Genomic DNA, 54,579 nt, shown 5'->3' with positions numbered 1-54,579 from the left:
CCTCGCTCGTCGGGAACCCGCACGCCTGGGGCGTCGGGGTGCTGGTGGCCGTCCTGCTGTGCAAGACGGCGGCGTACGCACTGTGCCTGGGCGCCCTGCGCGGCGGCCCGATCTTCCCGGCCCTGTTCCTGGGGGCCGCGGCCGGGGTGCTGGCCTCACCGCTGCCGGGCCTGGGCGTGGTGCCGGCCGTGGCGGCGGGACTGGCCGCGGCGGGTGCCAGCGTGCTGCGGCTGCCGGTCAGCAGCGCGGTGATGGCCCTGCTGCTGATCGGCAGCCCGTCGATGACACCGGTGGTGATCCTGGCGACCGTCGCCGGCCTGGTCACCGCCGAACTACTGCCCGTGGGACGCGTACGCCGGGGGCGGGCGGAGCCCGCCGGTCAGCGGGCCTGAGCCCGGCCGAAGAACTCCGCGAGCGCGGGGGCGAGGGCGGCCGGGTCCACGTCGTGGGTCTGGCCTGCCAGCGTGCGGTGGGTGACGGTGGGCAGCAGGTCGGCGAGGGCCCGGGCGCCGGCCTGGAGCCAGGTGTCGCTCGCCCCGCCGCCGATGGCGACGACGGGGATGCCGACAGACGCCCAGCGGTCCGCCGGCAGCGGGCGGCCCTCCATGGTGTCGCCGACCACGCGGGCGTCGTAGGCGAGGGTGTGGGCCACGGCCGTGAAGTGCTCCCACAGCGGTGCCCGGCGCATGGCCTCGACGTACTCGGCCGGAACGTTGACGGCGGTGGTGAGCATGTAGGTGACGGCCTCCTCGCGGCGGCCCCCGGCCAGCAGGGCGTCCAGCCGCTCGATGTAGTCGACGGGGAGCGGCGGGCGGCTGTCCTCGACGACGAACGGGGGCTCGTACAGGGCCAGTTCCATGATGGGCAGGCCGCGGGCCGCGGCCTCCAGGGCGAGGACGGCGCCGGAGGACATGCCCATCACCCGGACGGGGCCTTCCAGTTCGGCCATGACGGCGGCGAGGTCCTCGACCTCGCGCGCCACGTCGTACGGGGCGGTGTCGCCGCTGTCGCCGCGCCCCCGGCGGTCGTACCGCACGACGGTGTAGTGCTCGCCGAGGAGGTCGGCGAGCCTGACCCAGCTCGGGTGCTCGCGCACCTGGAAGGCGCCGCCGACGATCACCAGGGCGGGGCCCCGGCCGGTGCGGTCGTAGGCGATGACGGTCCCGTCGCGGGACACGGCCTTCTGCATGGAACGAACCCCCTGTTGTCCACGAACAAGGATGCGGACGACGTCCGCACCACCCCCGCAACGTACCCGACCGCCCCGCCCCCTCCCGGAGCGGCGGCCGTGGCCGCGTCAGGCGTCCAGGGGGTTGGCCGCGATGCGCTTCGCCGCGCCGCCCGCGACGTATGCGGCCGCCGCGCAGGCGGGCTTGCGGGACGCCTGGTCCTCGACGAGGGAGAGGAAGGCGGGGCCGAAGCCGAGGCGGGGGTAGGCGGTCAGGAGGGTGGTGCGGAAGGCCGGGTCGAAGTCGGGGACGCGCAGGCCCGAGACGTCCGCGCTCGTGCCCACCTGGAGGAGGTGGCTCTCGACGTCCTCCTCGGCGGTGACGTCGTCGCGCATGTGCAGGACGATCACCTCTTCCGCCCGGGCCCGGCGCGCCGGGTCCCAGCCCAGGCCCGCCGTGAAGATCCGCGCCACATGGCCGCCGGCCTCCTCGAAGGGCAGGGTGTGGCTGTCGAACGGCGCGGTGAGGCCCAGGTCGTGGAGCAGGGCGCTGACGTAGAAGAGCTCGGCGTCGTAGGAGAGGCCGTGCGCCCGCGCGTACTCGGCGCCGAAGGCGTACGAGCGGACGGAGTGGTTGAGCAGGGCGGGGTCCGCGTACTCCGAGGCGATCTCGAAGGCGCGGCGGGCGGTACCGGAGTCAAGGTTGTGCAGGGTCCACGTCATGTCCCGCACCTTAGAGGGGCGGGGTGAAGTCCACGTCCGACGGCCCCTGTTGTCCCGGCCACCACAGCCGGGTCGGTGCGGGCGGGGTCTCGGCGATGACGGTGCCGTGCGCGACCACGTACCGGGGGCGGACCTGGCGGCGCACCGCCTCCTCCGGGGTCGGCGCCGGGAGGAGGACGAAGGACGCCGGGGCTCCCTCCGTCACCCCGTACTCGTCCGCGCCCAGACCGAGCACGCGGGCGGCGCGCTCCGTCACCATCGAGAAGGCGAGCGGGATCTCCTCGGCCCCAGTGAGCTGGGCCGCGTACAGGCCGACGAGGGCGGTCTGGAGGGGGTTGGCGGTGCCGAGCGCATTCCAGGGGTCCATCACGTCGTCGTGGCCGAAGGCCACGTTGACCCCGGCGGCCAGCATCTCCTTGACCTGGGTGAGGCCGCGCCGCTTGGGATAGGCGTCGAAGCGGCCCTGGAGGTTGAGGTTGGCGAAGGGGTTGGAGACCAGGTTGATGCCCGAACGCGACAGGAGCCGCTGGAGTTTGAGGCTGTAGGCGCCGTTGTAGGAGCCCATGGCCGTCGTGTGGGAAGCGGTCGCCCGCTCGCGCAGCCCCGTGCGCAGCGCGAGGGTGGCGAGCACCTCCACGAAGCGGGACTGCTCGTCGTCGATCTCGTCGCAGTGGGCGTCGACCCGCAGCCCGTGCTCCTCGGCCAGCGCAAAGGCGGTCCGCAGGGAGGCGATCCCGTCCTCGCGGGTGTCCTCGAAGTGCGGGATGGCGCCGACGACGTCCGCGCCGCGCGCCACGGCCTCGCGCAGCAGCGCCTCCCCGTCGGGGAAGGAGACGATCCCCTCCTGCGGGAAGGCCGTGATCTGGAGCGTCATCACGTCCCGGACCCGGTCGCGGACCTCCAGCAGGGCGTCGAGGGCCGTGAGCGTGGGGTCGGTGACGTCGCAGTGCGTGCGGACGTGGAGGACGCCCTGGGCCGCCTGCCAGCGCAGCACCTCGATGGCCCGCGTGATCACGTCCTCGCGGGTCAGGGTCCGCTTGCGCTCGCTCCAGCAGGCGATGCCCTCCCACAGGGTGCCGGAGGCGTTCGGCCGGGGCTGCCCCGCGGTCAGGGCGGTGTCCAGGTGGATGTGGGGCTCGACGAAGGGGGCGCTGAGCAGCCCGCCGTGGGCCTCGATGAGCACACCCGTCGCGGGCGGCTCCTTCTGGTCGTCGTACGGGAGGACGCGCGCGATGCGCCCGTCCTCGGAGACCTCCACGTCGTGGAGACCGTGCTCGTGCAGCAGCCGGGCGCCCCGGACGATCATCCGCATGCCGTCAGGCTAGGCGCACGCCGTCCATGTTTCACGTGAAACACCGACCGCGGCCGGCTGCCGTGTCTCAGCCGCGCTTGGCCTGTGCCTTCTGGTGCATGCCGCGGGTCTTCGCCGAGAGCGACTGGGCGTCCCTGCCCGCGGCCTTCGCGCGTGCCTCGGCCGCCGTGTTCTTCGCCATCGCCTGCTCGGAGTCCTGATGGTTGTGGTGGCCGGTACGGGCCTTCTTGGCCATGGTCAACACCTTCTCGGGAGCGTTCGGCGTACGTCCTCCACCATGCTCCCGTTCGCAGCCGTCGGCATCCCGGCGGCCCGTCGGGCAAGAATGGAGGGCATGACGAGCAGCGACAGCGACCTGACCCCCGGCGGGACCCCCGCTTCCGAGATGCCCGACTGGGAGAAGCGGTTCCGGGCCCCGCGCGTGGGCCTCCCCGAATGGGCCGAGGACGCCCCGGACCGCTCGCTCTTCGTCTCGAACGCCACCGGGACCTACGAGCTCTACGCCTGGGACCGCGCCACCGGCACGCAGCGCCAGGCCACCGACCGCCCCAACGGCACCACCGACGGCACCCTCTCCCCCGACGGCGAGTGGATCTGGTGGTTCTCCGACACCGACGGCGACGAGTTCGGCACCTGGGTCCGCCAGCCCTTCGCGGGCGGCCCCGACGAGCCCGCCACTCCGGGACTGGACCCCTCCTACCCCGCCGGGCTGGCCATCGGCCGCGACGGGACGACGGTCGTCGGCCGGTCCACCGACGAGGACGGCTCGACGATCCACGTCCTGCGGCCCGGCGGCTCCCCGGAGGTGATCTACCGGCACCGCGAGTCGGCCGGCGTCGGCGACCTCTCCCGCGACGGGACCCTGATCGCGGTCGAGCACACCGAGCACGGCGACGCGATGCACTCGGCACTGCGCGTGGTCACCCTCGACGGGACCACCGTCGCCGAGCTGGACGACTCGCGCGGCGGCACCGAGGAGCTGGGCCTGGAGGTGCTCGGGTTCGCCCCCGTCGAGGGGGACACCCGGCTGCTGGTCGGCCACCAGCGGCGCGGCCGCTGGGAGCCGATGGTGTGGGACGTGGCCGCTGGCACCCAGGAGGACCTCGCGATCGACCTCCCGGGCGACGTGAGCGCCGAGTGGTACCCGGACGGGACGGCGCTGCTCATCGAGCACAGCTTCGAGGCGCGCGACGAGCTGTGGCGCTACGACCTGGCCGCGCGGGAACTCGTACGGGTGGACACTCCGCCGGGGTCGGTCTCGGGTGCCACGGCGCGCCCGGACGGGACGGTGGAGTACCAGTGGTCTTCGGCCGCCGAGCCGGCCTCCGTGCGGTCCACGGCGGGCGGGGTGGTGCTGGACCCGCCCGGGTTCAGGCCGCCCGGCTCGGTGCCGGTGGAGGACGTGTGGGTGGAGGGCCCGGGCGGGCGGATCCACGCGCTCGCGCAGCGGCCGGAGGGCCACGGCGAGGGCCCGTTCCCGACGGTCTTCGAGATCCACGGCGGGCCCACCTGGCACGACTCCGACGCCTTCGCGGCGACCCCTGCGGCCTGGCTGGACCACGGCTTCGCCGTGGTCCGGGTCAACTACCGGGGTTCGACTGGCTACGGCCGCGAGTGGACCGACGCCCTCAAGCACCGGGTCGGCCTGATCGAGCTGGAGGACATCACGGCGGTCCGCGAGTGGGCCGTCTCCTCCGGTCTGGCGGACCCGGCGCGGCTGGTGCTGTCCGGCGGTTCCTGGGGCGGCTACCTGACCCTGCTGGGCATCGGGACGCGGCCCGACGACTGGGCGGTGGGGCTGGCCGCCGTACCGGTGGCGGACTACGTGACGGCGTACCACGACGAGATGGAGGCGCTGAAGTCCCTGGACCGCACCCTCTTCGGCGGTACTCCGGAGGAGGTCCCGGAGCGCTTCGAGGCGTCCTCGCCGCTGACCTACGTGGACGCTGTGAAGGCACCCGTGCACATCGCGGCGGGGGTGAACGACCCGCGCTGCCCGATCCGGCAGATCGACAACTACGTGGACCGGCTCGCGGCGCGCGGCGCGGTCCACGAGGTGTACCGCTATGACGCGGGGCACGGCTCGCTGGTGGTGGAGGAGCGGATCAAGCAGGTCCGGATGGAGCTGGAGTTCGCCCTCAAGCACCTGCCGCAGGGGCTGCCGCGCTGACCCGGCACCGGGCTCCCGGTGCGCCCCCCGTACCGTTGGTGGGGTGCACCGGTTTCTCCTGACCCCGCGCTGGTGGGGGATCAACGTCTTCGTCGCGCTCTCCATCCCCTTCTGCCTGTTCATGGGGACCTGGCAGCTCGGCCGGTTCGAGGACCGCGTCGGCAGCCACCGCGAGGCGAGCGCCGAGCGGCCCGCCGAGCAGGCGGCCGCGCCGCTGGACTCCCTGCTGCCGGTCGACACCACGACCTCCGGACGGCTGGCCTCCGCGGCCGGTGAGTACGGTCGGCAGCTGCTGGTGCCCGAGCGGGACCTCGACGGCAAGAGCGGTTTCTACGTGCTGACCCTGCTGCGGACCGACTCCGGCAAGACGGTCCCGGTGGTCCGGGGCTGGCTGCCGGGCACGGCGGACGCGGCGAAGGCCCCGGCCCCGCCGACCGGGCGGGTCGAGGTGACGGGGGCCCTGCAGGCCTCGGAGAACGCCGGCACCAAGGGCGTGCACGCGGAGGGCGGGCTGCCGGCCGGGCAGCTCGGGGTGATCGGGTCGGCCACGCTGGTCAACCTGGTGCAGGACCCGCTCTACGACGCCTGGCTGACGGTGCAGACCCCGGCCGACGGGATGGTCCCCGTCCCGGCGCAGGCGCCGAGCAACACCGGGCTCGACCTGAAGGCCTTCCAGAACCTCGGCTACACCGGCGAGTGGTTCGTCTTCGTCGCCTTCGTGCTCTTCATGTGGTTCCGGCTCTACCGGCGCGAGGTGGAGACCCTGCGCGACGCCGAGGCCGGGCTGCTGCCCGCGGCGGAAGCGACGGACGCGCCCGGCTCCGAGGACGCGCCCGGCTCCGCGAAGCCGGAGGCCCCCGCCGCGGCCTCCGCTACGGCGCCGGCTGCGGAATGAGGCCCGTCCGGTAGACCGTGCCGCCGCAGGCCTGCGGGATGGTGGCCTGGGTGACGGGGGCGCCCGTGGCGGTGGCCGGGGCGTGGGAGACGGCCACTCCGGCCGGGTCAGGGTCGGCCTGTCCGCCGGGCAGTTTCGCTCCGCCCGTCGAGCCGCCGGCCCCCGCCGGGGCGTCGGCGGCCCCGCCGGCCGGGGTGTTCGCCGGGCTTCCGCCGGGCTGGTCCGCCGGGCGCCGCACCGCACCGTCCTGCTGCTGGGGCGTGGCCGTGGGGCCGGGCGCCGCGGGGCAGGACTGCGCGGAGGGCACCCAGGCGAAGAAGACCTCGTACGCCTGCTTGGGCTGGAGCAGCAGTCCCGGGGCCTCCGCCGACGGGTCGGGCAGCCCGCTCGCCGGGTCCCCGGCGGTATGGCCCGTCACGGTCACCCCGCGGGGCTGTGCGGGCGGCGGGCCGTGGGCCACCGAGGCGGCCGTCACGGTGTCGGGGCCGGTGACGGTGCAGCCCCGGGCGGAGACGTTGGTGACCTTGAAGCCGCCGTACACCTTGCCGTCGGCCTCGGGGGCGCGGGCGCTGCCGGCCACCCCGAGCTGGTCGGCGGTGCACTCGGGGACCAGCGCGGCGGACCCGGCCGGGGGCTGCGGGCCGTTGCCGACGGCGGCGGTGGGCGCTCCGCTGCCGGAGGGGCCGGCCGACACATCGCCGGACGGGGATCCGCCGGGCTGCGGGGAGGGCCGTTCGCCCGGGCCGCCCGCCGTCTGCCCCCTGCCCTGGGGCCGCGCCGGCTGCGGCCGGGTCCCGCCGTCCGCGTCGCCGTGGTGCGCGTCGCCCGGGCGCGGGCCCTGTGCCTCGCCGTGGCCGGCCATCGTCGAGTGTCCGGCGGCCGTGCCGCCCTCGTCCTCGCCGCCCAGGTGCAGCGCCGCCGGGATCGCGGTTCCGGCCAGGATCACCGCGACGGCCGCCCCGACGAGGGCCTGCCGTTTGCGGGCCCGGCGGGCGGGCACCGCGTGGCGCAGCCGTTCCAGGGCCCCTTCGGAGGGTTCCAGGCCCTGTACGGCCCCGGCGAACAGACTGCGCAGCACCTGCTCGTCACCGGGGGCCGGGGCGGCGGGGCCCTGCGGGTTCTGGTGGTCGTCCCTCATGACTGCGCAGCCTCCATCGCCACCCTCAGCGCGGCAATGCCCCGCGATCCGTACGCCTTGACCGAGCCGAGCGATATCCCGAGCGTCTCGGCGACCTGGGCCTCCGTCATGTCCGCGAAATAGCGCAGCACGAGCACCTCGCGCTGGCGGCGCTGGAGTCCGCGCATGGCCTTGATCAGGTCGTCCCGTTCGAGCTGGTCGTACGCCCCCTCCTCCGCGCTGGCCATGTCCGGCATCGGCTTCGACAGCAGCTTGAGGCCGAGGATGCGGCGGCGCAGCGCCGAGCGCGAGAGGTTCACGACGGTCTGGCGGAGATAGGCCAGGGTCTTGTCGCGGTCGCGCACCCGGTTGCGGGCGGAGTGGACGCGGATGAAGGCCTCCTGGACCACGTCCTCGCAGGAGGCGGTGTCGTCGAGGAGGAGGGCCGCCAGGCCGAGGAGCGAGCGGTAGTGGGCCCGGTAGGTCTCGGTGAGGTGGTCGACGGTGGTCCCGGCCACGACCGGCGGCGTCTCGGCTTCACCGGCGGGGTCCGCGGCGGGTGCCGGGCCGGCGGTGGATCCGGGAGCCGCGGACGGCTCCGCGCCTTCGCGGGGCGAGGGCACGCGGCCGCCCGGGGTCGCTCCGACGGGCGGCACGGTGGCGGGTGGGCCGGCCTGCGGAACGGGCACGATCACAGGAAAGCCGCCGTACGCGCCGGTACGCCGGCGCGGGGGAACGATCCCAGGGCGCGCCGGTACGACGGCGAAGTCCAAGAGTGCCTCTGCCACGCCCGTTGGACACGCGTACCCCCGTGAGGGTTGTACGCGCGAGGCAGAGTATTCAGCAATTTCCCCATTGCCTTCATGCGTACCCGCTCTTCCCGATTGCCCCGTTTATCCAGGCGGCAGTCGGGCCATCACCTTGATCAAGGGATCGAACCCGATCCTACAAAGCGAATTACGCGGATTCACCCGCGATCAGCTCCGAGATCTGGGCGGCGTTGAGCGCGGCCCCCTTGCGGAGATTGTCCGCGCACACGAAGAACTCCAGGGCCCGGGCGTCGTCGAGCGAGCCCCGCAGCCGGCCCACCCAGGCCGGGTCCGTGCCGGCCGCGTCCGCCGGCGTGGGCCACTCCCCCGCCGCCGGGTCGTCCACGAGGACCACCCCGGGGGCCGCCTCCAGGATCTCCCGGGCGTGCGCCGCCGAGACCTCCCGCTCGAAGCGGGCCCGTACGGTCAGGGAGTGTCCGGTCACCACGGGGACCTGGACGCAGGTCACCGAGACGGGCAGGGTCTCCAGGCCCAGGATCCGCCGGGTCTCCGCCCGTACGGCCAGCTCGTGCGAGGACCAGCCGTCCGCGCGCAGCTCCCCGGACCAGGGCACCACGTTCAGCGCGAGCGGGGCCGCGAACGGCCCAGTGTCCTCGCCGACGGCCCGGCGCACGTCCCCGGGCTGCTCCCCCAGCGCGCTCCCGGCGACCAGCGACAGCTGCCGGCGCAGCGCCTCGGCGCCGGCCCGGCCGGCCCGGCTCGCGGCCTGGTACGAGGAGACGGCCAGCTCGGCCAGCCCGTACTCGGCGTGCAGCGCGCCCAGCGCGGCGATCATGGCGGCGGTCACGCAGTCGGGCCCCGCGACGATCCCGCGCGGGCGGTTGCGTACGGCGTGGGCGTTGACCTCGGGCACCACCAGCGGCACCTCGGGGTCCTCCCGGAAGGCGGCGGACTGGTCGACCACGGCGGCCCCGCGCGCGGTGGCGACGGGAACCCAGCGCGCCGACACCTCGGCCGGGGTCAGGAAGAGCACGACGTCGCCCTCACCGAGGCCCTCGAAGGCGTCCTCGGTGAGGGCGAGCACCTCGGTCTCCTCGCCGCGCACGGCCAGCACGCGGCCGGCCGAGCGCGGGGAGGCGATCAGGCGTATGGCGCCCCAGACGTCCGCCCGCTGGGACAGGATCTGGAGCAGGATCGATCCGACCGCCCCGGTCGCCCCGACCACGGCGAGCGCCGGGGCCGGGGCCGACCGGTGCGGACTCATCGTCCGGTGCCTCCGTAGACGACGGCCTCGTCGCTGTCGGAGTCGAGGCCGAAGGCCGTGTGGACCGCGATGACGGCCGCGTTCACGTCGTCCTGGCGGGTCACGACCGAGATCCGGATCTCCGAGGTGGAGATCAGCTCGATGTTGACGCCCGCGTCGGACAGCGCCTGGAAGAAGGAGGCGGTGACGCCCGGGTTCGTCTTCATGCCCGCGCCGACCAGGGAGATCTTGCCGATCTGGTCGTCGTAGCGCAGGGAGTCGAAGCCGATCTGCCCCTTCGCCTTCTCCAGGGCGTCGATGGCCTTGTGGCCCTCGGCCTTCGGGAGGGTGAAGGAGATGTCCGTCAGGCCCGTGGAGGCCGCCGACACGTTCTGGACGATCATGTCGATGTTGATCTCGGCGTCCGCGATGGCGCGGAAGATCGCCGCGGCCTCGCCCGGCTTGTCCGGGACGCCGACGACCGTGATCTTGGCTTCGGAGACGTCGTGAGCGACTCCGGAGATGATGGCGTGCTCCACCTGCGCGTCCCCTTGCGGATTCTCGTTGCTGACCCAGGTGCCCGGCAGTCCGGAGAAGGACGAGCGGACGTGGATCGGGATGTTGTAGCGGCGGGCGTACTCGACGCAGCGGTGCAGCAGCACCTTGGAGCCGGAGGCCGCGAGCTCCAGCATGTCCTCGGAGGAGATCCAGTCGATCTTCCGGGCCCTCTTCACGACGCGGGGGTCCGCGGTGAAGACGCCGTCGACGTCGGTGTAGATCTCGCAGACCTCGGCGTCCAGCGCGGCGGCCAGCGCCACGGCGGTGGTGTCCGAGCCGCCCCGGCCGAGGGTGGTGATGTCCTTGGAGTCCGCGGACACGCCCTGGAAGCCGGCGACGATGGCGATGTTGCCCTCGTCCAGCGCGGTCCGGATACGGCCCGGCGTCACATCGATGATGCGCGCTTTGTTGTGGACCGAGTCGGTGATCACGCCTGCCTGGCTACCGGTGAACGACTGGGCCTCGTGGCCCAGGTTTTTGATCGCCATGGCCAGCAGGGCCATGGAGATCCGCTCTCCGGCGGTCAGCAGCATGTCGAATTCGCGCCCCGCAGGCATCGGAGATACCTGCTCGGCGAGATCGATCAGCTCGTCCGTCGTGTCGCCCATCGCGGAAACCACGACGACCACCTGGTGGCCGTTCTTCTTGGCATCCACGATCCGCTTGGCGACGCGCTTGATGCCCTCGGCATCGGCTACGGAGGAGCCTCCGTACTTCTGCACGACAAGGCCCACGTGCGCTCCTCGCTCGGTCCGTCTCATTGCGGGTGCAGTCTAACGAGCGGTCGGGATACGACCGCCTCGTACCACATCATGAGATGGGATTATTTACGGCCGAGCCTACCGAGCTCCTGCTCCATGACCTGTCCGGCCTGCTCCACGAGGTCCTCCTCGGCCAGGTCCTCGTCGGTGTCCAGGCCGTCGAGGGCCGCGAGCGGCTGGTCGAGACGGACGTGCGAGATCAGCGACTGGAGGGCGCGCAGCGTGGCCGAGGCCGTCGGCCCCCAGTTGGTGAAGTACGAGAACTGCCACCACCACAGCGCCTCGGTGACCCGGCCCGCCTGGTGGTGGATGAGCCCGTGCCGCAGGTCGGCGACCACGTCCGCCAGGTCGTCGGAGATCCGGTGCGCGACCGGGGCCTTGCGCGGCTCGTACGGGTCGAAGACCTCGGAGTAGACGTCGACCGGCTCCAGCATCACGGCGAACCGCTCGCGCAGGTCGTCCACGTCCGGCTCCGGGCCCAGGTCGGGCTCGTAGCGCTCCTCGGGCAGGACGTCCTGGTACGCGCCCAGCCGGCCGCCCGCCAGCAGCAGCTGGGACACCTCCAGGAGGAGGAAGGGGACGGCGCTGTCCGGGTCCTCGCCCTTGGCCACCTCGGTGACCGCGACGATGAAGGACTCGATCTGGTCCGCGATCGAGGCGGCGAAGTCGTCCGGATCCTGTCCCAGGGCGTGCAGCGTTGCGTCAGACATCAAGAAGTCGCCTTCCTTCAAAGGCCCGCCCGAGCGTGACCTCGTCCGCGTACTCCAGGTCTCCCCCGACGGGGAGCCCGCTGGCCAGGCGGGTCACCTTCAGGCCCATGGGCTTGATCATGCGGGCGAGGTAGGTGGCGGTCGCCTCGCCCTCCAGGTTCGGGTCGGTCGCGAGGATCAGCTCCGTGACCGTCCCGTCCGCGAGGCGCGCCAGCAGCTCGCGGATGCGCAGGTCGTCGGGGCCGACGCCCTCGATCGGGCTGATCGCGCCGCCGAGGACGTGGTACCTGCCCCGGAACTCGCGGGTCCGCTCGATCGCGACGACGTCCTTCGGCTCCTCGACCACGCAGATCACCGTGGTGTCGCGGCGCGGATCACGGCAGATGCCGCACCGCTCCTCCTGCGCCACGTTCCCGCAGACCGCGCAGAACCGGACCTTCTCCTTGACCTCCAGCAGCGCGTGCGCGAGGCGCCGGACGTCGGTGGGTTCGGCCTGCAGGATGTGGAAGGCGATCCGCTGCGCGCTCTTGGGCCCGACGCCGGGCAGCCTGCCCAGCTCGTCGATCAGGTCCTGGACCACGCCTTCGTACAACGGACTGCCTTCTTTCGGTTCTGGTGCTGTGTTCCACAGGGGCTGTGTTCTACAGGGAACGGGGGCGGAGCGGGAAGGGGCGGGACTAGAAGGGGAGGCCGGGGATGCCGCTGCCGCCGCCGCCCAGACCCTGCGCCAGCGGGCCCAGCTTCTGCTGCTGGAGCGCCTGGGCGTTCTCGTTGGCGGCCTGGACCGCCGCGACGACCAGGTCGGCGAGGGTCTCGGTGTCCTCCGGGTCCACGGCCTTCGGGTCGATGACCAGGGCCCGCAGGTCACCGGAACCGGTGACGGTCGCCTTCACCAGGCCGCCGCCGGCCTGGCCCTCGACCTCGGTGCGGGCCAGTTCCTCCTGGGCCGTCGCGAGGTCGCGCTGCATCTTCTGGGCCTGCTGGAGGAGCTGCTGCATGTTGGGCTGGCCACCACCGGGAATCACGGGTACTCACTCCATCTGCGCATCGGCCTGGCTGCGGCCGTCGGGAACGCTCGGTCAATCCGAGCCTACGTGCTCCCCGGGCGCCGCGCCCTACGCCGGGAGGACCAACTCTTTCGGGTGAGAGACGGGGCGTGCGCGTCCCTGTTGGGGACCTCCTTGCGGGCGGAAAACCGGGGATTCGTTGTCCATCGCGTGTCATTCGAAGGTAGGAAGAGCATGCGCACCATTGCGCACACGCGCATCACGACACGTCAGTGCAGGCAGAGGGAGTGCCCGGGTGAGTCAGCCGGAGATGCAGCCCGAGGGGCCACCCCGGGATCCCGCAGAGGACGGCGACCTGACCGGCCGGCCGTTCCCCCTCGGCGACTGGGGCGAGCCCGCCGAGCGGCTCGACGAGCTCTACCGGCGGGTGGAGGCCGACGCGCTGCGCACCGCCGAGTGGTACCTGTCGGACCGGGCCTGGAAGCGGCGGGGCGCGCGGACCCTGCGGGCGGGCGCGGCGGTGGCCGCCGTCACGGGCGCCGCGATGCCGCTGCTGGAGCTGACCGGCTCGGCCCCGGGCGCGGCCCCGTACGGCTACCTCTCGCTGCTGCTGGCCGCCTCCTGCCTGGCCTGCGACCGGTTCTTCGGGCTGACCTCGGGGTGGATGCGGGACGTGGCGACGGCGCAGGCGGTGCAGCGCAGGCTCCAGACGCTCCAGTTCGACTGGGCCTCGGAGAACGTGCGGGAGGTGCTGGGGCCCACGGAGGGCACGGCGAGCGAGGCCGCCGAGCGCTGCCTGACGGTGCTGCGGCGGTTCTCCGAGGACGTCACGGAACTGGTGCGCTCCGAGACGGCCGACTGGATGGTGGAGTTCCGGGCGGGGCCGACGCCGCTGGCCATGCAGTCCTTGGCCGCCGCTCCGGCCCGCCCCGACCCGGGCGTGCCCCCGGCCCGTTTCCCCCTCCCGCCGGGCACCCGCCCGAACATGCCGCGCCAGCGGCCCCCGGAGCAGCCGCGCTGAGGGGGCCGGGTCCGCTCAGCTGAAGATGATCATCGAGCCCTGGCCCAGGCTCCGGGTGGCCGCCGCGTGCAGCCCCAGCCACACGTGCCGCTCCCGGGCGAAGGGGCTCGCGTCGTACGGGATCGGCCCCGCGGGCTCCTCCAGTGCCGTCGGCCCGCCCGGCGGCGCCGGTGCGGCGGGCGGGTTCATGGGGTCTATCCCGATCGCGGGCCCGACGAAGGCCAGCTCGCGCAGCAGCCCCTGCGCCGACCCGAGCGGCCCGCCCCCGGCCAGCAGCTCCTCGTTGGCCAGCGGCGCGGGGAAGTCCACCGGGACGTAGGCCCCGGCGTGGTCGTAGTGCCACACCAGGTGCGACTGCTGGGCCGTGGCCTCGAACATCTCCAGCAGCTGCTCGTAGTCCCCGCCCAGCTCGTCCACCGGCGTCACCGGCAGACCGCAGATCTGGAGCAGGTACGCCCGCCGCAGGAAGTGCAGGGCGTCGTAGTCGAAACCGGCCACCGGGGCCACGTCCCCGCTCAGGCCCGGCATGTAGGCGAACACGGGCACGGACGGCAGACCCGCCTCGCCCAGCGCCTTGTCGTACGCGGCGATCTCCTCCGCGAAGGGGTTGTCGGGGCTGTGGCACAGCACGTCGACAAGGGGGACCAGCCACAGGTCACAGGCCACGCGGGCTCCGATCAGTCGTTGCCGCCGATCCGGCCAGCGTAATGCGCCGGACACGCTCCGCGAAGGGGTGCGCAGAACCCGGCGCGAGGACCCTGCGGGAGGAGCCGGTGGGAGGAGCCGGTGGAGGACCCGTGGGCGGGCCAGGGGGAGGACCCGTGGGCGGGGTCCCTCAGAGGGTCGCGGCCCAGTCCAGGCCGTGCTGGTTGTACCCGCGGACGATGCGGCGGACGGCCTCGGCGTCGGCCAGCGTCACGGCGTCGACCAGCTCGCCGTGCTTGTCCCACAGCGCGGTGGCGGGCTCCGGGACCCGCTGGAGGTGGGGGACGGAGAAGACCCAGCACTGCACGCGGATCCGGTGCAGGAACTCGGTGATGTAGGTGTTGCCGACCAGCCCGCTGAGCTCCCGCCAGAACCTGAGGTCGTAGCCGATCAGCACTTCGAGCGAACCGCTGTGCGCGGCCCGCCGCGCCTCCTCGGCGCGGCGGCGCACGGACACCAGCAGCTCGGCCGAGCCGGGCGCGGTCCCGCATTCGACGAGCCGGCGGAAGATCCCGTCGAGTATCAGCATCCGGGCCTCGATCATGCCCCGGAAGTCGTCGACCGTGTAGACGCGGACCCGGAAGCCCCGGTGCTGCACCGATTCCAGCAGGCCCTGCGCGGAGAGGTCGACCAGCGCCTCGCGCACGGGGGTCGCGGAGACCTCGTACTGCTCGGCGATCTGCTTGACGGTGAACTCGGTGCCCGGGGGCAGCCTGCCCGCGAGCACCTCGTCACGCAGCGCGTCCGCGATCTGCTGTCGCAGGGTATTGCGGGTGACACCTCCGCCGCTGCCTGACATAGGGGTCCGTCTCCTCGGTAGAACTTCGGACACCTTAGGCCAGGCAGCGCGGCCGAAACCGATCGGTTCGCCTCCGCTATACGGAGATACCAGCCGATATGCGGACGATCAGCTCCCCGTGGTGTGCCGGTCGGCGACCGTCAGGGCCTCGTCGAGGAGGGCCAGACCCTCCTTGGCCTCGGCTTCCGTGACGGTGCACGGGGGGACGACGTGCGTCCGGTTCATGTTCACGAACGGCCACAGGCCTGAGGCCTTGCAGGCGGCCGCGAACTCGGCCATGGGCGCGTTGTCGGCGCCGGCGGCGTTGTACGGGACGAGCGGCTCGCGCGTCCCCTTGTCGCGGACGAGCTCCAGCGCCCAGAAGGTGCCGAGCCCGCGGACCTCGCCGACCGACGGGTGGCGCTCGGCGATCTCGGCGAGCCCGGGGCCGATCACGTCGGCGCCGATGCGGGCGGCGTTCCCGACGACGTCCTCCTCCTCCATCGCGTTGATCGTCGCGACGGCGGCGGCGCAGGCCAGGGGGTGGCCGGAGTACGTCAGTCCGCCCGGGTAGGGGCGGGTGGCGAAGGTCTCGGCGATGGCGCCGGAGATGGCGACGCCGCCGAGCGGCACGTAACCGCTGTTCACGCCCTTGGCGAAGGTGATCAGGTCCGGGGTGACGTCCCAGTGCTCGGCGGCGAACCACTTGCCGGTGCGGCCGAAGCCGGACATGACCTCGTCGAGGATGAAGACGATGCCGTAGCGGTCGCAGAGCTCGCGGACCCCGGCCAGGTAGCCGGGCGGCGGGGTCATGATGCCGGCGGTGCCGGGCACCGACTCCAGGATGACGGCGGCGACGGACTGCGGTCCCTCGAAGGCGATCGTGTCGGCGAGGTGGGCGAGGGCGCGCTCGCACTCCTCCTGCTCGGTGGTCGCGTGGAAGGGCGAGCGGTAGAGGAACGGGCCCCAGAAGTGGACGACGCCGGCGGAGGCGGTGTCGGAGGGCCAGCGGCGCGGGTCGCCGGTCAGGTTGATCGCGGCGGCGGTGGCTCCGTGGTACGAGCGGTAGGCGGAGAGCACCTTCTGGCGGCCGGTGTGCAGCCGGGCCATCCGGACGGCGTTCTCGACGGCCTCGGCGCCGCCGTTGGTGAAGAAGATCTTGTCGAGGTCGCCGGGGGTCCGCTCGGCGATGAGGCGTGCGGCCTCGGAGCGGACGTCGACGGCGAAACCGGGCGCCAGGGTGCAGAGCCGGGCGGCCTGCTCCTGGATCGCCGCGACCACCTTGGGGTGCTGGTGGCCGATGTTGGTGTTGACCAGCTGGGAGGAGAAGTCGAGGAAGCGGTTCCCGTCGTAGTCCCAGAAGTACGAGCCCTCGGCCCCGGCGACGGCCAGCGGGTCGATCAGGGCCTGGGCGGACCACGAGTGGAAGACGTGCGCGCGGTCGGCGGCCTTGACGGACGCGCCGGTGACATGAGGGGTCATGGCGCCACGCTAGAAGTGCGCAGGTGGGAAGGGATATCGGCGGACTGTATGGGGGTGGGGGGCGGTCCTCGGCAGTCTGTCTGCCCGGAGGATGGTTGACAGCATGCTGTCATAGTGGGAGCGTGGTTCCGTACCCGGCTGTCCCCGTCGTCCGCTCAGGAGGCGTCCCATGAACGGCAGTCCCGGCACCACGGCCCCCAAGCCCGTCCACCTCGCGGTCTACGACACGTACGCCGACTGGGAGACCGGCCACACCACGGCGCACCTCACCCAGCGCGGCTACCGGATCCGCACGGTCGGCCCTGCCGCCGGCGTCCCGGTCACCACCATGGGCGGCCTCCGCGTCCAGCCCGACCTCTCCCTCGCCGACCTGCGCCCCGAGGACTCCTCGCTGCTGATCCTGACGGGCGCCGGCCTGTGGGACACCGGCGCGGACCTGGCCCCCTTCGCGGCCAAGGCCCGCGCGTTCCTGGCGGCCGGCGTGCCGGTGGCGGCCATCTGCGGGGCCACGGCGGGCCTCGCCCGCGAGGGCCTGCTGGACGACCGCCCGCACACCAGCGCGGCCGCCGCCTACCTCGCCGCGCAGCCGGGGTACGGGGGCGCGGCCGGGTACGTGGAGGCCGACGCGGTCACCGCGGGCGACCTGATCACGGCGGGTCCGACGGAGCCGGTGGCGTTCGCGCGGGAGGTCTTCGCCCGGCTCGGGGTGTACGAGCCGGACGTACTGGACGCCTGGTACCGGCTGTTCCACGACTCCGACGCCACCGCGTTCCCGGTCCTGATGGCCGCGGCGGAAGCCGGCGATGCCTGAACCGCTGCCGCGGGACCCCGCGCGGCCCCTGTCCCGGCGGGAGCACCAGGACCTGCTCAGCCGGACCGCGCTGGGCGTGTTCCAGCTGAACGGGCAGTTCCTGGGCGTCTCGGAGGAACTGGCCCGGCCGGCCGGGCTGACGGCCGCGTGGTGGCAGGTGCTGGGCGCGGTCCTGACGGAGCCGCTGCCCGTCGCGGGGATCGCCCGGCGGATGGGGATCACCCGGCAGAGCGTGCAGCGCGTGGCGGACCTGCTGGCCGCGAAGGGGCTGGCCGAGTACGTACCGAACCCCGCGCACCGGCGGGCGAAACTGCTCCGCCCGACCGAGGAGGGCCGAGCCGCGATCGCCCGCATCGACCCGGGGCACGCGGAGCTGGCGGCCCGGCTGGCGGACCTCCTGGGCGAAGCGGCCTTCGCGGAGACGGCGGCGGTGCTGGAGCGGCTGTCGGCCGCACTGGCGACGCTGGCGGCGCCGGTGACGCCGGCGTCGGCGGCGGACGACGGGCCGGACGGGGCCGGGGTCGGGTCCGGCGGCGCCTGAGGTGTGCCGGCGTCCGGGCGCCCGGGCGAATGTGTCGAAGTCAATAAGCCTGCAGGCAGACCTTGTTGCCTCCGAGCGGCCCACCGCACACTGCGGCACATGGAGCCGTTGAAGGTAGTGGCACGACTGTGGGAGCGGATCGAGGCACGCGACTGGCACGGCGTGGCGCGGCTCGTCGCGGAGGACGCGGTCATCGAATGGCCCGTCAGCGGCGAGCGCATCGTGGGCAGGGCGAACTTCATCGCCGTGCTCAGCGACGAGGGCCCGGACGCGGAGGAGAGGTCCGTCGGCGGGGTGGAGGTGCTGCGCATCCTCGCCGACGGGGACCTCGTCGTCACCGAGGTGGAGATACCAGAGGACCACGTGCTGTACCGGGCCGTCTCCCTCTGGACGGTGCGGGACGGGGAGGTCGTCGCCGCCCGGGAGTACTGGACCAGCCCTGGACAGGACCCCGCGCCCCGCTGGAGGGCGGGGTACGTCGAGCCGTTGGCGGTGGACCGGGTGGCAGACTGAGCCGCGTGCTCACGCAACTCGCAGCGGCGACCGGGGTCCTGGCCCTGCTGACCCTCGTGCCCGGGCCGGACATGGCCGTCGTGACCCGGCAGGCCGTCTCGCGGGGGCGGGCGGACGGGCTGCGCACCGTCGGCGGGATCGCCGCCGGGCTGCTGCTCTGGGGCGCCCTCACCGTGGCCGGTCTCGCGGCGCTCCTCGCCGCGTCGGCGGAGGTGTACCTGGCGGTCAAGCTGGCGGGAGCCGCCTACCTGTGCTTCCTCGGCGTGCAGTCGCTGCGGCGGCCGGGGGTGCGGGGCCCGGCGGACGGGGGCGAGGCCGGGGCCGATGGCGGGGACAGGGCCGGCGGCCTTGGCAGGGCCGGTGGTGGCGATGGCGGTAGCGGTAGCGCCGTGGACGGCGGTCGGCGTGAGCGGGGCGGCGCCTGGCGGACCGGGCTGGTCAACAACGCCCTCAACCCGAAGATCGCCGTGTTCTACACGGGCCTGCTCCCCACGCTCGCACCGCCCGGCCTGCGCCCGGCGGCGGGGATGGCGCTGCTGGTGCTGGTCCACGTGCTGCTGACGCTGGCCTGGCTGGGCACGTACGTCTACGTGTTGTCGCGCGCCCGGCGCTTCTTCGCCCGGCCGCGCGTCCGCCGGGCGATGGACCGGGTGACGGGGGTGGTCCTGATCGGGTTCGGGGTGCGGGTGGCGACGTCGGCGTCGTAGCCGGGGGCGCCGTAGCCGGGGGCGTCGGGACGGTCGGCCGGCGAGGCGTCGGGGCACTTCAGCCGGCGAGGCGGTCCAGTTCCTCGGTGACGGCGGCGCGCAGCGCGTCGTGGCGGGGGGCCAGGGCGTGCCCGTCGCCGCGCCAGTACCCCTCGTCGGAGTAGCGCCAGACCGGCATCCGCACGAGGTCGGCGGGCTCCCAGTCGTAGCGGGGCCAGATGTGGGCGTGGAGGTACGGGTCGGTGTTGCCCAGGATCTCGATGTTCACGCGGCGGAAGGCCGGGTCGAGGCGGGCGCAGGCACGCTCGACGGCCTCGGCGAGCCGCTCCAGGTCGGTGAGGTAGGCGCTCCGGCGGGCCGGCGGAAGGTCCGAGAGACGGGTCACGGCGGGGTCGTCGGTCAGCAGGACCGAGTAGCCCGGGAGGAACTGGCGGTCTCCGATCACGGCGAATCCGGCGTCGAGGCGGCGCAGGACGGTGGGGTTCTGCCCCCGGTGGGCGCTGCCGATGCGGTCGTGCCGCCAGTCGTGGTCGCTCATTCCCGGACCCTAACCGAGCGGTCCTGGCTCTCAGGTAGGACGTGTCATACCTGAGAGCCAGCCGCGAAGCCCGCTCCCCGGTGTGATGCCGACCAGGGGTGCGGATTCCTAACTTCGTTACCAGAGCGGGCGAGTGCCCGATCGGGAGCGAGGCACGGGGGGCACCGCCATGAACAGCACCGGTATGGACGGCAACGGTACGGACGGCACCGGTACGGACGGCAACGTCACGGACGGTGTCGGCGTGAACGGCGCCGCCGGGGACGGCGGGCCTGGCGGGGGGAGCGGCCGGAGCGTGCGGCGGGGACGGGTCCTGCGCACGGTGCTGGCCGGGTTCGTCGCGGCGGCCGTCATCGTGCCCGTGTCCGCCGCCGCGTCCCCCCGGGTGCCGGCCCCCGCGCCGGCGGTGCTCGCCGATTCCGCCGGACCGCGTGAGCGTTACGCCGCGAACCTCGCCAACCTGGCCGAGGCGGCCCGCACGGCCGAGGACGCGGGCCGGAGCGGGCGGGCCGCGAAGCTGCGGGAGATGGCCTCGGCGGGAGCGGGGGACGCCCGGTTCCTCACCTTCGACGGGCGGGGCACGGGGCGGGCGGTGGAGGTGTTCGGCGAACTGGGCACCGCCGACCGGATCGCGGTGCTGGTGCCCGGCTCCGACACGAACCTCGACACCTACCGGCGCTTCCGCGACGGGGCGTTGAGCCTCCAGCGGCGGCTGGTGGCGGAGCATCCGCGTTCCGCGGTGGTCGCCTGGCTCGGGTACGACACCCCGGGCACCGTCAGCACCACCGTGCTGACCGCCGACCGGGCCGACCGGGCCGCCGCCGAACTGGGCCCCTTCCTCTCCCGGTTGCGGGGCCTCACTCCGGACGGGGCCCGGATATCGCTGCTCTGCCACTCCTACGGCTCGGTGGCCTGCGCCCGTACGGCCACCGGCCCCGAGGTGACGGACGTCGCGCTCTTCGGCAGCCCGGGGACGGGGGCCGACACCGCCGCCGCACTGCCGACGCACGCCCGGATATGGGCCGGCCGGGGCAGCGGGGACTGGATCGGGGACGTGCCCCATGTCCGGCTCGGCGGGGTCGGGTTCGGCACCGACCCGGTGGACCCCGCCTTCGGCGCCCGGATCTTCCCCGCGGGCACCGCCGGGCACAGCGACTACCTCAAGCCCGGCACCGCCTCCCTCGACAGCCTGGCCCGCATCGTTCTCGGCACGGAGGTGCCCCGTGCCTGAGCTGCGCAAGCGCTGGGCCGCGCTCGCCGACCGCGTCGACCGGGCGACCCCGCGGGAGCGGGACCGGTCCGTGGACGCCCTGCGGGCCTTCGCGATCCTCGGGGTGGTGCTCGGGCACTGGCTGGTCACCGCCCTGACCGCCGGCGACGGCACCCTGCACGGCACGAGTCCGCTGGTGCGCATGCCCTGGCTGGCCCCGCTGTCCTGGGTGTTCCAGACCCTGGCCGTGTTCTTCCTGGTCGGCGGGCATGTCGCGGCCCAGGGGTACGCCTCGGCGCGGGCCCGCGGGCTCTCGTACCGGGCCTGGGTCGGGCAGCGGCTGGGCCGGCTGTTCCGGCCGGTGGCGGCGGTCGTCGCCCTGTGGACGGTGGTGGCCGCCGGGCTGCTGCTGGGCGGGGCCGAGTGGGAGACCGTACGGACGCTGCTCAAGCTGGTGTGGTCGCCGCTCTGGTTCCTGCTGGTGTTCGCGGCGCTGACCGCCGCGACTCCGCTGGTGGCCCGGCTCAGCCCGGTGTGGCCGCTGGCCGTGGTGGCGGCGGTCGACGTGTGGCGGTTCGGCCTCGGCGGGCCGCAGTGGGCCGGCTGGGTCAACGTCGCCGCGGGCTGGCTCGTCCCCTACACGCTGGGGGCCGCCTGGGCCCGGGGGGCGTTCGCCGGGCGTCGTCCGGCCCTGCTCCTCCTGGGCGGTGGGGCGGCCGCCGTCGTCGCGCTGGTCGTCTGGGGCGGGTACCCGGCGTCCATGGTGGGGGTGCCCGGCGCGGCCGTGTCGAACCTGAACCCGCCGACGCTGGCCGCCGTCGCCTTCGGTCTGGCCCAGTGCGGGCTGGCCCTGCTGGTGCGCGGGCCGCTGGCGCGGGTGATGCGCCGGCCGCGGACCTGGGCGAAGGTGGCGCTGCTGAACCTGTCGGCGATGACGGTGTTCCTGTGGCACCAGACCTCGATGATGGCCGTCACCGCCCTCGGGCTGCTGGTCTCCTCCGATCTGCCCGGGCTGCACACGGTGCCCGCCTCGGCGGGGTGGATAGCCGCCCGGCTGCTGTGGCTGCCGGTGTTCGCGGCCGTCCTGACCGTCTGCTGGGCCGCGTTCCGCGTCCACGAGCAGCCCCGCCCCCGGACCGCCGCCAGGACCGCCGGCCGGACCGCCGCCGCCGGATCCGGGCGGGCCTCCGGCGAACGGGGTCCGGCCCCGGCCCGGATGATCTCCCGTGCCTAGGCTGGGCGGTGTGCATCCGCTGAGCGAGTCCCAGGCCCCGGTCCCGGCCCCCGAGCGGGAGGACCCCGCCCTGCCCGGGGTGGTCCGTCGGCTGTTCACCCTCGGGCCGGACCCGCTGCCCCCGATGAAGCGGCCCCGCTGGCTGGCCCGGCTGCCGCACGCCCTGGTCGGGTACCTGGCGGTCTTCTTCGGGTTCATGATGTCCGCCCAGCTCCAGGACCACTACGACCTGCACGATCCGAGCATGGTCGTCCTGTCGCTCTTCACCGGCTTCTGCATCGTGGCCGCGATGTTCCGGCCGGTCGCCGCCTGGTGGCTCGGGCTGGTGACGGCCGGGTTCATCGCCTGGTCGATCCGCGGCGAGGTGGGACCGGGCCAGACCTGGCCCTGGACGCCGATCGGCCCGTTCGCCTTCGCGCCGCTGGTGCTGCTCGTGGCCCTGCGCGTGCCTCCGAAGGTCACGGCGGCGGTCATCGGCGTCTCCGTCGCGTGCACGGGCGTGGCCGAGATGCTCTTCATGCCGGAGCACGGCCGGAGCAGTGCGATCAGCGCGCTCCTCGTGTTCGGTTTCGCCGGGCTCCTCGGGTACGCCCTGCGGGCGACGCGGCTGGCCCGCAGCCAGCTCGTCGCGCAGGAGAGCCTGACGGAGGAGGAGCGGGCCCGGCGGACCCTGCTGGAGGAGCGCAGCCGCATCGCCCGCGAGCTGCACGACGTGGTCGCCCACCACATGTCGGTGATCTCCATCCAGGCGCAGGTCGCTCCGTACCTCGTGGAGAACCCGTCGGAGGAGCTGAAGGAGAACCTGGCGGGCATCCGGGAGAACGCCCTGGAGGCCCTGACGGAGCTGCGCCGGGTGCTGGGCGTGCTGCGGTCCGAGCAGCCCGGCGAGGGCTCCGGCCCGCACCACCCCCAGCCCACCCTCGCCGAACTGGACGGGCTGGTGGACAACGTGCGCGGCGCCGGGCTGGCCGTCACCACCGAGGTCGCGGGCATACGGCGGCCGCTGACCCCGGGCGTCGAGCTGACCGCGTACCGGATCGTGCAGGAGGCGCTGAGCAACTGCCTGCGCCACGCCCCCGGTTCCCGGGTGGAGGTGGGGATCGCGTACGGGCCGCGCGAACTGCACCTGTGTGTGGCGAACTCGGCCCCGACCAGGCCGGCCCCGCCCTCGCCGGGCGCCGGACACGGGCTGCTCGGGATGCGCGAGCGGGCGGGCATGCTGGGGGGCGAACTGGCCGCCGGCCCCCGCCCCGACGGCGGGTACGAGGTGAGCGCCGTCCTCCCCATGGACCCGCCCGGCCGGTCCTCCCACGAGACGAAGAAGGACGTATGAGCACTCCGATCAGGGTGATGATCGCCGACGACCAGATGATGGTCCGGCAGGGCTTCACCGTCCTCCTCAACGCCCAGCCCGACATCGAGGTGGTGGGCCAGGCCGTCGACGGCGCCGACGCCGTGGCGAAGGCCGCCGAACTCGGTCCGGACGTGGTCCTCATGGACATCCGCATGCCGGGGATGGGCGGGATCGAGGCCACCTCGGTCATCACGGCCGTCCCGGACTGCGCCGTGAAGGTCCTGGTGCTGACCACCTTCGACCTGGACGAGTACGTGTACGAGGCGCTGCGCGCCGGTGCGTCCGGGTTCCTCCTCAAGGACGCCTCGGCCGATCAGCTGGCCGAGGCGGTGCGGGTGGTGGCCGCCGGCGAGGCCCTGCTGTCGCCGAACATCACCAAGCGGCTGATCACCGAGTTCTCGCGGCTGGGCGCCCCGCGCGCCCCGTCCAGGGCGCGGATCCAGGACCTGACGGAGCGGGAGACGGAGGTGCTGTCGCTGATCGCCCAGGGTCTGTCCAACGCGGAGATCGCGGAGCACCTGGTGCTGGCCGAGCAGACGGTGAAGACGCATGTGGGCCGGATCCTGGTGAAGCTGGGCCTGCGCGACCGCACGCAGGCGGCGGTGTTCGCGTACGAGACGGGTCTCATCCGTCCGACGGGCTACTGACGGGCCCGCGTAGTACCTGAGGGGGACCCCCGGAAATCCCCTTCAGCGGCGACGCGGACGAGGCCCGGCCCGGCCTACGGTTTGACCATGACCGAGACGACCACCGGGGCGACCCCCCGGCCTCCCGAACTGCGTCTGGCCTCGGGCTTGATCCAGAGCCTGCGCGACGACCTGCTCACCGACCCCTTCGCCTACCGGCCGCTCGCCCCGATGCGGACGGACGGGCGGCTGCCCCGGCTGCTGCCCCGGCGGATACGTCCGAAGGCGGCCTACCTGCCGCACGCGGCCGTGGCGGCGGCGGCGTTCTTCGTGTTCCTGCTGGGGAACATGAACAACTTCAACGGGATGCCGCCGGTCCAGGCCCTGGTGATCGGCGTGCTGGCGGCGGCGCCGGTGCTGATGGTCCTGGTGCGGCCCGTGGGGGCGTTCTGGGCGTCCCTGGCCGTCACGGCCGTGCTGTCGGTGCTCCAGGACAGGATCATGGTCTGGCCGTGGTCGCCGGCCACCTTCGTCGCGCATCTCGCCGTCATGACCTTCGTGGCGATGCGGAGCCGGCCCCGGGTGGCCGGGTGGATGTGGGTCGCCACGCTGGTGTTCGGGACGGCCCTGCCGATCCTCGTCGGCTCCGCGCACTCGGTCCAGCCGGCGCCGATGGCGGTCACCTCGGCGATGGCCCTGCTGGCCGTCACCGTCCGCAACACGCGGCGGGAGGCCCGGCAGGAGGTCACGGCGCAGCAGGAGGTGACGGCGGTCGAGCGGGACCGGCGGACGCTGCTGGAGGAGCGGACGACCATCGCGCGCGAGCTGCACGACGTGGTCGCCCACCACATGTCGGTGGTGGCGATCCAGGCGGAGGCGGCCCCGTACCGGGTGAAGAACCCGCCGCCGGAGCTGGAGGCGGCCTTCGGCACGATCCGGGAGAACGCGGTGGCGGCGCTGACGGAGCTGCGGCGGGTGCTGGGCGTGGTCCGGTCCGCGGACTACGAGGCCCCCGAGGCCCCGCAGCCGACGCTGGCCTCCCTGGACGGGCTGCTGGCCAATGTGCGGGAGACCGGGCTGAGCGTGGAGAAGACGGTCACGGGCGCGGTGCGCGAACTGCCGCAGGGCGTGGAACTGTCGGCGTACCGGATCGTGCAGGAGGCGCTGAGCAACAGCCTGCGGCACGCCCCGGGGGCGGTGGCCGAGGTGGAGATCTCGTACGTGCTGGGCGGTCTGGGGATACGCGTGGTCAACGGGCCCGCGGTCGGGGACGTCCGCCCCTCGCCGGGGGCCGGGCACGGGATCACGGGGATGCGGGAGCGGGTGGCGATGCTGGAGGGGGAGATGACGGCCGGGAAGAGTTCCACGGGCGGGTACGAGGTGGCCGTGTTCATACCGGTGCACGGCCGGCCGCGGGCCGAGGAGGATCCGGCATGACGATCAGGGTGCTGATCGTCGACGACCAGATGATGGTCCGCGAGGGATTCTCCGTCCTGCTGAACGCGATGGAGGGCATCGAGGTCGTCGGCGAGGCGGTCGACGGCCGGCAGGCCATCGCGCAGGTGGCGGCGCTGCGGCCGGACGTGGTGCTGATGGACATCCGGATGCCGGAGATGAACGGGCTGGAGGCGACGCGGCACATCGTGGCGGCCGACTCGGAGGCGAAGGTGCTGGTCCTGACGACCTTCGACCTCGACGAGTACGTGTACCAGGCGCTGCGGGCGGGGGCGTCGGGATTCCTGCTGAAGGACGCGTCCGCGCGGCAGCTGGCGGAGGGGGTGCGGGTGGTGGCGGCCGGGGAGGCGCTGCTGGCCCCTTCGGTGACGAAGCGGCTGATCGTGGAGTTCTCGAAGCTGTCGGACGTACCGCGGACCGCGGACCCCGCGGGGGTGGGGGAGTTGACGGAGCGGGAGACGGAGGTGCTGGTGCTGATCGCCCAGGGGCTGTCCAATGCGGAGATAGCCGACCGGCTGCTGGTCGCGGAGTCCACGATCAAGACGCATGTGAGCCGCATCCTGGTGAAGCTGGGGCTGCGGGACCGTACGCAGGCCGCGGTGTACGCCTACGAGACACGGCTGGTGACACCGGCTTAGGCTGCCGGGATGGGTTTTGATCCTTGGGACGCCGCCTTCGTCGCCGATCCGTACCCGGCCTACCGGGAGTTGCGGGAGCGGGGGCGGGCCGAGTGGTCGCGGGCGACGGGGCAGTGGCTGGTGTCGCACCACGCCGACGTCAGCGCGCTGCTGCGGGACCGGCGGCTGGGGCGGACGTACCTGCACCGTTTCAGCCACGAGGAGTTCGGGCGCGAGGCGCCGCCGCCGGAGCACGAGCCCTTCCACGTGCTCAACGGCAACGGGCTGCTGGATCTGGAGGATCCCGCGCACGGGCGGGTGCGGCGGCTGGTGTCGAAGGCCTTCACCCCGCGCACGGTGGAGCGGCTCGCGCCCGCCGTGGAGCGGCTGGCGCGGGAGCTGGTGGCGGGGCTGCTGGCCGAGGGCGGCGGGGATCTGCTCACGGCCGTCGCGGAGCCGCTGCCCGTCGCGGTGATCGCGGAGCTGCTGGGGATCCCGGAGGCGGACCGGGGGCTGCTCAGGCCCTGGTCGTCGGACATCTGCGGGATGTTCGAGCTGCGGCCGGACGCGGAGACCGCGCGCCGGGCGGTGACGGCCAGCGTGGAGTTCAGCGCCTATCTGCGGGAGCTGATCGCCGAGCGGCGCCGGCGGCCCGGCACGGATTTGATCTCCGCGCTGATCGCCGCCCACGATGAGGGGGGCCGGCTCAGTGAGCAGGAGATGATCTCCACCTGCGTCCTCCTGCTGAACGCCGGACACGAGGCGACGGTGAACACCACCGTCAACGGCTGGTGGGCCCTCTTCCGCAATCCCGGGCAGCTCGCCGGGCTGCGCGCGCTCCCCGGATCCCCCGGTCCGGAAAAGTTGTCCACAGCTGTGGATGAACTCATGCGCTACGACACACCCCTCCAGATGTTCGAGCGGTGGGTGCTCGACGACATCGCGATCGGGGACACCGTCATCCCGCGCGGCGCCGAGATCGCCCTGCTCTTCGGGTCCGCGAACCGGGATCCCGCGCGGTTCGCCGACCCGGACGTCCTGGACCTCGGCCGGGCCGACAACCCGCACCTGGCCTTCGGCGCCGGCATCCACTACTGCCTGGGCGCCCCGCTGGCCCGCCTGGAGCTGGCCTCCTCCTTCGGGGCCCTGCTGGACGAGAAGGTCCCGCCGATGCGGCTCGTACGGGAGCCGCGGTGGCAGGACGGCTACGTCATCCGGGGGCTGCGGGAGCTGCTGGTCGAGTTCTGACGGGCCTACGCCGTCAGGTCGCGGCGGCGCAGGGCCGCCAGCCCGGCCGCCGTCAGGGCCGCCGCCAGGGCGGTGAGGGCCAGGAGCGCCGCCGGGTCCCAGCCGCCGGGGCCGGGGAGCCTCGGCAGGTGGGCGAAGGGCGAGAGGTCCAGCACCGGCCGGGGCAGGTCCAGGGCGGGCCCCAGCCAGCCCAGGGCCAGCGCGGCCCCGGCCACCGCCCACGCGGCGGGCGCGTACCGCGGGACCGCCCCGTACAGCAGGGCGGCCAGCCCGCCGAAGACCCACACCGCCGGGAGCTGCGTCAGGCAGGCGCCCACCGTGGCGGCCGTGTCGCCGCCGTGCCCGAGGCCCAGGCCGAGCCCGGCCGCCAGCAGGATCAGGGCCGGGCCCGCGAAGGCGACGGCCAGGTGGCCGCCGGCCCAGCGCAGCCGGCCGACGGGATGCGCGAGCAGCGGTTCGGCGCGCTGCCCGACCTCCTCGCCGTGCAGCCGCAGGACGCAGGAGACGGCGAACAGCGCGGCGGCCATGCCCAGCAGCCCCGCCATCGCGGCGAGGAAGGCGTCGGTGAGCCCGCTCCGCCCGCCCATCCGCTCGATGATCTCCCGGGTGCGCTCATTGCCCCCGACCACCTCGGCGACCCCGTCCGCCATGCCCCCGAACACCAGCCCGGCCGTCAGGAAGCCCGCGCTCCAGCCGAGTACGGCGCCCCGCTGGAGCCGCCGGGCCAGCGCCCCCGCCGAACCGAGGCGCCCCTCGGCCGGCCCCGGCCGGGCGGGCAGCAGGCCCGTGCCCAGGTCGCGGCGGCCCGCGAGCGCGTAGGCGGCGGCCGTCAGCGCCACCGCCCCGGCCGCGAACAGCCCGAGCACCCACCAGCGTTCGCCCGCGAAGGCCCGTACGTTCTCCAGCCATCCCAGCGGCGAGCTCCAGGTCAGGGCCGACCCGCCGCCCGGGGAGGCGGAGTCGCCCGCCGCCCTCAGCAGGAACGCGGCCCCCAGCGCGGCGGCCGCCGTCCCCTTCGCGGCCCGGGCGCTGCCGGTCAGCTGGGCGGCGACGGCCGCCACGGCCGCGAACAGCAGCCCGGTCCCGGCGATGCCCAGCCCGAGCGCGAGGGCCCCGGCCGCACCCCGCCCCGCGAGCCCGCCCGCGATCAGCAGGGCCACGGCCGCGTCGGCGGCGAGCGCGGCCAGCAGCGCGGCCGTCAGCGGGGCCCGGCGGCCCACCACCCCGGAGCAGAGCAGCTCGTGACGGCCCGTCTCCTCCTCCTCGCGGGTGTGCCGTACGACGATCACCAGGCTCATCACGGCGGCCAGCACCGCCCCGAAGACCCCGGCCCGCCAGGCGGTGAGGGCCCCGAGGGACTCGCCGAACACCGGCCCGTACAGGGCCCGCATGGACCCGTTGGCGTTCATCGATGCGGCGACGGAGGCCCGTTCGGCCCCGGTCGCGTACACGGCGCCGAGCGAGCGGGGCATGCTCACCACCAGCAGCCCGGCCGCCAGCACCCAGACCGGCGCCGTCACCCGGTCGCGGCGCAGCGCCAGCCGCAGCAGCGTCCCCGTACCGGTCAGCGGGCCGTTCACCGTCCGCTCACCCCGCCCGGCCGGCCCTCCGGGGCGTAGTGGCGCAGGAAGAGCTCCTCCAGCGTGGGCGGGGTCGCGGTCAGCGAGCGCACGCCCGAGGCGGTGAGGGCGCGCAGGACGGCGTCCAGCCCGTCGGTGTCGGCCTGGAGGCTGATCCGCCGCCCGCGCACCTCGACGTCGTGGACGCCGGGCAGGTGGGCGATGCCGTTCGGCGGCCCGGCGAGCTCGGCGGTGATCGAGGTACGGGTGAGGTGGCGCAGGGCGGCGAGGGTGCCGCTCTCCACGGTGCGGCCGGCGCGGACGATGCTGACCCGGTCGCAGAGGGCCTCGACCTCGCTGAGCAGGTGCGAGCTGAGCAGGACGGTGCGGCCGGCGTCGCGGGCCTCGGTGACGCAGCCCCGGAAGACCTCCTCCATCAGCGGGTCGAGCCCGGAGGTGGGCTCGTCGAGGACGAGGAGTTCCGCGTCGGAGGCGAAGGCGGCGACCAGGGCGACCTTCTGGCGGTTGCCCTTGGAGTAGGTGCGGCCCCTGCCGGTGGGGTCGAGTTCGAAGCGCGCGACCAGTTCGGCGCGCCGGGCCCGGTCGAGGCCGCCGCGCAGACGCCCGTAGAGGTCGATGACCTCGCCGCCAGTGAGGTCCCGCCAGAGGGTGACGTCGCCGGGGACGTAGGCGACGCGGCGGTGGAGGGCGACGGAGTCGGCCCACGGGTCGCCGCCGAGCAGGTTGGCGGTCCCGGCGTCGGCGCGCAGCAGGCCGAGCAGGATCCGCAGGGTGGTGGACTTCCCGGCGCCGTTGGGGCCGAGGAATCCGTGGACCTCGCCGGTCGCGACGTCCAGGTCGAGCCCGTCCAGCGCACGGGTGCGGCCGAACGCCTTGTGGAGCCCGGCGACGCTGATGGCCTTCGTCATGGCTCCGAACGTACGCTCATTTCACAAAGTTGTGAAGATAGCGAATCACGTAAAATTCTGGGCGTGACGGACGTGACGATGGACGACGACGGAACCCGCGACGGGGAAGGAACCCGCGACGGGGAAGCGGTCTCCCGCTTCGTGGAGCGGTTCGCCGCGCAGCTCACCGAGGCGGGCATGCAGCGCATGGCCGCCCGGGTCTTCGCCTGCCTGCTCGCCAGCGACGGCGGCGCGATGACCTCGGCGGAGCTCGGCGCGGCCCTGCGGATCAGCCCGGCGGCGGTATCGGGCGCCGTCGCCTACCTGGCCCAGGTCGACATGGTCAGCCGGGAGCGCGAACCGGGCTCCCGCCGGGACCGCTACGTGCTCCACAACGAGCTCTGGTACCAGACCTTCACCCGCCGGGACCAGGCCCTCACCCGCTTCGAGCAGACCCTCCGCGAGGGCGCGGCCGGCCTCGGCAGGGACACGCCGGCGGGGGCGCGGGTGGCGGAGACGGCGGCGTTCTTCGAGTTCCTCCAGCGCGAGATGCACGGCCTGATGGACCGCTGGCGCGACCACCGCGCCACCCTCGGCCTGCCCGGCGAGGACGCCTACGAGGACGTCTAGGCCGCCTCCGCCGGATCCCGCCCGGCCCGCGCCGCGCCCCCGGGGGCTCCCGCCCCCGGGGCGCCCGGCGTCAGCCCCGTGGCAGCGTCAGGGACCACGCCCCCGGGCGGCGGGTCCAGGTGCGGCGGCGGACCGGGGGGCCCGGCGGGGCGTGGTCCGCGCGGTAGCGGAACGCCGAGCCGGGGCCGGTGACGGACACCGTCACCGCCTCCCCCGCCCCCGCCAGCGGCGCCCCGCCCGGGAACCGGACGACCACCCGCGCCGGGCCGCCGTCCTCCCACGTCCGCACCGCCACGTCCTCCACCGGGCGGCCCTCGTCCACCAGCACCACCCCGTCCACCTCCACCCGCAGCGACTGCACCGGCCGCACCGCGCCCCGCGCCCCCGCCGGGGCCGGCAGCAGGGTCCGCAGCAGCGACCGGTACCCCCCGGCGCGCCGGACGGCCGGGGCCGGCGGCGCGGCGATCCGCAGCCCGCCCAGCACCACCTGGCCGCACTCGTCCACCAGCAGGTCCCGAGGCCGGGTCACCCCGTCCAGCGCTGCCCGCGCCGCGAACACCGCCGACAGCGGCACCCCCAGCGACCGCGCCAGCGACAACGACCCCGCGGGCCCCACCGGCACCAGGGACAGCGCGCCGTCCCCCGGCCCCGGCTCCCCGTGCAGCAGCCCCACGGCCCGCACCAGCGCGCCGTCGTCGCCCACCACCACCGGCCGCCGATGACCCCGGCGGGCGAGGGCCCGCGCAAATTCCTCCTGCGAATCCGGGAGGCAGATTTTCGCCGCCGCCCCCGCTGACAACACATCCTTCGCGATTCGCACGGACTCGCCGTCAAGACGGCGGGCGACCGGGTCGACGAGCACCAGCAGACCGCCTACCGGCGCGCCCGCATGGCTCATGGTGGGCTCTGGAGCCGACACCTCGGTCCTTCCTCGGGTAGCATCTTTGTGCAAGAGGCCCTTGCGCTATTGCGCCAGGGCCTTCGTCTATTCCGGGGCACCGGTCCGACGGCTCAGCCTGCGGTGTACATCGTCGTACGCCCCCTGACCTTGGACATGCCCCATCCGGAAGAGGTGTACGCCTGTGCCCGCTCTTGTGCTGCTCGGAGCTCAGTGGGGTGACGAGGGCAAGGGAAAGGCCACCGACCTGCTCGGTGGTTCCGTTGACTATGTGGTGCGCTACCAGGGCGGCAACAATGCCGGCCACACGGTCGTCGTAGGCGACCAGAAGTACGCGCTGCACCTCCTCCCCTCCGGCATCCTCTCCCCCGGATGCACGCCGGTCATCGGCAACGGTGTCGTCGTCGACCCGGCCGTCCTGCTCTCCGAGCTGCGCGGCCTGAACGAGCGCGGCATCGACACCTCCAAGCTGCTCATCAGCGGCAACGCGCACCTCATCACGCCGTACAACGTCACCCTCGACAAGGTCGGCGAGCGCTTCCTCGGCAAGCGCAAGATCGGTACGACCGGCCGCGGCATCGGCCCGACCTACGCGGACAAGATCAACCGCGTCGGCATCCGGGTCCAGGACCTGTACGACGAGTCGATCCTCACCCAGAAGGTCGAGGCGGCGCTGGAGGGCAAGAACCAGCTGCTCGCCAAGCTGTACAACCGCCGCGCGATCGAGGCCTCCGCGATCGTCGAGGAGATGCTCCAGTACGCGGACCAGATCAAGGGCTACGTCGCCGACACCACCCTGATCCTCAACAACGCGCTGGACGAGGACAAGGTCGTGCTCTTCGAGGGCGGCCAGGGCACCCTGCTCGACGTCGACCACGGCACGTACCCCTTCGTCACCTCCTCGAACCCGACCGCCGGCGGCGCCTGCACCGGCACCGGCGTGGGCCCGACGAAGATCAGCCGCGTCATCGGCATCCTCAAGGCCTACACCACGCGCGTCGGCGCCGGTCCGTTCCCGACCGAGCTGTTCGACGAGGACGGCGAGGCGCTGCGCCGCATCGGCGGCGAGCGCGGTGTGACCACCGGCCGTGACCGCCGCTGCGGCTGGTTCGACGCCCCGATCGCCCGCTACGCGACCCGCGTGAACGGCCTGACGGACTTCTTCCTCACCAAGCTCGACGTGCTGACCGGCTGGGAGGAGATCCCGGTCTGCGTCGCGTACGAGATCGACGGCAAGCGCGTCGAGGAGCTGCCCTACTCGCAGACCGACTTCCACCACGCGAAGCCGATCTACGAAACCCTCCCGGGCTGGTCCGAGGACATCACCAAGGCCAAGACCTTCGCAGAGCTGCCGAAGAACGCGCAGAACTACGTGAAGGCCCTGGAGGAGATGTCGGGCGCCCCGATCTCCGCCATCGGCGTCGGCCCCGGCCGCACCGAGACGATCGAGATCAACTCGTTCCTCTAAGCCGGACGAAGACGGAGGGGCCGGGCACGCGACGCGTGCCCGGCCCCTCCGTCGTTCCCGTCGTCCCCGCGTTCCCGCGTTCCCGTCGTCCCCGCGTCGTCTCAGAACACCTCGGCGACGAGCCGCTTCTGGGCCTCCCCGAACAGCGCCCCCACCTGCATCATGTCCAGCCGGGCCTCACCGCAGGTCAGCGAGGCGGTGAAGGTCGTGGTGCCGTCGGGCGAGCTGAACATCAGCGCCCCCCAGCCCCACATGCCGCCGTTGTGGGTGTAGACGGTGCGGCCGTCCTCCGTCTCCTGCACGAACAGTCCGAGGCCGTAGCCCAGCTTGGGGTGCGGGGTGCGCATCTCGTCCAGCAGCGCGGCGGGCAGGATCCGGCCGCCCATCAGGGCGGAGAGGAAGACGTGCAGGTCGCGGGTGGTCGAGATCATGTCGCCGGCGGCGGAGATCCAGGAGGGGTTCGAGCGGGTGATGTCGAGCGTCTTCCACTCCTCCGCGTCCTGGTAGGCGTACGTGGCACGGGCGTGCGGCTCGGGGATCTCCGGCGAGTCCTCCGGCACCACGGTGCCCGTCAGGCCCAGAGGGGTGAGGATCCTGCGCCCCATCTCCTCGGCGAACGGGCGGCCGGTGACCTTCTCGACCAGCAGGCGGGCCAGTACGTAGTTGGTGTTGGAGTAGCTCCAGTCCGCGCCCGGCTCGAACCGCGCGGGCTTGGACAGGGCCAGCCGGACCAGTTCCTCGGGGCGGTAGGTGCGGAACAGGTTGTCCACCCACTCCTGGCCCTCCCAGGCGATCCCGGGGGCGGTCGTCCCGTCCTCGTAGTACTCGCCGGTGAAGTTGAACAGCCCGCTGGTGTGCTGGAGCACCATCCGCAGGGTGATCCGCCGGTCCAGCCCGTACTCGGGGAGGTGGTCGGCGACGGGGCCGTCGAGTTCGAGCAGGCCGTCGGCGACCAGGAGGAGGACGAGGGTCGCGGTGAAGGTCTTGGTGTTGCTGCCGATCCGGAAGTGACCGTCGACCGGCGGCTCGGCGCTGCCGCCCGGCGCGGCGAGCCCGGCGCTGCCGACCCACTCGCCGCGCGGGTCGTTCACCCGCAGCTGCACCCCGGCCCAGCCGGAGTCGACGAGGTCCCGGATGGCCTGCTGGAGCTCGGGGCGGTGGTTGTCGGACATGGTGGTGTGCTCCCTTGAATGGGGTGGACCCGTCGTACGGGCGGTGCGGGCGGGGCGGGCAGTGCGGGCGATACGGGTGGGGCGGGCGGTGCGGGGCCGTCAGTTGCTGCGGGCGGTGATGTCGCCGTAGGAGGTGGTCGCCCGGATGGTCAGGGCGGCCGCGGAGCCGTCGGTGTTGTTCAGCGCGTTGTGGATCCGGCCGTAACCGGTGCCCGCGTCGAGGGTGGCGGAGACCCCCGGGGCGGTGGAGACGGAGATGGCGCCGTACTGCGTGGTCAGGGTGAGCGCGCCCCGGACGGCCTCGGCGATGGTGATGTCGCCCTTCTGCGTGTCGATCTGCGCAGGGCCGTCCAGGCGGCCGAGGCTGATGTCGCCGGCCTGGAGGGTCAGCCGGGCGGAGGCGGCCTCCTCCAGCTCGACCCGGGCCTGCGCGCCCTCGAAGACCACGTCGCCCAGCCGCCCGGCGCCCTGGAACTCGGCGGCGGCCACGATCGCCGTGACGTGCGAGCCGGCGGGCAGCGCGACGGTGACGTCGACGGAGCCGGAGCTGCCGAGGACCTGGCTCCTGGCGGGCGCGGCGGCGATCCGCAGGACCCCGTCGCGGAACTCGACCGTGGTCTCCTCCGCGGCCTTCACGTCGCGGCTCCGGGAGGCGTCCACGGGGCGGACCTCGACGGTGGCGTCGGAGCGGTCGGCGGCGATCAGCCGGATGCGTCCGGCCGGGATGTCGAGAACGGTCGAGACGGCGGCGGTGGCGGCGAACTTCTGCATCGTGGTCTCCTGGGCTCCGAGTCGTTTCTGACAGGAGAAACGCTAAGTTGCGTTCGCGAGACTGGCAACAGACTCGTTGCGCAGGAACTGTATCTTCGCAGCTCAGAGCCTTTAAATCGTTGCATCGGCTTCAAATCTAACGCAACGAAACCTCGGCGTTCATTGCAATGAACTGGAACTGAACGCTATGCTGGCCCCGCTACGGACCACCAAGGAGGCCGCAATGCCCGGAGGCAGACTCACCCAGCCCGAACGCCAGCAGATCGCCCTCGGGCTGGCCGACGGACTCGCCTACGCCGAGATCGCCCGACGGCTCGACCGTCCGACCTCGACCGTGACCCGCGAGGTCATGCGCAACGGCGGCCCCACCGCCTACCGCGCCGACCTGGCCCACCGCGCCACCGAGCACCGCGCCCACCGCCGCAAGCAGGCGGCGCCGCGCGGGGCGGAGGCCCCGCCGCTGGCCTTCGGGCGCGACGCGGACGCGGTGGCCGCGTACGAGGAGACCTTCACGACGGTCCTGATCGCGACGGGCACGCCCAAGATGATGGCCCGCGTGATGACCTGCCTCTACACCAGCGACTCCGGCAGCCTCAGCGCGGCGGAACTCGTCCAGCGGCTCCAGGTCAGCCCGGCGTCCATCTCCAAGGCGATCGCCTTCCTGGAGACCCAGGGGCTCGTCCGCCGGGAACGCGACGAGCGCCGCCGCGAGCGGTACGTCGCCGACAACGACGTCTGGTACCAGTCGATGGTCGCCAGCGCCCAGGGCACCGCCCACCTCGCCGAGACCGCGCGTCAGGGCGTGGGCGTCTTCGGCGCCGCCACCCCGGCCGGCGCCCGCCTGGAGAACATCGCGCGGTTCGTCGACTTCGTCTCCGAGAGCATCATGCGGGCGGCGGAACAGGCCCGCGAGATCCTCCACACCCAGCCGGAGAAGAAGGACGAGGACGGGGACGAGGACGGGGACGAGGACGGGATCGGCTGAGGATTCCCCGGCGTCCTGTCACATCGGCGCGCTCCCACGGGTCAGTGCGGTGAAGGCCGTCGCGCAGGGCGGCGGCCGACACACGGGAGGAACCCGCCATGACGGACACCCCGACCACCACCCCGGTCTCCCGCATGCCCGACCCGGGCGCGTACGTACCGGAGCTGGCCGACATCAGCGCCGCCCTCTTCCGCGCCACCGGCAACCGGTCGGTGCCGCGCGCCACCATGAGCCTCGTCCACCTGCGGGCGGGGCAGATCGTCGGCAACACCTACCTGACGGTCCTGAACACCGGCTTCCTCCGGAAGGCCGGGGTCACCGAGGAGCGGATCACCTCGGTCGCCTCCTGGCAGGACTCCCCGTACTTCGACCCCGCCGAACGGGCCGCCCTGGCCCTGGTGGAGGCCGTCCTCCAGCCGGCCGCCCCGGGCGCGGAACGGGTCACGGACGAGCTGTACGCACAGGCCGCCCGGCACTACGACGAGAAGGCGCTGGCCACCCTGACCATCGCGATCGGCCAGATCGGCTTCTTCATCGCCCTGGCCGTCATCGGCAAGCCGCAGCCGGTGGAGTCGCTGGCCGCCCGGCAGTGGGACTGAGGCCGGTCCGCTACCAGGCCAGCTGGGAGATCTCCTCCGCCACCACCGCGCAGGCGTCCGCCGCCGGGTCGATCAGCGGGAAGTGGCCCACCCCCTCGACCATGGTCAGGCCGACGATCTCCCCCGCCTTGGCCGCGGCGGCCGCGTAGGACTCCGCCACGGCCGGCGGGACCACGATGTCCTCGCGGCCCTGGACGACCGTCGTGGCGATCCCCGTCGGGAGGAGCGAGGCGGGGTCCGCCGACGGGCGGCGGGCGTCCCAGTGGGCCGGGCCGCCCAGCAGCTGGGCGGAGGCGCCGCCGCACACGCCGAGCTCCTCCGCGACCTCGAAGTCCGCGATCGGGGCCAGCGCCACGACCCCGCGCAGCCTCGGCGGCGCGGGCAGCCGCCACGGGGAGCCGGGCGGCAGGACGTGGCGCGCCGCCGCCCACAGGGCCAGGTGGCCGCCCGCCGAGTGGCCCGTGACCACCGTCCGGCGCGGGTCGGCGGCGGGCAGGGCGGAGGCGACGAGGCCGGGCAGGGCGTCCATGGCGGCGGCCACGTCGTCGAAGGTGTCCGGCCAGCGGCCGGCCACCGGCCCCTCGGCCCCCTGGTGCGGCAGGGAACTCCCGCGCCGGTACTCCACGTTGGCGACGGCGAAACCGAGCCGGGCCAGGAAGTCCGCGAAGGGGGTGACGTGCTGACGGTCGTACGGGGCGCGCCAGGCGCCCCCGTGCAGGACGACGACCAGCGGCACCGGGCCGGAGGAGTCCCCGCGCGGGGCGTAGAAGTCGACGACCTGGTCCGGGTGTTCCCCGTACGCGGCGCTCGCGTCCGGTGCGACCGGGGGGTGTGCGAAGGCCGAGGCGGCCTCGGCGGCGTCCCGTTCGACTGCGGGGTCCGTCATCGGCTCGACCTCTCGGTAACGCGTGTGACAGCGGGGACAGATGTTCCGGTGAATCCGGCAGAGCGGGACCGTATCAGGCTGCCGCGTGCCCCTAGCCGCCGGGACGAGTCCGCACGGAGGCGGGCGGAGCCGTAGCCCCGCCCGCCTCGTGGTGTGACGTTTCGCTACCGCGTCACCCGAAAATGTGACCCAGCGTGCGCGCCGCGCGCTCGGCGTCGGCGAAACCGACGTAGAGCGGGGTGAACCCGAAGCGCAGGACGTCGGGGGCGCGGAAGTCGCCCACGATGCCCCGGGAGATGAGCTCCGTCATCACCGCGCGGGCGTCGGCCGTGCGCAGGGAGACCTGGCTGCCGCGCTCGGCGTGGCCCTCCGGGGTGACCACCTCGACCAGGCCCGGCGGGACGTACGCCGCCACGCAGTCGAGGAAGAAGTCGGTCAGGGCGAGGGACTTGGCGCGGACGGCCTCGACGTCCACGCCCTCCCAGACGTCGAGGGCCGACTCCAGCGCCAGCATGGACAGGATGTCCGGGGTCCCGACGCGCGCCCGGGCCGCGCCCTGGGCGGGCGTGTACTCCGGGGTCATCGCGAAGGGTTCGGCGTGGCTGTTCCAGCCGGGGAGCGGGGAGTCGAAGGCACCCTGGTGGCGCTCGGCCACGTACAGGTACGCGGGGGAGCCGGGGCCCCCGTTGAGGTACTTGTACGTGCAGCCGACCGCGAGGTCCACGGCGTGCGCGTCGAGGCCGACGGGGAGGGCTCCGGCGCTGTGGCAGAGGTCCCAGACGATCAGCGCGCCCGCGGCGTGGGCGGCGGCGGTGAGGGCGGGCAGGTCGTGGAGCCGGCCGGTGCGGTAGTCCACGTGGTTGAGGAGCACGACGGCCGTGCTCCCGTCCATCGCGGCCGCCGCCCCGGACGGGTCGACGGGGACGAGCTCCAGGCCGGTCATCCGGGCGGCGGAGGCGGCGATGTAGCCGTCCGTCGGGAAGGTGGTGGCGTCGACGAGCAGCCTGGTGCGGCCGGGCGCGGCCAGCCGGGCGGCGCCGACGAGGGCCTTGAACAGGTTGACGCTGGTGGAGTCGCCGACGGTCACCTGCCCGGGGGCGGCGCCGACGAGCGGGGCGATCCGGTCGCCTATGCGCTCGGGGGCGGTCCACCAGCCGCTCTCGTCCCAGGACCGGATGAGCAGCTCGCCCCACTGGCGCCCGACCACGTCGGCCACGGCTGCGGGGACCCCGGCCGGGAGGGCGCCGAGGGAGTTGCCGTCGAGGTAGACGACGCCGTCGGGGAGGGTGAAGCGCTCGCGGTGCTTGCCGAGGGGGTCTTCGGCGTCGAGCCGGGCGGCGCGGTCCCGCAGGTCGTTGAAGAGGGCGTCAGACATGGCTGCGGGCCGTCCAGAGCTCGGGGAACACGTTCTTCGCGGCGCGCTTCTCCAGCCAGGCCACTCCGGCGGAGCCGCCCGTACCGGTCTTGGCGCCCATCGCGCGGCGGGTGGCGACCAGGTGGTCGTTGCGCCAGCGCCAGACCAGTTCGGCCACGTCGGTGAGGACCTCGCCGAGGCGGTGCAGGTCGGCGTGGGCGCCCGTGGGGTCGGCGTAGAGCTCCGTCCACACGGCCTCGACGGCGGCGGAGGGCTCGTACCGCTGGGAGAGGTCCCGGTCGAGGACCGACTGCGGGACGGGCAGGCCGCGGCGGGCGAGCAGGCGCAGGGTCTCGTCGTAGACGCCGGGCTCGTGGAGGGCCTTCTCCAGCTCGGCGTGGACGCGCGGGGCGCCGCGGTGCGGGACCAGCATGGACGCCGACTTGTCGCCGAGGAGGAACTCCATCCGGCGGTACATCGCGGACTGGAAACCGGAACCCTCGCCGAGGGCGCCGCGGTAGGAGTTGAACTGCGCGGGGGTCAGGTGGGCCAGCGGGCGCCAGGAGTGGTTGAGCGCCTCCAGCTCCCTGAGGGATCGTTTCAGCGCGTCCGTCGCGACCGGGATGTCGTCCTCGCGCAGGGCGCGGGCGGCGGTCTCCCACTCGTGGACGATGACGGTGAACCACAGCTCCATGACCTGGGTCGTGACCAGGAAGACCATCTCGCCCGGATCGTCCGAGCGCAGGTGCTGGAGGTGGGTGAGGACGTCCGCCTGGACGTAGTCCTCGTACGGGGTCGTGCCGTCGAAGTCGAGGTTCGGGGTGTCCGAACCGGCTCCGGAGGCATCAAGGGCGTGCGACATCGCTGTCTCCTCGACACGTGCTTCCGGGTAGCGGTCCGCTCCTTCCGATTGGGTGAGTGGAGCCCCGGTCCCCTGCATCGCATCATAAACAGGAGATCCGGGGCGCCTCTAGGGCACTCGGCCCGGCCGTTACGCGAGCGTGTCCGCCGCGGTGGGCGAGGAGTCGCGCAGGAAGGTCGAGCAGCGCTCGTACTCCTCCTTCTCGCCGATGGCCCCGGCGGCCCGGGCCAGGGCGTGCAGGGCGCGCAGGAAGCCGCGGTTCGGCTCGTGCTCCCACGGCACCGGGCCGTGGCCCTTCCAGCCGGCGCGGCGCAGCGAGTCCAGGCCGCGGTGGTAGCCCGTACGGGCGTACGCGTACGACTCGACGGTCCGGCCGGCGGCGAAGGCCTCGTCGGCGAGGGCCGCCCAGGCGAGGGAGGAGGTCGGGTGCGCGGCGGCCACCTCGGCGGGGGCGGTCCCGGCGGCGAGCGCCTCGCGGGGCGCGGGCTCGTCGGGCAGGTGGGTGGGGGCGGGGCCCCCGAGCAGGTTCTGGTGAATCGACATGTGATCAGTGTGTCCGACGCGGCCGGGCGGCGGGGGCCGGGTGGACGGCGGGCGCCGCGTGGACGGCGGGGGCCGCGTGGACGGCGGCCGTCCGGGCGGCGGGGGCCGGGCGCCGGTCCGCCGCTGCGGGGTGGGCGTCCAGCGCGGGCCGGTCCGCCGCCGGGTGGCGGGGGCCCGCCGGGGCGGTGGGCGGGCGGGTCGCGGCGAGTTCCCGGCGGAGCACCGGGACGATGTGCTCGCCCAGGATGTCGATCTGCTCCAGCGCCGTCTCCAGCGGGATCCCGGCGTGGTCCACGGCGAAGAGCTGGCGCTGGCAGTGCCCGTAGGCCTCCCGGAAGCCGAGGATCTTCTCGATGACCTCGCCGGGGCTGCCCACGGCCAGCGGGGTCCGGACGGCGCACTCCTCCAGCGACCAGTGCCCCGCGTACAGCGGCGAGCGGTCGAAGTACGGGCGGAACCCGCTCAGCGCGTCCTGCGAGCGGGCCCGGACGAACAGCTGCCCGCCGAGGCCGACGACGGCCTGCTCGGGGGTGCCGTGGCCGTGCTCCGCGTAGCGGGTGCGGTAGAGCTCGACGAGGCGGGCGTAGTGCTCGACGGGCTCCAGCAGGTTGGCGGCGAAGAAGCCGTCGCCGTAGTACGCGGCCCGCTCGGCGGCCTCCGGGGAGCGCACCGAGGCGTGCCACACGAAGGGCGGTACGCCGTCCAGCGGGCGGGGCGTGGAGGTGAAGCCGTCCAGGCGGGCGCGTGAGCGGCCCCGCCAGTCGACGTCCGTCTCGCGCCAGAGCCGGTGCAGCAGGGCGTAGTTCTCACGGGCGAGCGCGAGGGCCTCGCGGAGGTCCTGGCCGAACCAGGGGTAGACGTCGGGGGTGTCACCGCGTCCGGCGATCAGGTCGAGGCGGCCCCCGGCCAGGTGCTGGAGCAGTGCGTACTCCTCGGCGACGCGCACCGGGTCGTTGGTGGTGATCAGGGTGGTGGCGGTGGAGAGGATCAGCCGCCGGGTGCGGGCGGCCACGTACGCGAGCAGCGTGGCCGGGGAGGAGCAGACGTAGGGCGGCTTGTGGTGCTCGCCGATGGCGAAGACGTCGAGGCCCGCCTCCTCCGCGCGGACGGCGAGGGCGGTCACGGCCCGGATGCGCTCATGCTCCCCGGGCATGCGGCCGGCCCGGGGGTCGGGCGCGAGCTCGCCGACGGAGAAGATCCCGAACTGCACGCCGCCCCTCCCGCCCGCTCGCGCCTGCGCCGTGGGTCCCGACCGTGCCCGATCTGCGGTGATCCGGCCAGGTCCGGGCCGGCAGTCCGTCAAGTCGCCGGGGGGTGGTGGGGATCCCACCACCTCCGGGGCGAGCGCGGTGACCGGCGCACCTCCCCGAACGGGGTGTCCTCGTCGGACGGTAGAGGGGCAGTGGACGCACGCCGAGGGGGCATGTCGTGAAAGCGGTCATGAGCAGCACCACCATGAACACCATCAGCACCATCACGGGGGACGTGACGGGCACGGGGAGCGGGGACGGGAACACCGGCGGGAGGGGGCCGGCGGATCCGGCCCGGGAGGCGGCCGACGACCTGTGCGCCGCCGTCCTGTCCTCCCTGCGCCGCAAGGACCAGCGGGAGAAGGGCCGCCGCTACGTGCAGGGGCTGCTCGCCCTCCCGGGCCGCAAGTCCATGCGCGGGATCGCGGGCCAGGTCGGCGGCGGGGCGGCCGAACAGAGCATGCACCACTTCATCTCCGGCTCCACCTGGGACTGGCGGCCGATCCGCGCCGACCTCTCCCGGTTCCTGGAGGCGGCCGGTCCGCTGACGGCGTGGGTGGCGCAGCCGATGGCCATCCCGAAGGGCGGGGAGCACTCGGTCGGCGTGGCCAACCGCTTCGACCCGCACCAGGGGCACATGTTCCGGGGGCAGCAGGCGTTCGGGACCTGGTTCGCCTCGGCCTCGCTGGCCACGCCGGTGGGCTGGGAGATGTACCTGCCGGAGGAGGAGCACGAGGGCCGGTCCGGCCCGGGCTCCGCGGACGAGCACAGCGCGCGGGCCTCGTACGAGGAGGCCGCGGCGGCCGCCGTGATCTCCACGGTGCGGCGCGGCGGGAGCCCGGTGCGGCCCGTGGTGCTGGACATCCGGCAGATCGGGACGCGCTCCACGATGAACCGTTTCGCCGAGGCCGGGCTGCCCGTCATCGCCCGGGTCGGCCCCGCCACCCCGCTGCTCGTCACCGATCCGGCGCTGCCCGGGCACGGCGCGGGCATCCGCTGCGCGCGGGACGTCCTGCAGTCGGTGAAGGGGCTGAGCACGCCGGTCGAGTGGACCGATCCGGACCCGGCGGCCGGCGGCGGCCGGCACCGCAGCACCCTGGCGGTCGCGGTGCGGGTGATGATGCCCGACCCCTCCCCGGCCCGCCGGCGCCACCTGCTGCTGGTCGGCGAGTGGGCGGACCCGCGCCGCGCTCCGTCGCAGATGTGGGTGACGGACCTGGTGCGGCTGCCGGTGGGCCCGCTGCTGCGGCTGACGAAGCAGGGCCGGCGGGTGGCGTTCGCCGCCGAGCACAGCGGACAGGAGGCGGGGCTGCGCGACTTCGCGGGGCGGGCCCTGCCGGGCTGGCACCGGCACGTCACCCTGGCCTCGGTGGCGCACGCCGCCCGCGCGCTGACGGGGACGGAGGGCCACGGGGTCGCGTACGGGGCCGCGTAGACCGTGGAGAGGGCCTCGACGGCCCGGGCGGGGAAGGCGGCCCGGACGGCTGGACGGCTGGACGGCCCGGGCGGCGAAGGCGGGCTAGGCGGGCGTCCCCGGGCGGCCGGCGGCGGTGCGGCGGTCGTGCAGGACGGTACGGGTCCTGCGCAGCCGCAGCGCCATCTGGATCTCCAGCGCCCGGGCGGGCTTCTGCCAGTCGGGGCCGAGCAGTTCGGCGATGCGCTCCAGCCGCCGGGAGACCGTGTTGGGGTGGACGTGCAGGGCCTCGGCGGCGTGCGTGGGGCTGGCTCCGGAGGCGAAGTACGCCTCCAGGGTGCGGGTCAGCTCGGTCGGCCGGTCGGTGTCGTACTCCAGGACGGGGCCGATGGTCCCGGCGATGTACGCCTCCACGTCGTGGTCGGCGGACAGCAGCAGCCCGAGGAAGCCCAGTTCGCGCAGGGAGGCCGTGCCCCCGGCGCCGTCGAGGGCGGTCAGCGCGTCGAGGCAGCGCACCGCCTCGGCGTAGACGCGGGCCACCTCGCCGGGGCCGCCGGCGGGTCCGGCGGCACCGGTGGACACCGCGTGGCCGAGCAGCGGGGACAGCTCCCCGGAGGCCCGGTGGGCGGCGGCGGAGGCGTCGGTGCCGGGCAGCACGAGGACGATGCAGCCCCGGCGGACGCCCTTGAGGCCGCCCATCCGGTACGCGTACGAGCTGGCCCACGCGACGGCCTTGCCGAGCTCGCCTCCCTCGGGCCGGGCGACGACCACCACGTGCGGGCGGTCGAGGTCGATGCCGAGCCGGCGGGTGCGTTCGAGCAGGTGCAGGTCGACGGAGTGCGGCCGGTCGAGGAGGTCCGCGAGGAGCTCGTCGTGGACGGGGCCCTCGGCGGCGGCGGTGCCCCGCTGGACCAGCATCAGGCAGGCCACGGACTGGGCCGCCAGCTGGAGCAGCCGCACGTCCTCGTCGGCGAGCGGCGCCGAGGCACTGAGCAGCAGCACCCCGAGGTCCTCGGCCCCGGCCAGCACGGGGGCCAGCCACAGGTCGCCGGGCAGCCGCACGGGGCGCCGGTCGGTCAGTGCCTGGAGGGCGCCCTTGGTGACGTCCTCCTCGTCCAGACCGGGCAGTTCCCCGGTCGCGGTGAGCGGCCGCCCGCCCGGGTCGCGCACCTGGAGCACGCCGTCCAGCGCGTCGGCGGTGGCCCGGGCGAGGGTGGGCAGCCCGGCTCCGTCCAGGACCAGCCCGGCGAGCCGGGCGTGGCACTCCCACAGGTAACGGACCCGGGTGAGGGCGGTGTTGGTGCGCGAGCCGAAGGCCTCCAGCTCGCTGACCTGGTCGCGGGTCTGCTCCAGCAGCCGGGCCTTCTCGATGGCGACGGCGGCCAGGTCGGCGAGGGAGAGCATGATGCCGATCTCGTCCGGGGTGAACTGCCGCACGGCGCGGTCGGAGCCGTAGAGGGCGCCGAGCGTCGAGTCCCCCCGCCGCAGCGGCACCGCGATGATCGCGTGGAGGCCCTCCGCCTCGACGACGGCGTCGATGCCGGGGGCGTGCGCGATGGTGGGGTCGGCGAGGTAGTCGGGGGTCCACACCGGCGAGCGGCGGGCCTGCGCGATGCTGCCGAGGCCGCGCCCGGTGCCGAGTTCGAGGCCCACGTTCAGGGCGGTGGTCTCGCCCTCGGAGGTGCGGACGTACGCCGATCCGTCGGGGCGGCTCAGGGACAGCCAGGCCATGTCGAAGCCGAGGAGGCGGCGGGCGCGGCGGGTGATCAGGCGGAGCAGGCCGTCGATGTCGTAGGGGGAGGTGAGGTCGTGCGCGGTGTCGACGAGCGCGGTCAGGGCGCCTTCGCGCTGCCGGCTGCGGCTCGCGCGGGCCTGGACCGAGCGGGCCAGCTCCAGGGCGCGGGTGAGTCCGTCGAGGGCCGCGTCGCCGGCTCCGGCCGCCCGCGCCTCGGTGAGCAGCGCCTCGTACCGGTCGGGCGGGGCGTCCTGGGCGAGCAGTTCCAGTACGGCCAGTGCGCCCGCGTCGTCCCCGCGCATCCTGCCGCCCCCTCCGACCAGCCGTTTTCCCGCGTCCCGCCCCGAACCTAGGTTCCGGGCGGCGGCGGGTCAAGGCAGGGGGCGAGGCGGGGTCGAGGGCGGCGCGTCAGCGGCGTACGGCACCCGCCAGGGTCATTCCGGGGGCGGGGAGGGCGGCGCGCAGGGCGGTGACCCGGGCTTCGGCCCGGTGCAGGGCCGCCAGGTAGGCGCCGCGGGGGCGCCGGCCGCCCGCGCCGCGCAGGCCCGCGAGTTCCAGGAGCAGTTCGCCGTGGCGGCCGAGGGCGAGTTCGGCCTCGACCCACTGGCCGAGCACGGAGAGCCGGTCGGCCTCCAGGACGGCCGTGCGGCCGCGCAGCCAGGCACCGGCGTCGATGCCGTCGAGGGCGGGCCCGGTCCACAGGTCGAGGGCGCGGCGCAGCCTTAAGGCGGCCTGGCCGAAGTCCCCGCGGCCCATGGCCCGGTAGCCGGCGCCGGCCTCCCGTTCGAACTCGCGGACGTCGCAGCGGCCGCCGCCGGTGTCGAGGAGGTAGCCGCCCGGCCGGGCGCACAGAACCGTCTCCGGGGTACGGACCGAGCCGGCCCCGAGGGCCTCCGCGAACCGCTCGCGCAGTCGGCGCACGGCGGTGTGCAGGGCGGCCCGGGAGTGCTCGGGCGGGGTGTGGCGGGTGAGTTCGTCGGCGAGCACGCGGCTGGGCACGAGCCGGTCGGGACAGGCCGCGAGGGCTGCCAGGACGTGCCGGGACTCCGCGGTGGGGGCGGTGATGGGCACACCGTTCTCGGTGACCCGTGGTGCGCCGAGTACCTCAATGTCCACAGTGTTCTCCCTGGGCAGGCGAGCAAAAAAATCATACCCGGAAGGATCTTTTTGGGAAGAGGGCAGGGCGGTCGGCGGACGGGGCGTCTCAGACCGTGGGATCGCCGTCCTCGTCCTCCCCGGATCCGCCGTCGGCCGGGAGCACCCCGTTGGCGCAGCCGACCCGGCAGGAGTGGAGGCCCTGCGGCCCGTACAGCGCCCGCGCGCCGCGGCCGGGGGCGCTGTCCAGCCGGATGGCCACGGCGGGCACCACCACGTTCGGCATCACGTGCGTGTAGAGCTCGGCGACCTGTGCGTCCAGGTCGAGACCGAGGGTGTGGGACATGGTGTTCAGCCCCGCGTACGCGCCGACGATCAGCCGGGCGGGCACGACCGGGTCCACGCCGGGCAGCAGCTCCCCGCGCCGCCTGGCCTCGGACAGCACGCCGGCGCACAGGTCGATCCAGGTCTCATAGGGCGTCACCCGGTCCAGGTGGGGCCCCGTCTGGTCCAGGGTCAGCCGGGCGCTCGCCCGGATCAGCACCTCGTGCCGCATCTGGTGCGAGAAGACCATGCCGATGTCGATGAACTCCTGCGCCTTGTACTGCTGCGGCAGGGCCTGCGGCTGGCCCCCGTTCTGGGCGTCGATGACGGACTGGGCCAGGCCCTCCTTCGACTCGAAGTGGAAGTAGAGGGCGCCCTTGGTGACCTTGGCGATGTTGACGATGTCCGAGAGCTTGGCCGCGTCGTAGCCGTGCTCCTCGAACACCACGGCCGCCGCGTCCAGGATGGCGCGGCGGGTGCGCACCGCCCGGTCCTGCTTCACCTGGGGTCGCTCTGTCCTCATATGTGGCGTCGCCTCTCCTGGCCCGCCGGCTTTACATTCCCACGGGTACGTTTCTTCTGGGTAGATTCCACACCATCGCCCGGGCGGACGTCCACCGGCGTACGTCACCTCGCGCACACGAAAAGGGGGTCCGCCCGTCCGTTTCCGGACCGGCGGACCCCCTTCGAGGCCCGGGGCGCTGGGAGCGCCGGGGACTACTTCAGCCGGGTGCCCGTGGAACGCAGGTCACCGCAGGCCTGGAGGACGCGCTTGGCCATGCTCGCCTCGGCCAGCTTGCCCCAGGTGCGCGGGTCGTACGTGTTCTTCTTGCCGACCTCGCCGTCGACCTTCAGGACACCGTCGTAGTTGCGGAACATGTGGTCCGCGACCGGGCGGGTGAAGGCGTACTGGGTGTCGGTGTCGAGGTTCATCTTCACGACGCCGTTCTCCAGCGCGGTGGCGATCTCCTGCTCGGTGGAGCCGGAGCCGCCGTGGAAGACGAAGTCGAACGGGCTGGTCTTGCCGTACTTCTCGCCGACGCCCTGCTGGAGGTCCTTGAGCAGCTCGGGACGCAGGACGACGTTGCCCGGCTTGTAGACGCCGTGCACGTTGCCGAAGGAGGCGGCCAGCAGGTAGCGGCCCTTCTCGCCCAGGCCCAGGGCCTCGGCGGTGCGGATCGCGTCCTCGACGGTGGTGTACAGCTCGTCGTTGATCTCGTGGCTGACGCCGTCCTCCTCGCCGCCGGTCGGGGTGATCTCGACCTCAAGGATGATCTTCGCGGCGGCGGCCTTGGCGAGCAGCTCCTGGCCGATGGCCAGGTTGTCGGCCAGGGTCTCGGCGGAGCCGTCCCACATGTGCGACTGGAAGAGCGGGTTCAGGCCCTTGGCCACGCGCTCGGCGGAGATGTCGAGCAGCGGGCGGACGTAGCCGTCCAGCTTGTCCTTCGGGCAGTGGTCCGTGTGCAGCGCGACCGTGATGTCGTACTTGGCGGCGACCACGTGCGCGAACTCGGCCAGCGCGACCGCGCCGGTGACCATGTCCTTGTTGTACTGGCCGCCCAGGAACTCGGCACCGCCGGTGGAGATCTGGATGATGCCGTCGCTCTCGGCCTCCGCGAAGCCGCGCAGCGCAGCGTGCAGGGTCTGGGTCGAGGTCACGTTGATGGCCGGGTAGGCGAACTTGCCTGCCTTCGCCCGGTCGAGCATCTCGTTGTAGACCTCGGGGGTTGCGATGGGCATCTGTCCGCTCCTTGGATGTGCGGGGAGTGTGCTTATTGCGGGCCCTGACCTGGGGGCGACGTCAGACGTCGCGCCTATCTTTCCAGACTCGGCGCGGCACTCCACCCCGCGTGACGGCCCTCGTACGGCGAGAAGGGCCGGGTGTTTCACGTGAAACACCCGGCCCTTCCGAAAAGGTGCAGGTCAGGAGCGGAGGTGGAGCGTCCGGGGACCTTGGTCACCAGTTCCGCCGAACCCGCTCCGTGACCGCGTCACCACTCCTTCGCGACCACGATCCGAGACGACCGGGCCGCCGGAGGGAGGGTCAGGCCAGACCCAGGTCGCCGAGCTGGTACCCGGTGAGGTAGGGCAGGCCCGCGCCGGCGATGGCCTCGGCCGCGCCGCGGTCCACGATGGTGGCGACGGCGACGACCTCGCCGCCGGCCTCACGGACCGCCTCGACGGCGGTCAGCGGGGAGCCGCCCGTGGTGGAGGTGTCCTCGACGACCAGGCAGCGCCTGCCCTTGACGTCGGTGCCCTCGATCCGGCGCTGCATGCCGTGCGCCTTCTGCGCCTTGCGGACCACGAAGGCGTCCAGGCGCTCCCCGCGCGCGGCGGAGGCGTGCAGCATCGAGGTCGCGACCGGGTCGGCGCCCAGCGTCAGACCGCCGACGCAGTCGAACTCCAGGTCGGCGGTCAGGTCGAGCATGACCTGACCGACCAGCGGGGCGGCCTCGCCGTCGAGGGTGATCCGGCGGAGGTCGATGTAGTAGTCGGCCTCCTTGCCGGAGGAGAGGGTCACCTTGCCGTGCACGACGGCCTTGTCCTTGATCTGCTGCAGAAGCGCATCGCGTACGTCAGTCATGCCGTCGAGCTTAAGGGGGCGCTAGCCGAGCCGCCGCCAGGTCCAGGTCGTGGAGACCTCCAGCGGGTCCACCGGGGTGACCAGGCGCGGAAGGGTGTTGAGGCCGTTCGGCGGACCGGACTGCGGCTCGACGCAGACGGCCTCGGGCTGCTCGTCGTACACGACCACCCATTCGGCGGGGCTGGTCACCTTCAGCTCCATCTCCCCGGGCCAGGTGAGGGTGACGTCCACCCCGTAGGGCATCCCGAAGCAGTCGTCCCAGGGGCTGGGGGCGGGGTCGATCCGCCGGCCGGTGGGGAGGTAGTCCTCGCCGCGCTCCTCCTGCCAGGCCGGTTCGAAGGCGATCCGCGCCTCACCGCCGCCGGCGGTGAGGGTGCGGTTGAACCAGGGGTGCCAGCCGGCCTGGGCCGGGAAGGAGTCCTGGTACGTCTCCACGCCCATGGTGATCTTCAGCGAGTCCGCGCTCAGCTCGAAGGTCTGCGTCACCCGCCCCGCGTGCGGCCAGGGGTCGGCGAGGTCGAAGTAGAAGGCCGCTCCGGTGCCGGACACGCCGGCGGTCCGCCAGGGCAGGTCGCGGCCGAGGCCGTGGATGGCGTGCGGGGGGTGGTTGACGGGCATCTGGTGGACGGTGCCGCCGTCGCGGAACCGGCCGTCCGCGGTACGGCCGCACCAGGGGACCATCGGGAAGGACCCGTAGCGCGGGCCCTGGCGCAGCAGCTCCACGCCGTCGACGCGCAGGCTGCCGATCCGGCAGCCGTTCTCCTGGTCGATGGTGATGTCGGCGCCGCCGGCGCTCAGTTGCGTACTCATACGGCCGACCCTACGGCGACCGGGGTCGGCCCCCGCTCAACAGCGGCTCGGCGGCGGTTCGACGGCGGTCCAGCGGGGGCGGTTCAGCGGCGGCGGCGCAGGGCCCGCCCGACCACCACCGCCGAGGCCAGGGCGAGGGCCGCGGCCGGGGCGATCCAGCGCATGGCGGGGCCGCCGGCGCCGGCCGAGGGGGCCGGGACGGGGGCGTAACGGCCGCGCGGGGGCGCGTGGTCGACCTCCTCGGCGCTGCGGCCGATCATCGTGCGGCGGGCGTGGGCGGCCTCGGCCGGGGGGTTCGCCGGGGCGGTGGGGTCGGCGGGGACCGCCGCGTCCGGTCCGGCGCCCTCCCCGATCCCGTCGAGCTCCGGGAGCCCGGCGAAGTCGGGCAGGTCGGGGAACCCCTCGTCCAGGAAGGGGTCGAGGGACGGCGGCGGCACCTCGGTGTCGAACACGGACGGCCCGGCGGCCCCCGGCCCGTCGCCCTCCTCCCGCGCGGCCTCCTCGGGCTTCCCCGGTCCGGCGGCTTCGGCCAGGTTCGCGCAGAGCCGGTCGAGCAGCCGCCCGACGGCGGTGGTCAGGGCCTCGGCGTCGAAGGCGGCGGCCCGCCCGTCGGCGGTGGCCGCCAGGGTGAACTCCAGCCGGGTTCCGCCCTCGTGGGGGGCCAGGACCAGCCCGGCCGCGAACGTGGCGGTGCCGGTGCCGCGCACCTCGGAGCCCTCGCCCCGCGCGGTGAAGTGCTCCGGATCGCGCTCGGTCACCGTCAGGGTCCCCCGGTAGGTGACGCTGGCGGAGCCGACCCGCAGCCTCAGCCGCCCGGCGACCGGCCCGCCGCCTCCCGCGCCGCCGGTGCCGGTGTCGGCGTCCCGCTGGAGCCCGGGTACGCAGCGGGCCGTCCGGGCGGGGTCGCGCAGCACGGCGCGCAGATCGTCTGCCGGTACCGGGACGAACACCTGATGCTCCATGCGGTCGAGCCTACCGACGAGAGCCGCCCCTGCACACGGACGCGACGCCCCCGCGCATCAGGAGTAGCGCGGGTGCGGGAGCGTGGAGGGCGGCAGGCCGGTCAGCCGGGTGCGGGCCGCGTCCCGGGCGGCGTCCTGGAGGCCCCGGGTGGACACCGCGCGCAGGGCGGGCGTGTCCCGGTCCACCCGCAGCTCGGGGACCCGGTCCCGGGCGGCGAGGACGAAGCCCCAGTCCTGCGGCGGGGCGTCGGAGCCGCCGAGGGTGCGGTCGGGCCCGGCGGCGAAGCCGGAGAGCCGGCCGCCCGCGCTGTAGGGGGTGGTGAGCAGGCCGGCGGCGCGCAGGGTGGACTCGACGGTCCAGTACGTACGGGGCCGCGTGGTCAGCGGCCCGGCGTGCACGGCGATGCGCCCGCCGGGGTTCAGGGCCCGCGCGGCCAGCCCGTAGAACTCCTGCGAGTACAGCTTGGTGCTCGGGGTGATCCCCGGGTCGGGGAGGTCGGAGACGATCACGTCGAACCGGTCGCGCGCGGCGGGCCCGCGCAGCCAGCGGAAGGCGTCCTGGGAGACGACGCCCAGGCGCGGGTCCTCGTAGGCGCGGCCGTTGAGGGCGGAGAGCATCGGATCGGTGCGGGCGAGCTCGACGACCCCGGGGTCGAGCTCGACGACGGTGACGGAGGTGACGTCCGGGTAGCGCAGCACCTCGCGGGCGGCGAGCCCGTCACCGCCGCCGAGGACCAGGACGCGGGCGTGCGGGCCGGTCATCGCGGGGTGGACGAGGGCCTCGTGGTAGCGGTACTCGTCGTAGCCGCTGACCCGCAGCCGCCCGTCGAGGTAGAGGTCGAGGGAGCGCGGGGAGCCGGTGGAGGGGCCGGTCAGCACCAGTTCCTGCACCCCGGTCTGCACCGCGACCCGCACCTCCCCGCCGTAGACGGCGGTGCGCGCGACCCGCTCGAAGTCGTCGGCGAGCAGGGTGGCGCAGGCCAGCCCGGCGAGCACCAGGGCGTTGACCGCGAGGAGCAGCCAGCGGCAGCGCCGGCTGAGGTCGCGGCGGAACAGCCACAGGACGAGCCCGCCGCCGACGACGGCGTTGACGGTGCCGGTGAGCATGGCCCCGGTGAGCTGGCCGAGCACGGGGAGCAGCAGGAAGGGGAAGGCCAGCCCGCCGACCAGGGCGCCCACGTAGTCGGCGGCGAACAGGTCGGCGACGGCCCCGCCGGCGTCCTGTCTGCGGATCCGCTGGATGAGGACCATCAGCAGCGGGATCTCGGCACCGATGAGCACCCCGATGGCGAAGGAGAACGCGACGAGCGCGGGCCGGGACTCGCCCAGCCAGGCGAAGCTCGCGTAGAGGGCCATGGCGGAGAAGCCGCCGAGCAGGGCGAGCCCGGCCTCGATGGCGGCGAAGCCGAAGGCCGGCCGGGCGCGCAGCCGTTTGGCGAGCAGGGAGCCGACGCCCATGGCGAAGACCATGACGGACAGCACGACCGACGCCTGGGTGACGGAGTCGCCGATGAGGTACGAGCCGAGGGCGAGCAGCTCCAGTTCGTACACGAGCCCGCAGGCGGCGCAGACGAACACCGTGGCCAGCACGAGGAGTCGGCCGGTCCGGGGCTGTACGGGCAGGGCGGCCGGGACGGTCTGCACGCCCCGCGGCTCCGCCGCCGGGAGCACCCCGCGGGGGGCGGAACGGTCGATCATGCAGCGAACCGTACGTCACCGCCCACTGACACCCTGTCACCCACATGGGTGTAAGTGTCCGGGCGATCCGGCCAGTTGGCGTAATCCCCGTACAACCGGGGCGCACGGGACGGGCGCTAGACCGGCGCCCCCATCCGCACGCCCACCCGGGTCCGGGTGGCCACCAGCTGCCCCTCCTGCGGATACGCGTGCCAGGTCCGCCAGCGCACCTGCCCCTCGTGCCGCTGCGCGAGCATCGCGGTGAAGGCGTGCGGGTCGCCCGGGAAGGTCCCCGCTAGTCCGTTCGGGTGGTCCGCGACCAGGGCGAGCAGCTCCTGGGCCCGCCCCGCGAAGGAGCCGCGCGAGAGGGTCTCGACGCGCGCGGCGAACTCGTACTCCCAGTCCCCCACCCGCTTCGCCACGCCCAGCGGCAGCGGCGTGCGGCTGCCGGGCATGCAGGCGACCGTCTCCGAGCAGCGCACCTCGCCCTCCTCCAGGAGCACCTGGTGGGAGGCGCCGAGCAGGCGCAACTCCACCTTCGCGTCCTGGAGCTGGAGGTTCAGTACGGCCAGGGCGGGCAGCCGGTCCCGTCCCAGGGCCCAGGCGAGATCGGCGGCACGCGTGTCGGTGTAGGTGGTCTGGAGGGTCGTGAGCATGAGTCGGCTCCGCAAACGCGCGAGGGAGAGGGGCCGGACCCCGCCAGCGGTATGCAACGGGTGGGGGGACACCGGCACGGGTCCACAGGAAGTCCAGGGAGGTCCTCCGAGGACTGGTCTACTCAACCGAGGGAATCATGAAAGGCACGGCACTCACAGCGTTTTTACCCAACTTGACGGGGTTTACATCCCCTCGGGGGCTACCCGGTTCACGTGTTCAAGAACAGGCCGTCCGTACGCCTTCGTACACACCCGAACAAGAAGACGCCCGAAGGAAGTTGTCCCCGCCGGGCGCCCTGTCCACGCGGCCCGCGGCCGCACCGTTCCAGTGTCAGCTCCCCCCGCACCCGCCGCCACCGCAGGACGACCCGCACGAAGAACCGCAGGAGGACGAGGAACCGCACGAGGAGGAGGAACCGCAGGAGGACGAGGAGCCCCCGCCGCCCGCCCACCAGCTGCCGGAACCCCCGCCGCTGCCGGATCCGCCCCCACCGGTGAACTTCCTCGCGATCCAGACGACCAGCGCCCCGATCGCCCCTACGACCAGTACGACGATGACCACGTCCCCGCCCCCTTCCCGAAACCGCCCCGGTCGCCCGGGGTGCGGGACCCCCGTGTCCCGCGTGCAGGGGGGATGCCCGCAGGCCAAACCCGCCAAAGCACACTTGAGCAACTCCAGAGGTTGCCCGCAGGATGGCGCCCATGAGCGCACCCGTGGGCAGCGACCGCCCCTTCCTGAACCGCCGCCTCGCGGCCTTCGGCACCACGATCTTCGCGGAGATGTCGGCGCTGGCCGCCCGCACCGGGTCCATCAACCTCGGTCAGGGCTTCCCCGACACCGACGGCCCCGCCGAGGTCGCCGAGGCGGCCGTCCGGGCGATCCGCGACGGACGCGGCAACCAGTACCCGCCGGGCCCCGGCGTCCCCGAGCTCCGCGAGGCGATCGCCGCCCACCAGCGGCGCTTCTACGGCCTCGGCTACGACCCCGACACCGAGGTCCTCGTCACCGCGGGTGCCACCGAGGCCATCGCCGCCGCCCTCCTCGCCCTCCTCGAACCGGGCGACGAGGTCATCGCCCTGGAGCCCTTCTACGACTCCTACGCCGCCTGCATCGCCATGGCCGGCGCCGTCCGCGTCCCGCTCACCCTGCGCGCCCCGGACTTCCGCCCCGACCTCGACGCCCTGCGCGACGCGGTCACCCCGCGCACCCGCCTGCTGCTGCTCAACACCCCGCACAACCCGACCGGCACCGTCCTCACCCCCGAGGAGCTCGCCGCCGTCGCGGAACTCGCCGTCGAGCGGGACCTCCTCGTCGTCACCGACGAGGTCTACGAGCACCTCGTCTTCGAGGGCGGCCACACCCCGCTGGCCTCCCTGCCCGGGATGCGCGAGCGCACCGTCACCATCTCCTCCGCCGGCAAGACCTTCTCCTTCACCGGCTGGAAGGTCGGCTGGATCACCGCCCCGCCCGCGCTGGTCTCGGCCGTCCGCTCGGCGAAGCAGTTCCTCACCTACGTCTCCTCCGGCCCCTTCCAGTACGCCGTCGCCGAGGCCCTCGCCCTCCCCGACACCTACTACGACGCCTTCCGCGCCGACCTCGCCGCCAAGCGCGACCTGCTCGCCGACGGGCTCACCGCCGCCGGACTGCGGGTCTTCCGCCCGCAGGGCACCTACTTCATCACCACCGACGTCTCACCCCTGGGCGAGAAGGACGGCCTGGCCTTCTGCCGCTCCCTGCCCGAACGCTGCGGGGTGGTCGCCATCCCGAACCAGGTCTTCTACGACGACCGCGAGGCCGGCGCCACCCAGGTCCGCTGGGCCTTCTGCAAGAAGACGGAGGTCCTCCGCGAAGCCGTGGACCGCCTCAGGGCCCTGTAGGGCCCGGCATGGACGCCACGACGAGACGGACCCCGCCCGCCCCCGCGCAGGCCCCGCCGGGACCGGAGCCGGCCCGGGGCGCCGGGCGGGCCCTCGCGGTGTTCGCCGCCGTGCGCGGGGGCGGGGCGCTCGTGATCGCCCTCGGGGCCTGGTGGGCCGGGCGCGACCCCGTGAAGGTGCTCGGCGGCTCCTGGGACTCCTTCTGGTACCTGTCCATCGCCGCCCACGGCTACGGGCGCACCCAGATGTGGCCCGCCTCGGACTCCATCCAGAGCGACGCCGCCT

At 73.9% G+C, this 54,579-nt stretch carries 55 protein-coding genes and 1 pseudogene (1 of these 56 only partly in view); 22 read left to right on the top strand and 34 right to left on the bottom strand.

The window, feature by feature from the left end:
- Positions 1–392 carry the final stretch of a chloride channel protein gene (locus tag AB0O29_RS01925; RefSeq protein WP_365144531.1) on the top strand. It extends 937 nt beyond the left edge of the window, so the window shows 392 of its 1,329 coding nt (coding positions 938–1,329); its start codon lies off the left edge, out of view; it ends in the stop codon at positions 390–392.
- Here AB0O29_RS01925 and AB0O29_RS01920 read toward each other — a convergent pair.
- The 4 genes from AB0O29_RS01920 to AB0O29_RS01905 all read right to left on the bottom strand — a co-directional run bounded on the left by AB0O29_RS01920 (position 380) and on the right by AB0O29_RS01905 (position 3,438).
- On the bottom strand, positions 380–1,189 hold the full coding sequence (locus AB0O29_RS01920; protein WP_365144528.1) for an alpha/beta hydrolase: 810 nt from the start codon (positions 1,187–1,189) through the stop codon (positions 380–382). The two genes, AB0O29_RS01925 and AB0O29_RS01920, sit on opposite strands and share 13 nt — an antisense overlap.
- A 108-nt stretch (positions 1,190–1,297) precedes the next feature.
- Complete coding sequence (locus AB0O29_RS01915; protein ID WP_365144525.1) at positions 1,298–1,891, bottom strand: HD domain-containing protein; 594 nt, start codon at positions 1,889–1,891, stop codon at positions 1,298–1,300.
- A gap of 10 nt (positions 1,892–1,901) precedes the next feature.
- Positions 1,902–3,203, bottom strand: a complete 1,302-nt coding sequence (gene codA / locus AB0O29_RS01910) for a cytosine deaminase (protein ID WP_365144522.1) — start codon at positions 3,201–3,203, stop codon at positions 1,902–1,904.
- 67 nt (positions 3,204–3,270) lie between these two features.
- The gene (locus AB0O29_RS01905; RefSeq protein WP_365144519.1) at positions 3,271–3,438 is read right to left on the bottom strand and encodes a hypothetical protein; all 168 of its coding nucleotides are present in this window, start codon (positions 3,436–3,438) and stop codon (positions 3,271–3,273) included.
- A 90-nt stretch (positions 3,439–3,528) separates the two neighbouring features.
- Here AB0O29_RS01905 and AB0O29_RS01900 point away from each other — a divergent pair, with 90 nt between their 5' ends.
- Positions 3,529–5,373: a prolyl oligopeptidase family serine peptidase gene (locus AB0O29_RS01900; protein WP_365144516.1), complete on the top strand. Its 1,845-nt coding sequence runs from the start codon at positions 3,529–3,531 to the stop codon at positions 5,371–5,373.
- Between the two features lie 43 nt (positions 5,374–5,416).
- Entirely contained in the window at positions 5,417–6,268 is an 852-nt protein-coding gene (locus AB0O29_RS01895) for an SURF1 family protein (protein ID WP_365144513.1), read from the top strand.
- Here the strand turns inward: AB0O29_RS01895 and AB0O29_RS01890 are convergent.
- The 7 genes from AB0O29_RS01890 to AB0O29_RS01860 all read right to left on the bottom strand — a co-directional run bounded on the left by AB0O29_RS01890 (position 6,246) and on the right by AB0O29_RS01860 (position 12,452).
- A complete protein-coding gene (locus AB0O29_RS01890) occupies positions 6,246–7,406 on the bottom strand; it encodes a hypothetical protein (protein ID WP_365144510.1) in 1,161 nt (386 codons plus the stop codon). The two genes, AB0O29_RS01895 and AB0O29_RS01890, sit on opposite strands and share 23 nt — an antisense overlap.
- Entirely contained in the window at positions 7,403–8,158 is a 756-nt protein-coding gene (locus AB0O29_RS01885) for a SigE family RNA polymerase sigma factor (RefSeq protein ID WP_365144735.1), read from the bottom strand. Before AB0O29_RS01885 ends, AB0O29_RS01890 begins: the two co-directional genes overlap by 4 nt.
- Positions 8,159–8,342: 184 nt before the next feature.
- Complete coding sequence (locus AB0O29_RS01880; RefSeq protein ID WP_365144507.1) at positions 8,343–9,419, bottom strand: aspartate-semialdehyde dehydrogenase; 1,077 nt, start codon at positions 9,417–9,419, stop codon at positions 8,343–8,345.
- Positions 9,416–10,690 carry an aspartate kinase gene (locus AB0O29_RS01875; RefSeq protein WP_365144505.1) on the bottom strand — a complete coding sequence of 425 codons (1,275 nt, stop codon included), beginning with the start codon at positions 10,688–10,690 and terminating at the stop codon, positions 9,416–9,418. Before AB0O29_RS01875 ends, AB0O29_RS01880 begins: the two co-directional genes overlap by 4 nt.
- 89 nt (positions 10,691–10,779) lie before the next feature.
- Complete coding sequence (locus AB0O29_RS01870) at positions 10,780–11,427, bottom strand: DUF5063 domain-containing protein (RefSeq protein ID WP_365144502.1); 648 nt, start codon at positions 11,425–11,427, stop codon at positions 10,780–10,782.
- A complete protein-coding gene (gene recR / locus AB0O29_RS01865; protein WP_365144499.1) occupies positions 11,420–12,019 on the bottom strand; it encodes a recombination mediator RecR in 600 nt (199 codons plus the stop codon). The genes AB0O29_RS01870 and recR overlap by 8 nt, the downstream gene beginning before the upstream one ends.
- Positions 12,020–12,104: 85 nt before the next feature.
- On the bottom strand, positions 12,105–12,452 hold the full coding sequence (locus AB0O29_RS01860; protein ID WP_365144496.1) for a YbaB/EbfC family nucleoid-associated protein: 348 nt from the start codon (positions 12,450–12,452) through the stop codon (positions 12,105–12,107).
- Positions 12,453–12,729: 277 nt separating this feature from the next.
- On the opposite strand from AB0O29_RS01860, the gene AB0O29_RS01855 reads away from it, so the two are divergent.
- A complete protein-coding gene (locus AB0O29_RS01855; RefSeq protein ID WP_365144493.1) occupies positions 12,730–13,455 on the top strand; it encodes an SLATT domain-containing protein in 726 nt (241 codons plus the stop codon).
- A 15-nt stretch (positions 13,456–13,470) separates the two neighbouring features.
- Here AB0O29_RS01855 and AB0O29_RS01850 read toward each other — a convergent pair whose 3' ends face one another.
- The 3 genes from AB0O29_RS01850 to AB0O29_RS01840 form a co-directional block, all read right to left on the bottom strand.
- On the bottom strand, positions 13,471–14,121 hold the full coding sequence (locus AB0O29_RS01850) for a hypothetical protein (RefSeq protein WP_365144490.1): 651 nt from the start codon (positions 14,119–14,121) through the stop codon (positions 13,471–13,473).
- Positions 14,122–14,290: 169 nt separating this feature from the next.
- Positions 14,291–14,959: a GntR family transcriptional regulator gene (locus AB0O29_RS01845; protein WP_365144487.1), complete on the bottom strand. Its 669-nt coding sequence runs from the start codon at positions 14,957–14,959 to the stop codon at positions 14,291–14,293.
- A gap of 108 nt (positions 14,960–15,067) precedes the next feature.
- Complete coding sequence (locus AB0O29_RS01840; RefSeq protein ID WP_365144484.1) at positions 15,068–16,420, bottom strand: aspartate aminotransferase family protein; 1,353 nt, start codon at positions 16,418–16,420, stop codon at positions 15,068–15,070.
- A gap of 169 nt (positions 16,421–16,589) precedes the next feature.
- Between AB0O29_RS01840 and AB0O29_RS01835 the strand changes: the two genes are divergently transcribed.
- From AB0O29_RS01835 to AB0O29_RS01820, 4 genes are all read left to right on the top strand, one after another.
- Positions 16,590–17,231 (top strand): DJ-1/PfpI family protein, encoded by a 642-nt coding sequence (locus tag AB0O29_RS01835; protein ID WP_365144481.1) that lies wholly within the window; start codon positions 16,590–16,592, stop codon positions 17,229–17,231.
- Complete coding sequence (locus AB0O29_RS01830; RefSeq protein WP_365144478.1) at positions 17,224–17,772, top strand: MarR family transcriptional regulator; 549 nt, start codon at positions 17,224–17,226, stop codon at positions 17,770–17,772. Before AB0O29_RS01835 ends, AB0O29_RS01830 begins: the two co-directional genes overlap by 8 nt.
- A gap of 99 nt (positions 17,773–17,871) precedes the next feature.
- Positions 17,872–18,285: a nuclear transport factor 2 family protein gene (locus AB0O29_RS01825; RefSeq protein ID WP_365144475.1), complete on the top strand. Its 414-nt coding sequence runs from the start codon at positions 17,872–17,874 to the stop codon at positions 18,283–18,285.
- Positions 18,286–18,290: 5 nt separating this feature from the next.
- On the top strand, positions 18,291–18,992 hold the full coding sequence (locus tag AB0O29_RS01820; RefSeq protein ID WP_365144472.1) for a LysE family translocator: 702 nt from the start codon (positions 18,291–18,293) through the stop codon (positions 18,990–18,992).
- 58 nt (positions 18,993–19,050) lie between these two features.
- Here AB0O29_RS01820 and AB0O29_RS01815 read toward each other — a convergent pair whose 3' ends face one another.
- Positions 19,051–19,530: a diadenosine tetraphosphate hydrolase gene (locus tag AB0O29_RS01815; protein ID WP_365144469.1), complete on the bottom strand. Its 480-nt coding sequence runs from the start codon at positions 19,528–19,530 to the stop codon at positions 19,051–19,053.
- Between the two features lie 169 nt (positions 19,531–19,699).
- Between AB0O29_RS01815 and AB0O29_RS01810 the strand changes: the two genes are divergently transcribed.
- The 7 genes from AB0O29_RS01810 (at position 19,700) to AB0O29_RS01780 (ending at position 27,274) form a co-directional block, all read left to right on the top strand.
- Positions 19,700–20,761 (top strand): alpha/beta hydrolase, encoded by a 1,062-nt coding sequence (locus AB0O29_RS01810; RefSeq protein WP_365144466.1) that lies wholly within the window; start codon positions 19,700–19,702, stop codon positions 20,759–20,761.
- A gap of 1 nt (position 20,762) precedes the next feature.
- A complete protein-coding gene (locus AB0O29_RS01805) occupies positions 20,763–21,974 on the top strand; it encodes an acyltransferase (protein ID WP_365144732.1) in 1,212 nt (403 codons plus the stop codon).
- Between the two features lie 10 nt (positions 21,975–21,984).
- Positions 21,985–23,307, top strand: coding sequence for a sensor histidine kinase (locus AB0O29_RS01800; RefSeq protein ID WP_365144463.1), 1,323 nt, complete (start codon positions 21,985–21,987; stop codon positions 23,305–23,307).
- Positions 23,304–23,975, top strand: a complete 672-nt coding sequence (locus AB0O29_RS01795) for a response regulator transcription factor (protein ID WP_365144460.1) — start codon at positions 23,304–23,306, stop codon at positions 23,973–23,975. The genes AB0O29_RS01800 and AB0O29_RS01795 overlap by 4 nt, the downstream gene beginning before the upstream one ends.
- A gap of 87 nt (positions 23,976–24,062) precedes the next feature.
- Positions 24,063–25,391, top strand: coding sequence for a histidine kinase (locus tag AB0O29_RS01790; RefSeq protein ID WP_365144457.1), 1,329 nt, complete (start codon positions 24,063–24,065; stop codon positions 25,389–25,391).
- Positions 25,388–26,047: a response regulator transcription factor gene (locus AB0O29_RS01785; RefSeq protein ID WP_365144454.1), complete on the top strand. Its 660-nt coding sequence runs from the start codon at positions 25,388–25,390 to the stop codon at positions 26,045–26,047. Before AB0O29_RS01790 ends, AB0O29_RS01785 begins: the two co-directional genes overlap by 4 nt.
- A gap of 9 nt (positions 26,048–26,056) precedes the next feature.
- Positions 26,057–27,274 (top strand): cytochrome P450, encoded by a 1,218-nt coding sequence (locus tag AB0O29_RS01780; protein ID WP_365144451.1) that lies wholly within the window; start codon positions 26,057–26,059, stop codon positions 27,272–27,274.
- A gap of 5 nt (positions 27,275–27,279) precedes the next feature.
- On the opposite strand, the gene AB0O29_RS01775 is transcribed toward AB0O29_RS01780, so the two are convergent.
- Together AB0O29_RS01775 and AB0O29_RS01770 are read right to left on the bottom strand one after the other, a co-directional pair.
- Positions 27,280–28,854, bottom strand: a complete 1,575-nt coding sequence (locus AB0O29_RS01775; RefSeq protein WP_365144448.1) for an ABC transporter permease — start codon at positions 28,852–28,854, stop codon at positions 27,280–27,282.
- Entirely contained in the window at positions 28,851–29,762 is a 912-nt protein-coding gene (locus tag AB0O29_RS01770) for an ABC transporter ATP-binding protein (RefSeq protein ID WP_365144445.1), read from the bottom strand. Before AB0O29_RS01770 ends, AB0O29_RS01775 begins: the two co-directional genes overlap by 4 nt.
- A 78-nt stretch (positions 29,763–29,840) precedes the next feature.
- On the opposite strand from AB0O29_RS01770, the gene AB0O29_RS01765 reads away from it, so the two are divergent.
- Positions 29,841–30,371 (top strand): MarR family transcriptional regulator, encoded by a 531-nt coding sequence (locus AB0O29_RS01765; RefSeq protein WP_365144729.1) that lies wholly within the window; start codon positions 29,841–29,843, stop codon positions 30,369–30,371.
- A gap of 70 nt (positions 30,372–30,441) precedes the next feature.
- Here the strand turns inward: AB0O29_RS01765 and AB0O29_RS01760 are convergent, their stop codons facing one another.
- Positions 30,442–31,269 (bottom strand): diacylglycerol kinase, encoded by an 828-nt coding sequence (locus AB0O29_RS01760; RefSeq protein ID WP_365144726.1) that lies wholly within the window; start codon positions 31,267–31,269, stop codon positions 30,442–30,444.
- Between the two features lie 184 nt (positions 31,270–31,453).
- Here AB0O29_RS01760 and AB0O29_RS01755 point away from each other — a divergent pair, with 184 nt between their 5' ends.
- A complete protein-coding gene (locus tag AB0O29_RS01755) occupies positions 31,454–32,737 on the top strand; it encodes an adenylosuccinate synthase (protein WP_365144443.1) in 1,284 nt (427 codons plus the stop codon).
- A 101-nt stretch (positions 32,738–32,838) separates the two neighbouring features.
- Here the strand turns inward: AB0O29_RS01755 and AB0O29_RS01750 are convergent, their stop codons facing one another.
- Positions 32,839–33,909, bottom strand: coding sequence for a serine hydrolase domain-containing protein (locus AB0O29_RS01750; RefSeq protein ID WP_365144440.1), 1,071 nt, complete (start codon positions 33,907–33,909; stop codon positions 32,839–32,841).
- 99 nt (positions 33,910–34,008) lie between these two features.
- Positions 34,009–34,680: a DUF4097 family beta strand repeat-containing protein gene (locus AB0O29_RS01745; RefSeq protein WP_365144437.1), complete on the bottom strand. Its 672-nt coding sequence runs from the start codon at positions 34,678–34,680 to the stop codon at positions 34,009–34,011.
- Between the two features lie 223 nt (positions 34,681–34,903).
- Here AB0O29_RS01745 and AB0O29_RS01740 point away from each other — a divergent pair, with 223 nt between their 5' ends.
- The gene (locus AB0O29_RS01740; protein WP_365144434.1) at positions 34,904–35,665 is read left to right on the top strand and encodes a helix-turn-helix domain-containing protein; all 762 of its coding nucleotides are present in this window, start codon (positions 34,904–34,906) and stop codon (positions 35,663–35,665) included.
- A 98-nt stretch (positions 35,666–35,763) separates the two neighbouring features.
- On the top strand, positions 35,764–36,264 hold the full coding sequence (locus AB0O29_RS01735; protein WP_365144431.1) for a carboxymuconolactone decarboxylase family protein: 501 nt from the start codon (positions 35,764–35,766) through the stop codon (positions 36,262–36,264).
- A gap of 10 nt (positions 36,265–36,274) precedes the next feature.
- On the opposite strand, the gene AB0O29_RS01730 is transcribed toward AB0O29_RS01735, so the two are convergent.
- The 5 genes from AB0O29_RS01730 to AB0O29_RS01710 all read right to left on the bottom strand — a co-directional run bounded on the left by AB0O29_RS01730 (position 36,275) and on the right by AB0O29_RS01710 (position 41,119).
- A complete protein-coding gene (locus AB0O29_RS01730; protein WP_365144428.1) occupies positions 36,275–37,150 on the bottom strand; it encodes an alpha/beta hydrolase in 876 nt (291 codons plus the stop codon).
- Between the two features lie 172 nt (positions 37,151–37,322).
- A complete protein-coding gene (gene kynU / locus AB0O29_RS01725) occupies positions 37,323–38,525 on the bottom strand; it encodes a kynureninase (protein WP_365144426.1) in 1,203 nt (400 codons plus the stop codon).
- Complete coding sequence (locus AB0O29_RS01720) at positions 38,518–39,366, bottom strand: tryptophan 2,3-dioxygenase family protein (RefSeq protein ID WP_365144423.1); 849 nt, start codon at positions 39,364–39,366, stop codon at positions 38,518–38,520. Before AB0O29_RS01720 ends, kynU begins: the two co-directional genes overlap by 8 nt.
- A 129-nt stretch (positions 39,367–39,495) precedes the next feature.
- Positions 39,496–39,909, bottom strand: a complete 414-nt coding sequence (locus AB0O29_RS01715) for a DUF3151 domain-containing protein (protein ID WP_365144420.1) — start codon at positions 39,907–39,909, stop codon at positions 39,496–39,498.
- A gap of 4 nt (positions 39,910–39,913) precedes the next feature.
- The gene (locus tag AB0O29_RS01710; RefSeq protein WP_365144417.1) at positions 39,914–41,119 is read right to left on the bottom strand and encodes a CE1758 family FMN-dependent luciferase-like monooxygenase; all 1,206 of its coding nucleotides are present in this window, start codon (positions 41,117–41,119) and stop codon (positions 39,914–39,916) included.
- Positions 41,120–41,349: 230 nt separating this feature from the next.
- On the opposite strand from AB0O29_RS01710, the gene AB0O29_RS01705 reads away from it, so the two are divergent.
- Positions 41,350–42,594, top strand: coding sequence for a transposase (locus AB0O29_RS01705; RefSeq protein WP_365144414.1), 1,245 nt, complete (start codon positions 41,350–41,352; stop codon positions 42,592–42,594).
- An 84-nt stretch (positions 42,595–42,678) separates the two neighbouring features.
- Here the strand turns inward: AB0O29_RS01705 and AB0O29_RS01700 are convergent, their stop codons facing one another.
- From AB0O29_RS01700 to AB0O29_RS01660, 9 genes are all read right to left on the bottom strand, one after another.
- Positions 42,679–44,610, bottom strand: coding sequence for a helix-turn-helix domain-containing protein (locus AB0O29_RS01700; protein WP_365144411.1), 1,932 nt, complete (start codon positions 44,608–44,610; stop codon positions 42,679–42,681).
- A 106-nt stretch (positions 44,611–44,716) separates the two neighbouring features.
- Complete coding sequence (locus AB0O29_RS01695) at positions 44,717–45,424, bottom strand: BTAD domain-containing putative transcriptional regulator (RefSeq protein ID WP_365144408.1); 708 nt, start codon at positions 45,422–45,424, stop codon at positions 44,717–44,719.
- Between the two features lie 88 nt (positions 45,425–45,512).
- Positions 45,513–46,250, bottom strand: a complete 738-nt coding sequence (locus tag AB0O29_RS01690) for a ScbR family autoregulator-binding transcription factor (RefSeq protein WP_365144405.1) — start codon at positions 46,248–46,250, stop codon at positions 45,513–45,515.
- A gap of 194 nt (positions 46,251–46,444) precedes the next feature.
- Entirely contained in the window at positions 46,445–47,467 is a 1,023-nt protein-coding gene (gene fbaA / locus AB0O29_RS01685) for a class II fructose-bisphosphate aldolase (protein WP_365144402.1), read from the bottom strand.
- 304 nt (positions 47,468–47,771) lie between these two features.
- Positions 47,772–48,311, bottom strand: a complete 540-nt coding sequence (gene pyrE, locus AB0O29_RS01680) for an orotate phosphoribosyltransferase (protein ID WP_365144399.1) — start codon at positions 48,309–48,311, stop codon at positions 47,772–47,774.
- A 21-nt stretch (positions 48,312–48,332) separates the two neighbouring features.
- A complete protein-coding gene (locus tag AB0O29_RS01675) occupies positions 48,333–49,121 on the bottom strand; it encodes an aldose 1-epimerase (protein WP_365144396.1) in 789 nt (262 codons plus the stop codon).
- An 83-nt stretch (positions 49,122–49,204) separates the two neighbouring features.
- Positions 49,205–50,083 (bottom strand): SRPBCC family protein, encoded by an 879-nt coding sequence (locus tag AB0O29_RS01670; RefSeq protein ID WP_365144393.1) that lies wholly within the window; start codon positions 50,081–50,083, stop codon positions 49,205–49,207.
- Positions 50,084–50,140: 57 nt separating this feature from the next.
- Complete coding sequence (locus AB0O29_RS01665) at positions 50,141–51,781, bottom strand: polyamine aminopropyltransferase (protein ID WP_365144390.1); 1,641 nt, start codon at positions 51,779–51,781, stop codon at positions 50,141–50,143.
- A gap of 116 nt (positions 51,782–51,897) precedes the next feature.
- Positions 51,898–52,416 (bottom strand): DUF2617 family protein, encoded by a 519-nt coding sequence (locus AB0O29_RS01660; RefSeq protein WP_344169353.1) that lies wholly within the window; start codon positions 52,414–52,416, stop codon positions 51,898–51,900.
- A gap of 693 nt (positions 52,417–53,109) precedes the next feature.
- Between AB0O29_RS01660 and AB0O29_RS01655 the strand changes: the two genes are divergently transcribed.
- Together AB0O29_RS01655 and AB0O29_RS01650 are read left to right on the top strand one after the other, a co-directional pair.
- Positions 53,110–54,294: a pyridoxal phosphate-dependent aminotransferase gene (locus AB0O29_RS01655; protein WP_365144387.1), complete on the top strand. Its 1,185-nt coding sequence runs from the start codon at positions 53,110–53,112 to the stop codon at positions 54,292–54,294.
- Between the two features lie 8 nt (positions 54,295–54,302).
- A pseudogene (locus AB0O29_RS01650) lies at positions 54,303–54,579 on the top strand (hypothetical protein); the annotation flags it as partial.

The organism is Streptomyces sp. NPDC089915 (assembly GCF_040684675.1).
GTDB lineage: Bacteria > Actinomycetota > Actinomycetes > Streptomycetales > Streptomycetaceae > Streptomyces.
Note: the sequence above shows the minus strand (reverse complement) of the source record. Positions and strands in the feature narration are given on the sequence as shown.

What these genes read in the sequence shown, in the direction of transcription:
- AB0O29_RS01880 (WP_365144507.1), bottom strand. Translation starts at nt 9,419, where the DNA reads ATGAGTCCGCACCGGTCGGCCCCGGCCCCGGCGCTCGCCGTGGTCGGG.
- AB0O29_RS01790 (WP_365144457.1), top strand. Translation starts at nt 24,063, where the DNA reads ATGACCGAGACGACCACCGGGGCGACCCCCCGGCCTCCCGAACTGCGT.
- AB0O29_RS01785 (WP_365144454.1), top strand. Translation starts at nt 25,388, where the DNA reads ATGACGATCAGGGTGCTGATCGTCGACGACCAGATGATGGTCCGCGAG.
- AB0O29_RS01705 (WP_365144414.1), top strand. Translation starts at nt 41,350, where the DNA reads ATGAGCAGCACCACCATGAACACCATCAGCACCATCACGGGGGACGTG.
- AB0O29_RS01700 (WP_365144411.1), bottom strand. Translation starts at nt 44,610, where the DNA reads ATGCGCGGGGACGACGCGGGCGCACTGGCCGTACTGGAACTGCTCGCC.
- AB0O29_RS01830 (WP_365144478.1), top strand. Translation starts at nt 17,224, where the DNA reads ATGCCTGAACCGCTGCCGCGGGACCCCGCGCGGCCCCTGTCCCGGCGG.
- AB0O29_RS01760 (WP_365144726.1), bottom strand. Translation starts at nt 31,269, where the DNA reads ATGAGCCATGCGGGCGCGCCGGTAGGCGGTCTGCTGGTGCTCGTCGAC.
- AB0O29_RS01920 (WP_365144528.1), bottom strand. Translation starts at nt 1,189, where the DNA reads ATGCAGAAGGCCGTGTCCCGCGACGGGACCGTCATCGCCTACGACCGC.
- fbaA (WP_365144402.1), bottom strand. Translation starts at nt 47,467, where the DNA reads ATGCCCATCGCAACCCCCGAGGTCTACAACGAGATGCTCGACCGGGCG.
- AB0O29_RS01795 (WP_365144460.1), top strand. Translation starts at nt 23,304, where the DNA reads ATGAGCACTCCGATCAGGGTGATGATCGCCGACGACCAGATGATGGTC.
- AB0O29_RS01735 (WP_365144431.1), top strand. Translation starts at nt 35,764, where the DNA reads ATGACGGACACCCCGACCACCACCCCGGTCTCCCGCATGCCCGACCCG.
- AB0O29_RS01825 (WP_365144475.1), top strand. Translation starts at nt 17,872, where the DNA reads ATGGAGCCGTTGAAGGTAGTGGCACGACTGTGGGAGCGGATCGAGGCA.
- pyrE (WP_365144399.1), bottom strand. Translation starts at nt 48,311, where the DNA reads ATGACTGACGTACGCGATGCGCTTCTGCAGCAGATCAAGGACAAGGCC.
- AB0O29_RS01835 (WP_365144481.1), top strand. Translation starts at nt 16,590, where the DNA reads ATGAACGGCAGTCCCGGCACCACGGCCCCCAAGCCCGTCCACCTCGCG.
- AB0O29_RS01770 (WP_365144445.1), bottom strand. Translation starts at nt 29,762, where the DNA reads ATGACGAAGGCCATCAGCGTCGCCGGGCTCCACAAGGCGTTCGGCCGC.
- AB0O29_RS01890 (WP_365144510.1), bottom strand. Translation starts at nt 7,406, where the DNA reads ATGAGGGACGACCACCAGAACCCGCAGGGCCCCGCCGCCCCGGCCCCC.
- AB0O29_RS01660 (WP_344169353.1), bottom strand. Translation starts at nt 52,416, where the DNA reads ATGCTCACGACCCTCCAGACCACCTACACCGACACGCGTGCCGCCGAT.
- AB0O29_RS01905 (WP_365144519.1), bottom strand. Translation starts at nt 3,438, where the DNA reads ATGGCCAAGAAGGCCCGTACCGGCCACCACAACCATCAGGACTCCGAG.
- AB0O29_RS01780 (WP_365144451.1), top strand. Translation starts at nt 26,057, where the DNA reads ATGGGTTTTGATCCTTGGGACGCCGCCTTCGTCGCCGATCCGTACCCG.
- AB0O29_RS01740 (WP_365144434.1), top strand. Translation starts at nt 34,904, where the DNA reads ATGCCCGGAGGCAGACTCACCCAGCCCGAACGCCAGCAGATCGCCCTC.
- AB0O29_RS01730 (WP_365144428.1), bottom strand. Translation starts at nt 37,150, where the DNA reads ATGACGGACCCCGCAGTCGAACGGGACGCCGCCGAGGCCGCCTCGGCC.
- AB0O29_RS01750 (WP_365144440.1), bottom strand. Translation starts at nt 33,909, where the DNA reads ATGTCCGACAACCACCGCCCCGAGCTCCAGCAGGCCATCCGGGACCTC.
- AB0O29_RS01715 (WP_365144420.1), bottom strand. Translation starts at nt 39,909, where the DNA reads ATGTCGATTCACCAGAACCTGCTCGGGGGCCCCGCCCCCACCCACCTG.
- kynU (WP_365144426.1), bottom strand. Translation starts at nt 38,525, where the DNA reads ATGTCTGACGCCCTCTTCAACGACCTGCGGGACCGCGCCGCCCGGCTC.
- AB0O29_RS01915 (WP_365144525.1), bottom strand. Translation starts at nt 1,891, where the DNA reads ATGACGTGGACCCTGCACAACCTTGACTCCGGTACCGCCCGCCGCGCC.
- codA (WP_365144522.1), bottom strand. Translation starts at nt 3,203, where the DNA reads ATGCGGATGATCGTCCGGGGCGCCCGGCTGCTGCACGAGCACGGTCTC.
- AB0O29_RS01900 (WP_365144516.1), top strand. Translation starts at nt 3,529, where the DNA reads ATGGAGGGCATGACGAGCAGCGACAGCGACCTGACCCCCGGCGGGACC.
- AB0O29_RS01745 (WP_365144437.1), bottom strand. Translation starts at nt 34,680, where the DNA reads ATGCAGAAGTTCGCCGCCACCGCCGCCGTCTCGACCGTTCTCGACATC.
- AB0O29_RS01670 (WP_365144393.1), bottom strand. Translation starts at nt 50,083, where the DNA reads ATGGAGCATCAGGTGTTCGTCCCGGTACCGGCAGACGATCTGCGCGCC.
- AB0O29_RS01720 (WP_365144423.1), bottom strand. Translation starts at nt 39,366, where the DNA reads ATGTCGCACGCCCTTGATGCCTCCGGAGCCGGTTCGGACACCCCGAAC.
- AB0O29_RS01845 (WP_365144487.1), bottom strand. Translation starts at nt 14,959, where the DNA reads ATGTCAGGCAGCGGCGGAGGTGTCACCCGCAATACCCTGCGACAGCAG.
- AB0O29_RS01815 (WP_365144469.1), bottom strand. Translation starts at nt 19,530, where the DNA reads ATGAGCGACCACGACTGGCGGCACGACCGCATCGGCAGCGCCCACCGG.
- AB0O29_RS01840 (WP_365144484.1), bottom strand. Translation starts at nt 16,420, where the DNA reads ATGACCCCTCATGTCACCGGCGCGTCCGTCAAGGCCGCCGACCGCGCG.
- AB0O29_RS01675 (WP_365144396.1), bottom strand. Translation starts at nt 49,121, where the DNA reads ATGAGTACGCAACTGAGCGCCGGCGGCGCCGACATCACCATCGACCAG.
- AB0O29_RS01665 (WP_365144390.1), bottom strand. Translation starts at nt 51,781, where the DNA reads ATGATCGACCGTTCCGCCCCCCGCGGGGTGCTCCCGGCGGCGGAGCCG.
- AB0O29_RS01810 (WP_365144466.1), top strand. Translation starts at nt 19,700, where the DNA reads ATGAACAGCACCGGTATGGACGGCAACGGTACGGACGGCACCGGTACG.
- AB0O29_RS01690 (WP_365144405.1), bottom strand. Translation starts at nt 46,250, where the DNA reads ATGAGGACAGAGCGACCCCAGGTGAAGCAGGACCGGGCGGTGCGCACC.
- AB0O29_RS01655 (WP_365144387.1), top strand. Translation starts at nt 53,110, where the DNA reads ATGGCGCCCATGAGCGCACCCGTGGGCAGCGACCGCCCCTTCCTGAAC.
- AB0O29_RS01870 (WP_365144502.1), bottom strand. Translation starts at nt 11,427, where the DNA reads ATGTCTGACGCAACGCTGCACGCCCTGGGACAGGATCCGGACGACTTC.
- AB0O29_RS01765 (WP_365144729.1), top strand. Translation starts at nt 29,841, where the DNA reads ATGGACGACGACGGAACCCGCGACGGGGAAGGAACCCGCGACGGGGAA.